Below are 45,079 nucleotides of genomic sequence, written 5' to 3' on the forward strand. Positions count from 1 at the left end.
AACTCCGGCTGCTGGTGCCGCAGCATTCGGTGCAGCAGGGTCAGGATCCGGGCGGGCCCGTTGCCCTCGACGGCGTACGCACGCAGGGCGGTGCGCAACTGTCCCATGATCACCGCGGCCCGCAGTCCGTGCCCGGTGACGTCACCTATCACCGCCAGCACGCTGCCGTCCGGCTGTGGGAAGGCGTCGTACCAGTCGCCGCCGATGTTCAGACCGTGCGTGGCCGGCAGATAGCGGGCGGCCAGCGAGAGGCCCGGGGTCGTGGGCAGTTCGGTGAGCTGGGCGCGCTGCAGGGCCTCGGCGACGTCCCGGTGCTGCTCGTACCGGCGGGCGTTGTCGAGCGCGATGCCCGCCCGCCGGGCCACCTCCAGCAGCATCAGGGTGGTGTCCGGGGCGAATCGGTCACCGGGCGCGGTCAGCGTCAGCACGCCCTGCACGGTGCGGGCGCCGAGCGGCAGGCACAGCAGCGGACGGTCCGGCGACAGCGCGGAGGCCGGAAGATCGTCCACCCCCGGGAGTTCACCGGGGTGGGGGCCGGCGTGCTGGGGACGGCCGGTGCGTGCTGCCGTCACCGTGGCCGCCGCCCTTCCGCCCGACGGTGTGCGGTCGTCGTCCACGAGCCAGATGTCCACGTGCCGGGCGTACTCCGGGACCAGCAGCTCGGGGATCCGGCGCAGGATGTCCTCGTGGTCCAGGGAAGCGTTGAGGGCGGCGCTGGCGTTGGCCAGGAAGGTCAGCAGTCGGCGGGCGTTCTCGGCCTCCGCGCGTGCGGTCCGCTCGGCGTCGAGGAGTTCGCGCTGCGACACCGCGGCTGCCTCCAGCTCGGCGTGCAGCGCCAGCACGCCCTGGTTGGTCTGGTGCAGCTCCTCCCGGTGGAAGCTGACCAGCCTCTCCGTCTCGTCCAGGCTCGCCAGGACGGCGGCCGCGTCCTCGTCGGCGGCCAGCAGCGCCTCGGCCAGCCGGTCGTCGTCCAGGTCGGCCGGGCCGGGCAGCGGGCCGGCCACGGGGGAGGGGCAGACGAGCGTGTGCCGCCACGGCGCGGGCCCGGCCAGAGAGATGTGCAGTTCCCCGTCCGTGTGGGCGGCCAGCGTCAGTTCCGTGCGGCCCGCGTCCAGGCCGCGGCGCAACCGGGCGCCGAGCGTGGTCAGGAAGCGGGCGCGGTCGAGCGCGGGCACGCCGGCGTCCGACGCGAGCCGTGCCAGCAGGGCACGGGCCCGGGCCGCGTCGGCGGCGGAGGCGATGGTCCAGGTGTCAGAGGCGGCTGTCATGGGCGCTGGTCCGGCGGTCGGGGGCCAGTACGGCCACGCTGGTGTCGTCGCGTACGGGGCGGGCTGGACTGCCGGCGTCACGCAGGATCGTCGCGGCCACCACCGACGGGTCGTGGGCGAGCAGATGGGGGTCCTCCGGCGGGGACCAGCGGCTGGGCAGTCCGTCGCTGTGCACCACGAGCAGACTGTCCCGGTGCCACGGCACCCTGCGCAAGGGGACGCGCGCCGGGAAGTACGCCCCGACGATCCCCGGGTGGGTGAGGAGGGACGTCCAGGTGTTCCCGGTGCGCAACCGGGCGCCGACGTTGCCGACTCCGGCGAAGGTGAGTTCCGCCCGCTCGGTGTCCACCTGGGCCACGCTGACCGCCGCCCCCCGGGTGGGCCGCAGCACCGTGTGCAGCCGGCGCAGGATGTCCACGGGCGGCAGATGCGCGATGCGGCGTAGTTCCGCCACCGCGGCGCCGGCCGCGTGCGCGGCCTTGGGACCGTGTCCTAGGCCGTCGGCGAGCAGCAGCGTCCGCAGCCCGCCGGAGCGCACCCAGCTCCAGGCGTCCCCGCACTGCTCCGCCTGCGCCAGGGCGACGGTGATCCCGCCCGCGGGCACGTCGCCCACAGGTGTCCCGCGCCCGTCGGGCTCGGGGTCGATCCTGGCCGTCGCCACCGTCCCACGGCCCGGCGCGCTGTACAGGTGGAAGGCGTTCGCGATCCGTCGGCAACTGCCCAGGCCCGCCCCGAGGGAGATGTCCGCGGTGGTGAAGCCGTCCCGCAGCGCGGCGGTGACATCGGCGATACCCGGCCCGTGGTCGAGGGAGAAGAGCTGCACCGAGGTGTCCGCGCCGCCGGAGGGCGGGGCCACGAGGTTCACCACTATGCGGCCCCCGCCCGCGTGCTTGAGCAGATTGGTGGCCAGCTCGGTGGCGACCAGCTCCGCGTCCGCCGTGCGCGGTGGCGCGAGTCCCACGTGAACGCACGCCTCCCGGGCGGCCATCCGGGCGTCCCGGACCCGTGTGGAGTCGTGGACCGGGACCTCCCACACCCGGCTCATCCCACCCCCGGACGCGACGAGGGAACCTGGGACACCCAGGCGACGGCCGTGATGGTCGTGCCCCGGCCGGGCTCGGTCTCCACGGTGAACTCGTGCACAAGCCGCTTCGCGCCGCCCAGCCCCAGCCCGAGGCCGCCCCCGCTGGTGTAGCCGTCGGTCATGGCCAGCTCCAGGTCGCGGATGCCCGGACCGCTGTCGATGAAGCACATCCGCAGGCCCCGGCTACGGCCGTTGTCCAGCGGGGTGATCTCCACCCGCCCGCCGCCGCCGTGCACCAGGGTGTTGCGGGCCAGTTCGCTCGCCGCCGTGACCAGCTTCGTCTGCTGCACCAGACCGAAACCGAGCTGCGCCGCGCACTGCCGCACCTCCTGCCGGACCCAGGCCAGATCCGCGTCCGAGCCGATGGGCAGGCTGGTCGCGGGAGCCTGGCCGGACGTCTGCATCATGTCCCCCTCTGGGACAGCAGTTCCATGGCACGGTCCACATCCAGGGCGGTGACCAGCCCGGGCAGCGTCAGCCCCAGTTCGACCAGGGTGATCGCCACGGCGGGCCGCATCCCGGCCAGGACCGTACGCGCCGCCAGCAGCCGGGCCGTGGAGGCGATCTCCGCGAGCACCCGGCCGAGGAACGAGTCGACGATGTCCACTCCGGAGATGTCGATGACCACGCCGGTCACGCTGCTGGTGGCGATGCGGCTGGTGATGTCGTGGTGAAGCTGCTCGGCCATTTCGTCGTGCAGCTCGCCCTGCAACGAGACGAGCAGGACGTCGCCCAGGGCGAGTACCGGGACCTGGGCCGCCCGGCCGGGAGTGGGCCGGTTCACCGGGCGCTCGCACCCGCGTCCGCACGGGAGACCTCGATGCCCTGCCGGCCCAGTGCGTAGGCCAGCGCGTCGGCCAGCGAGGCGCGGGTGAGCACGGAGCCCAGGTCGATGCCGAGCTGCACGATCGTCTGCGCGATGGCCGGGCGGATACCGGAGACGATGCACTCGGCGCCCATCAGCCGCGCGGCCGCCACCGTCTTCATCAGGTGCTGCGCGACCAGCGAGTCGACCGTGGGGACACCGGTGATGTCGAGGATGGCGTACCGGGCCCGCTGGTCGACGATGGCCTCGAGCAGCGACTCCATGACGACCTGGCTGCGCGCGCTGTCCAGGGTCCCGATCAGCGGTACGGCGACGGTGCCCTCCCACAACTTGATGACGGGGGTGGCCACCTCGAGCAGCTGCTGCCGCTGCCGCTCGATCAGCTCCGCGTTCGCGTCCAGCGCCGTCTCCATCACCACCAGGCGCAGCGTGCCCATCAGCAGGGTCAGTGCCAGCACACCCTCCTGTGCCTGCGGGGCAGCGGGGTCGGCGAACTCCTCGCGCAGCAACTCCACTATCGGAGAGCGCAGTCCGGCCACCTCGCCGGCGATCTGGGCCGGCGTGGATCCGGCTCGGGCCCGGGTCTGGGTCATACGCCCCAACTGATCACGTACCGGGATGAACCCGGACGCTTCGACGTCCTCCAGTCGTCCGCTCGCGGCCACTTCGGAAAGGGCGTCCACCACGGCCTTGCAGGCCTCGACCGCCTCGTCGCGGGAGACCGTGAAGACCGAGCGGAACAAGGGGGCGTCGGCCCAGCGCTGCGCGATCTGTTCGCGGCGCTGCTCCAGGAAGGAGCTCACCAGCTGCGGCGCCGATTCGGCCGCGTGCTGCTCCGGCACTTGCATCTCTCCTCTCGCACAGCCAGGTGCCGCCGCGCTCGGCCGGCCCCGAGTAGATCATTGCCGTCCGACAACAGTAGCCGTCGGGTACGGGCCCGGCCAAACTCCGGGTCAGGCTCCCCGCGCGTCAACTCCGGGGACACCGTCTCACTCCCGGTCGGCGGGGTCGACCACGGGGACCGGGCGCTCACGGCACGGCGGTACCGGGCGCGACGACAGGCCCGACGCGGATGTGCGGAGCGACGGCCCCTCTCTGGGCGTGGCACCGCCTAGTACGCTGACGACCGTCTCAGTGCCTGCAAGAGGGGGACCGTGGCCGCCTTCCGCACCCGCCCGCCGTCCGACGAGGCCGCCCGGGCGACCGTCACCGCCGCGGAGCTGCTGGAAGTGCTGTCGGGACGCGCCCCCACGGTACCCGCGTCCACCTCACAGGTGCGGGTGCTCCTGGTCCTGGAACAGCACGACGGCATCAACCTGCGCACACTCGCCGACAGCCTCGGCACCACGCCTCCGTCCGCGAGCCGGCTGTGCGACCGGCTGGAGAGCACCGGGTTCCTCGAACGGGAGCCCGGCGCCGCCGACCGGCGCGAGGTACGGCTGCGCCTCAGCGGCAGCGGCCGGTCCTTCCTCGCCGACCTGCGCGCCCGCAGGGAGAGGGAGGTGCGGGCCGTTCTGGCCGCCATGCCGCCGGTCAAGAGGAAGGCGCTGCTGGAGGGCCTGGAAGCCTTCTGCGCCGCCGCGGCCACAAGAATCATGGGCCAGGAGGCCGCCCCGGGTGCCTTGCTTCCCCTCGGGCCGGAGGCGGCCGAGGGCTCCCGCCCCCTGGGTGTCCGACCGGCCTGAGCCCCGGCCCATGCCACCGCGGGCTCGTACCGCCACCGGCAAGGGCCGCGGGCGGACGGCTGCCGGCAGGGAGGGCCGGCGGACGGGTCGGCGTCCGTCCGCCGGCACACCCCGGTCTCTCTCCCGCGCACGTCGTCACGGCTCCTTCGGTGCGTCAAGCGGTCTTGGCCCGGCGGCTTCAGCCGCCGGGCCGGTGTCGGTGAGGCGTCTACCCCGAATCACGCCGGACTCTCCTGGCTGTTGCCGACGTCACCCGGGAGTGCGACCGGTCAGAACACGCCGCTGCCCTCCGGGCCGCCGACCTCACCGCGCCACGCCCCGGTCTCCTGACCGCCGCGCTCCTCGATGAACTTCTTGAACCGGTGCAGATCGCCTGAGACGCGCCGCTTGACGAGGCCCAGCTTGTCGCCCACCGTCTCGGTCACGCCCTCGGGTTCGAAGTCGAGCTGGAGCATCACCTTGGTGGTGGAGTCGTCGATGCGGTGGAAGGTGACCACACCGGCCTGCCGCGCCGCTCCGTCCACCGTGGTCCACGCGACCCGCTCGTCGGGCCGCTGCTCGGTGATCGCGGCGTCGAATTCCCGGCGGACGCCGCCGATGTTGGTCACCCAGTGCGTGAGGGTGTCGGTTCGCTGCTCGACGCGCTCGACGCCTTCCATGAACGCCGGGAAGGTCTCGAACTGGGTCCACTGGTTGTAGGCGGTGCTCACCGGCACGTCGACCCGCACGGACTCCTCGACCTGAGACATGAGTGATCCCTCTCATTCCGTCGACTGCGTGAGAGGAACGGGTTCCTGTCTGAGCGCGGGATATGCCTGGGCGGGGCCAAGGAACACGGGTTGTCCACAGGAACGGCTGCCCGAACAGCACGGAGACGGTGCGGGTCGAGGGCGTTGACGGATACCTGAGGGGACCGGCTCAGTCCCGTGCCGCGGCCGGAGCCCCACGGCGGGCCGGCACCGGCTCCGGGGAGGAGGCCCGGCGCCGCCGCAGCAGCAGCCGTCTCGCGGGGCACTCCACCGCCTCGTACAACACCCAGGACAGCGCGAGCGACACGGTGAACGCGGCCGTCGTGACGGCCAGTCCCGCCAGGACCCCGAAGCGCGGCTTCGTGCCCAGCACATGGGTGGCGGCGCGCAGTACCAGCAGGTGAATCATGTAGAAGGCGAACGACAGTTCCCCCAGCCGCACGAGCCGTCGGTGCCGCCACAGCGAGGGCAGCCCGTTCAGGTCCGCGACGGCCGCCGCCGGAATGAGCAGCGTGAACCCGATGATGGTGCACATCGTGGCCGGGTAGCCGGGCGTGACCTGCGGAACGAGGAAGTAGCCGATGAGCGCCAGAGCGAGCGAGGCTTCGAGACCGGGCCCGCGCCACCGGCCGAGGAGCACCAACCGCGCGGTGACCGCGCCGAGCACGAACTCGGGCAGCCGGGCGGCGGGAAACGAGTACAGCGTGTACGTCCACCAGTGGTGGGCGTCCGACCAGGCCAGCACCAGGACCACCGCCGCCGACAGCGCGCCCAGCGCGGTCGACCCGCGCGCGCCGAGCCGGCGCAGCAGCAGGATCAGCAGCGGGAAGGCCGCGTAGAAGAACGCCTCGCAGACCAGGGACCAACTGACCGGGTTCAGCGTCTGCCACCACGGGTGCCACCAGGAGTGCAGCAGCAGCCCGTTGGCCACCGCCTGCTTCAGTGTCGGCCGCGGCTGGCGCGCCAGGGTGTGCGCCATGAGCAGGGCCACGGCCAGGGTGACCAGATGCACCGGGAAGATGCGTGCGACGCGCCGCCGCCAGAAGGCGAGCGCACGGTCGCCGGGCCGCGCCGACCAGGTCAGCACGAATCCGGACAGCACGAAGAAGAACGACACTCCGGTGGCACCGGCACCGAATCCCCAGGACATGAGGCGGCCGCCGGTGCCTCCGAAGTAGCCGAAGTTGTTCACATGGAGACCGAACACGAGCAGCGCCGCCATCCACCGCAGCCCGGTGAGGGACGGCAGGGAGGGCAGGGCGGCAGGTGGGGAGAGCCTGGCGGTCCTCTCGCCGGTTCGGGCGGGCGGCGTCCGGAGCGCCCGGGGCGTCGCCGTGGTCATCGGATCACCTGCCGCAGGGGGTTCGCGTGGGGCATGAGGGGGAATGTTGCCCGTTTTATACCGATATCTCACTGAGCACGGCAAACATCACACTGCTGCCGAACGACCGAGCCCCCGGTATGCCACGGACGGCGGGACCTGGTGCGTCCGTACGGGCGACGGCGGCCACGGCGCCGACCAGCCCGCCCCCGTCCGTTCGGAGAACTCCGCGATCCGGCCCCCATGGCCACCGGGTTCGCGTCGCTTTCCGTGGTGCTAGCCGTCAGTCAGCCGTTCCAGCTGTGCGGTGGCCGCCCCCGCCCGGCGCCGGGCCTCGCGCACGGCCCGGTCGGCCCGCCGAGCCCGCTCCCGCGCCGCCTGCTCGTCGGCGCGGGCCTGCCGCTGCTCGTCCTCGGCGCGCCGCAACTCCGCGCGCAGCTCACGTACCCGCTCCTCCAGGCCGGCCACCCGGGTGCCGGCCTCCTCCGCGTCCCCCTCGGCGGCCTCGGTCTCCTCCTCCCGGGCCCGCAGCTCCCGCTCGGCATCACGCACCGTCCTGCGGGCGTCGGCCAGACGGCGGCGCTCCTCGTCCTCGGCGTGGTTCGCGGGGCTCCTGGCGTCCCGGGCGCGCTTCTTCGGTTCGGCGGCGGGTACGGCGGGCCCACGCCCGAGTACGGCCTCGTCGGTCGCCGGAAAGCCGATCGTGGAGTGGAGTGGCTTCACCAGTCGGCCCGCCGCCCACGCCCGTGCGGCCTCCGGGGCGGCGAGCACGGCGTGCAGGGTCTCCTCGACCTCGCGCTGCACGCCCTCGCCGACCGGGTGCCCGGCCTCGGCGGCCAGCCGCCGGGCCTGCCGGCCGAGCGCGCCGATCACCTCGTTCTGCCGGCGGGCGAGCCGGCGTAGCCGCGGACCGTCCAGTTCGCGGTGGGCGCGGCGCAACTCCTCGCCGAGGCCGACCAGCGGCTGGACCTCCTCCGGCCGCCGGCGCACCAGGAGATTGCTGACCCAGGCGGCCAGGCTCGGCCGCCGCAACGCGCCGATCTCCTTGGCCAGGGCCTGATCGCCTGACCGGCGGGCGTCCAGGGCGCGCTGGTCGCGGGCGGCGACGAACTCCTCCGGCCGCAGCGCGTACAGCTCGTCGGCGACGGCGTCCAGGTCCACCAGCGTCCCTCTCGACTGCCACCCCGGTGATGAGGTCCGAGTCTCGCATGCGGCGGGGTTCTTGTGCCCTGTGGAGGGGTTCATCCGGGTGGTCGTCCTGCAAAAGCGTTGCCCTCGGACTGCCGGGCCGCACGCTTCGGGCAGGTGCGACTTTCGGCGCCGGACCGCCGCCTTGGGACTCCGCGCCGTAGACCGTCGGTCCCGAACCGCAGACCGTCGACGGACGGCGGCGGAGGGCCGGGGCTCGGCAGGGTGGCCGTATGCAGAAGCCTCACGACGGTATGCCGAAGATCCACAGCCGTATGCCGAAGGTCGCCGGAATCAACCGCGCACAGTTCCTGGCCGGCCTGGCGTCCGCCGGGCTCGCCACGGCGGCGCTCCCGTCGGCCGCGGCCCGAGCGAGCGAGGCGCGACGCGGACTGCGGCACCGCGGCGTCGTCTACACGGTGGGCGCCGGCGAGACACCGGGCACGGCCTTCAGTACGACCCGGATGCGACGCGACGTCCGCGTGATCCGCGACGAGTTGCACGCCGACACCGTGGACGTGACCGGGGACGGGGTGGAGCGCCTCACGGCCACCGCCGCCGAGGCCGCGGAGCGGGGCTTGCGGGTCTGGCTCCAGCCGACCCTCGGCGACGCACCCGAGCGGGACGTTCTGGAACACCTCGCCGAGACCGGCCGGTTCGCGGAGCGGCTGCGCCGGCAGGGCGCCGCCGTGGATCTCAGCGTGGGCTGCGAGTTCTGGCTCTTCGTCCCCGGCATCATTCCGGGCGACACCGTCCTCGAACGCATCCGGAACCTGCTCGACGGCCATGTGGACCCCGTCGCGATGCAGCGCCGACTGGACCGCTTCACGGCGAAGGCGGCCTCGGTCGGCCGTTCCGTCTTCCGCGGCCGGCTGAGCTACGCGGCGGCCCAGGACGACCGGGTGGACTGGCGCCTCTTCGACATCATCGGCATCGACTACTACTCGTACTACACGGACAGCGCCGACTACGTACGGGAGTTGAGGCGTCATCTTCGCTGGGGCAAGCCGCTGGCCATCACCGAGTTCGGCACCTGCGCCTACGTCGGCGCACCCGAGACCGCCGGTATGGGCTGGGACGTCGTGGACCACGACAAGCACCCCGAGGAGATCAAGGGTGACCTGGTCCGCAGCGAGCGTACCCAGGCCGAGTACCTCATGCGACTCCTCGACGCCTTCTCCTCGTTGGACCTGTACGCGGCAATGGCCTTCGAGTTCGTGACGCCCGACGCCCCGCACCGCCCGGGCGACCCGCGCCACGACCTGGACATGGCGAGCTACTCCCTCACCAAGACCATCGAGGACCGCCCGTACGACCCCACCTCCGGCTGGCGCTGGGAGCCGAAGGAGGCCTTCCACGCCCTCGCCCGCCGCTACCGCTCCGCGACGCCGGCGGGCTGCTGACCCGCCTGTGCCCGACGGGCGACGGTGACGATCCTCTGGCTCGCCGGTGGGGCGGTCGCCGGTATCGCCCGTCGTCCCGGTGAACGTCACCACGCCACCGGCGACGGCTTCTGACCCGTGCCACAAGCGCAGCGGCCGGCGGCGGCGGTCATCGCCACCGTGTGTCGACGGCTTCCACGCCTCCCCGGCCCGCCCCTGCGGATGCCGGTTCCCGACGACGAACCCGCCCCCCCCCGCGCAGCGCGGCACGGACGGCGGACGGCGAAGCACGTACGTCGCCGTCGGTGGCCAGGAACCGAGACGCGTGGCCGGTCATCGTCGCGAGGTCGAACTCCGATTCCCACGCCGCGTCGGCCGCCGGCCCGCGCCCGGTGCCGCAGCCGACGTCCGGCACAGAGTCCCGGTCATGGGGAACTCCCGGTAGACCGCGTCTTCGGGGGATCGACTGAGTTCCCACGGGTTCAGCAGGTCGTCCGGCGCGTCGGCGTCAGCGGCCGAGTGCATCCCGGCAGTGGCCGCGGGCCGGCGGCGGGTGCCGGCCCGATGCCGCCTTCCGCCCCCACGGCCCCGGTTCACCTGCGCGGAGGGCCCCGGCACGCGTCCGACCCCGGGCGTCCCCGGCCACATCATGCGTGCATGCCGCCGACCGCCCGCCGGACCGCCTCCGCCCGGCACCGCGGGGAAAGCCACGGGGGGGGCAAGACCGGGCGACGGTGCGCATCTCACATTTGTATCGTTCGTTTCCTTGAACCGTTCGTGTTTATGACGGTAGGTTCGCTCCCGTGACCGCCTCCCCGACCCCGACCACCGCCGAGGAACTCCGCAGCGTCGGCCTGCGCGTGACGGCAGCCCGCGTCGCGCTGCTGGAGACCGTCCGGGACGGCGACCACCTCGGCGTCGAGGCGATCGCCTCCGGGGTCCGCGACCGCGTGGGCCACATCTCCCTGCAAGCCGTCTACGAGGCCCTCCACGCCCTCACCGCGGCGGGACTCGTGCGCCGCATCGAGCCGGCCGGCCACCCGGCCCGGTTCGAGGGACGCGTGGGGGACAACCACCACCACATCGTGTGCCGGTCGTGCGGCGCCGTCGCCGACGTCGACTGCGCGGTCGGCGACGCGCCCTGCCTGACCGCCTCCGACGACCGCGGCTTCCTGATCGACGAGGCCGAGGTCGTCTACTGGGGCACCTGCCCCGACTGTTCCACCGGCCGCAGTTCCTGAGCACCGAGTTCCGCAGAGTTCGGAAGGATTGCCATGACTGAGAACCACGACGCGATCGTCACAGACGCGAAGGCGGAGGGAAGTGGCGGTTGCCCCGTCGCCCATGACCGTGCCCTGCACCCGACCCAGGGGGGCGGCAACCGCCAGTGGTGGCCGGAGCGGCTCAACCTGAAGATCCTTGCCAAGAACCCGGCCGTGGCCAACCCGCTCGGTGAGGACTTCGACTACGCCGAGGCCTTCAGGAGTCTGGACCTTCCCGCCGTGAAACGGGACATCGAGGAGGTGCTGACCACCTCTCAGGACTGGTGGCCGGCCGACTTCGGGCACTACGGTCCCTTCATGGTCCGTATGGCCTGGCACAGCGCGGGCACCTACCGCATCAGCGACGGCCGCGGCGGCGCCGGCGCCGGCCAGCAGCGCTTCGCCCCGCTGAACAGCTGGCCGGACAACGCCAACCTGGACAAGGCCCGCCGACTGCTGTGGCCGGTCAAGAAGAAGTACGGCCAGAGCATCTCCTGGGCCGACCTGTTGATCCTCGCCGGCAACGTGGCCCTGGAGTCCATGGGCTTCACGACCTTCGGCTTCGCCGGTGGCCGCGAGGACGTGTGGGAGTCGGAGGAGGACGTCTACTGGGGTCCCGAGACCACCTGGCTCGACGACAAGCGCTACACCGGCGACCGCGAGCTGGAGAACCCGCTCGGCGCCGTCCAGATGGGCCTCATCTACGTCAACCCGGAGGGCCCGAACGGCAATCCTGACCCGCTCGCCGCTGCCCGCGACATCCGTGAGACGTTCCGCCGCATGGCGATGAACGACGAGGAGACCGTCGCCCTGATCGCCGGCGGTCACACCTTCGGCAAGACCCACGGCGCCGGCCCCGCCGACCACGTCGGTGCCGACCCCGAGGCCGCCTCGATGGAGGAGCAGGGCCTGGGCTGGAACAACACCTTCGGCACCGGCAAGGGCGCCGACACCATCACCTCCGGCCTGGAGGTCACCTGGACCACCACGCCGACCCGGTGGAGCAACGGCTTCTTCGACAACCTCTTCGGCTACGAGTGGGAGCTGACCGAGTCCCCGGCCGGCGCCAAGCAGTGGAAGCCGAAGGACGGCGCCGGCGAGGGCACGGTACCCGCCGCCCACGACCCGTCGAAGAAGATCGCCCCGGCGATGCTCACCACGGACCTGGCGCTGCGCTTCGACCCGATCTACGAGCCGATCTCCCGTCGCTTCCACGAGAACCCGCAGGAGTTCGCGGACGCCTTCGCCCGCGCCTGGTACAAGCTCACCCACCGCGACATGGGCCCGAAGTCGCTGTACCTCGGCCCGGAGGTCCCGGAGGAGACCCTGCTGTGGCAGGACCCGCTGCCGGAGCGCGAGGGCGAGCTGATCGACGCCGCCGACATCGCGACCCTCAAGACCAAGCTGCTCGACTCCGGCCTCACCGTCTCCCAACTGGTCACCACCGCTTGGGCGTCCGCCTCGACGTTCCGCGGCAGCGACAAGCGCGGCGGCGCCAACGGTGCCCGCATCCGCCTTCAGCCGCAGCGCGGCTGGGAGGTCAACGAACCCGACCAGCTCGCCCAGGTCCTGCGCACCCTGGAGGGCATCCAGCAGGAGTTCAACGCCTCGTCCGGTGCCAAGAAGGTCTCGCTGGCCGACCTCATCGTCCTCGGCGGTGTCGCGGCCGTGGAGAGGGCCGCCAAGGAGGGCGGCTTCGAGGTGGAGGTTCCCTTCACCCCGGGCCGTGTCGACGCGACCGAGGAACACACCGACACCGAGTCCTTCGAGGCGCTGGAGCCCGCCGCGGACGGCTTCCGCAACTACCTCGGCAAGGGCAACCGCCTGCCGGCCGAGTACCTGTTGCTCGACAAGGCGAACCTGCTCACCCTGAGCGCCCCCGAGACGACCGTCCTCGTCGGCGGCCTGCGCGTGCTGGGCACGGGCCACCAGGGCTCGCAGCTCGGCGTCCTCACCAAGACGCCCGGCGTCCTCACCAACGACTTCTTCGTCAACCTGCTCGACCTGGGCACGACGTGGAAGGCGACCTCCGAGGACCAGACCACGTTCGAGGGCCGCGACGCCGCCACGGGCGAGCTGAAGTGGGCCGGCAGCCGCGCCGACCTCGTCTTCGGCTCCAACTCCGAGCTGCGCGCGCTCGCCGAGGTCTACGCATCGGACGACGCGAAGGAGAAGTTCGTCAAGGACTTCGTCGCCGCGTGGGACAAGGTCATGAACCTCGACCGGTTCGACCTCGTCTGAGCCACCTGAACATGGACGTCCGGATCCGCCCCGCAGGGCAGACCCGGACGTCCTGCCGTCCGGCCATGCCGGAACCGGGCAGCCGCCGGCTGCGCTCCACCCCTCCCGCGCCGCATGTGCTGGTCCTGACCACGTACGACACCGACGCCGACGTCACCCGGGCGATCGAGGCGGGCGCCACCGGCTGTCTGCTGAAGGCCGAACGCCGAGGACCTCTTCACCGCGGATCCACGCAGCCGCCCAAGGCCGCCCGGCGCTCTCACTCCCGGTCGCCGACCGCGTCATGTCCCGGATCCGCGACCCGCGTCCCGCCCTCACACCTCGCGAACGCGACATCCTCACGCACCTCGCCCGGGGCCTGCCCGACCACGCCATCGCCCGTGCCCTCTACATCAGCGAAGCCACGGTCAAGACCCATCTGCGCCGCATCCACGACGAACTCGGCGTGGACAACCGCGTGGGGGCCGTAGCCGTGGCGAAGGAACAGCGCCTGCTGCCCTGACCGGCTCACCATGCTTCCCCGTGGAACGCCCGGGCCCTCAGCGGCGCAGCGCCTCGAACGCCTCGCGCCCCGCGAGCCCGATCGCAAGGTCGATGTCCGGTGCCTGACCGGCCCGCCGGTCCGCGCGGGTGAGCGCGGCCATGGCGACCCGATCGCCGGAGTCCGCCTCGACCACGCCGATCTCGTGCCGCAGGTTCAAGAAGGTGCCCGTCTTGCCGCTCCACCGCAGCGAGTCCGCGCGCAGTTCGCAGGCCAGCCGATGCGTGAAGACCTGAAGCCCCATCAACCGGCGCAGCTCCGCGGTCGCCGACGGGACGGATATCTGGTCGCACCACACGCGCCGCAGCAGGGCGACGAGCGCCGAGGCCGAACCGGAGTTGGCATACGCCGGGTCCAGGGTCTCGAGGGTGTGCCGGCCCGCGCGTTCGTCCCGGACGGCCAGTTCCAGAGCCAGGGAGAAGTTGTCGCCGGCAGCACCGGCGGCGCACTCGTACATGTGGTTCATCCGGTGCCGCACCCGGATGTCCGCGCATCCCCAGGCGCTCAGGCGCGCGTCGACCTCCGCCACCGGCACCAGGTCCAGCAGCGCGTCCGCGGCGGCGTTGTCACTCACCGACAGCGTCAGCTGGAGCAGGTCTCCGACGGCCACGGTGGCCGGGTGCCGGAACGCCGCGAGCCCGGTGGGGCCGACGCTGCTGGTGACCGGGTCGACGGTCACCGGGAGCGCCGGGTCCAGTTCCCCCGTCGCGATCAGGTCCAGCACGACCAGGGCGAGCGGGACCTTCACCACCGATGCGAGCGGTGTCAACTCCCGTATGTCAAAGCCGAGTTGCGCACCGGTGTCGATGTTCCGGGCGAGGAAGGAGCCGTGGACACCGAGGGCCGCCCAGTCCGCGGCGATCGCCTCGGCGACGTCCAGGAGGGCGCCGTCATCACCGACGTACGCCGGCTGGTGCTCCGGTGCCCTGTTCATCCGCGTGCCGCCAGTCGCGCCGCGACATCGTCGCCGTGGTCCGCGGACCGCTGCGCGCCGGGCCCGCAGGCCGCGGCCCCCACGGCCGAGCCGAGCAGCGCGGCCAGCCAGTCCGGCACCTCCGCCGATCCGTGCCGGCCCGGGGGTGCGCTCACGTCGTACCCCCGGTGGAGCGCCCGGTCGCCCAGCGGCGCCCACCGTGCCCCGTGCTGCCGAGCGAACGGCTCTGCGCACAGCAGCAACGCGCGCCCCGCCAGCGTCTCGGCGAGAGCGGTGGCCGCCGGCCCGGCCGGCCGGACCCGCCCCTCGGGCAACCCGGCGCGAGCCGCACCTCTGCCCAACCTGTCCTGGAAGTAAGTCACTTGATCTTCCAGCAGGAGAAGAACCGGAAGCGGGGCGGGGGACTCGGCGGAACGGCTCCGCCTCGGCCGCAGTTCCTCCAGGTGGACCGTACGCCGCGACCCGGGCCCCGTACCCGGCCCCTCCGCCGCCGACGCCAGCCCCAGCGGCACCCGGAACGCGGCCTGCTCCGGAGGGACCCGCAACAGCGCGTAGGCGAGCGAGCCGTCGGCCAGTCCGGAGGCCCTCTCCCCGGGCGGCAGTTCACGCACACCGAGCGTGATCCCGCGCTCGGTACCCGCACGGATGGCGCGGGCCAGGGCCGCCGGGGCGCAGTCCGGGGGCACCCCGACGGCACGTACCCGCGACCGCCGGGCCGAGCGGGCGGCCTGCCGCAGCCGATGGGCCCGGTCCAGCACGTCCCGCGCGTACGGAAGCAGCAGCACCCCCAGCTCCGTGGTCGTGACCTGCCGCCGTGAACGGTCGAACAACAAGCCGCCGAAGTGGCCTTCCAGCGTCTTGATGCGGCGGCTGAGCAGCGGCTGGGCGATCCCGAGCCGGTCGGCCGCCCGGGAGAAGCTCGCTTCGTCGGCGGTCGCGACGTACGCCTCGAGGTGTGCGAGAAGATCCACCCGGCAGTCATATCAATAAGGCATGAGGTGATCAAAGTTCACTCTTGGACATGAGTGGCGTCCAGCTGTTTCGCTGTTCCCGCCGAAGATCCAAGAGCCGTCGGAGCTCCAAGAAGCCGACGGTGGACTCCCTGGGAGGACCGCGCCCATGACCAGCACCGACCGCCCCGCCCCGATGCGCCGACGCGGCCTGCTCAAGGCGGGTCTCGCGTTCACCACCACAGCCGCGGCCGCCACCGCCGCCCCCGCGCCCGCCGCCTCCGCGGCCCCGGACACCGGGTCTCGCGCCGCCGACGCCGAGTTGAGCGAACTGGAGCAGCGGTACGGCGCGCGGCTGGGCGTGTACGCACGCAACGCCCGCACGGGGCGGACCGTGTCGCACCGGGCGGGTGAGCGGTTCCCGATGTGTTCGACGTTCAAGGCGTTCGCCGCGGCGGCGGTCCTGCGCGACCACGGCGGGTGTGCTCCGCTGGACAGGATGGTCCACTATCCGCCGCACGACATCCTGCCCAATTCGCCGAGGACCGAGGAGAACCTGCGGACCGGTATGACCGTTGCGGACCTGTGTGCCGCCGCGATCCAGTACAGCGACAACGCGGCCGGCAACCTGCTGCTGCGTCAGCTCGGCGGCCCCGAGGGTCTCACCCGTTTCTTCCGGTCGCTCGGCGACGAGGTGAGCCGGCTCGACCGGTGGGAGCCCGAGTTGAACACCGCGGTCCCGGGAGACCTGCGCGACACCACGACCCCGAAGGCCATCGGCGGGAGCCTGGAGCGGGTGACCCTCGGCCGGGCCCTGGACGGCACCGACCGGGAACGGCTCGTCACCTGGCTCAAGGGCAACACCACCAGCGCCGCACGGTTCCGCGCCGGGTTGCCGCGGGAGTGGGTCGTAGCGGACAAGACCGGGACCGGCGCCTATGCCACGGCCAACGACATCGGCGTGGCCTGGACGACGCGGAGGACACCGGTGGTGCTGGCAGTGCTGTCGACCAAGAGCACCGGGGACGCGCCGGTGGCCGAGGCGCTCGTGGCCGAGGCGGCGCGCATCGTCGCGCGCACGCTCGCGCCCGGCGAGTAACCACATTCATCTTTCTGAACTCGACCGGCAGGGACTGCCTCCAGGGCATGTCCTGGCACCTCCACGCCTCGAACCCGGCCGGTGACCGGCACGCGATGCCGTCGCCGACGGTAACCACGGTCGCGAGAGGGCGTTCACGGAGGTCAACGGAGATCAGTGCGTCGGCAACCGGCGCTCAGCCGACCGGGTCGCCCGGGGCCACGGGGTGCACCTCCAGGTCCGGGGCGGCCAGCAGGTCTGCGATCAGCGCGGGGGACCCGCCGATGTAGGTGCTGACCAGATCCACGTCACCGCCCAGGCACCAGGCGCGATCCTCGGGCCACCACAGGTCCGGCAGTTCGGCGAACTCGTCCCAGCGCACCGGAGAGACCGCGTCGGCCAGGGTGCCGGCGAGCAGTACCTCGTCCCGGCCGGGCGTCTCGAAGACCGGGACCCCGTCGAAGTCCCAGCGTCCGTACCCGTGCCACAGCCCGAACCAGCAGCGCTCCGGGGTACGGGTGTGCCGGGCGAGCAGGGGAACGAGCGCCTCGGCGACGGCGGGCGGTGTCGGGCCTTCCCACGGGTGTTCGTCCCAGACGCCGGGCAGGCCGTACACGGAGGCGTTGTGATAGTCGAGATCCATCCCGATGACCTCGTGCCACCGCGTGCCCGGCGTCACCCGGGTCCCGTGCGCGGCGGCCACCGTCGACCAGCGCACCGGCCGCTCGTCCAGGGAGGCCGGGTGCAGGATCCGCGCGTACGCGGTGAAACCCGGCGCGGCGACGCCCGCCACCGTGCCGAAGTCGCCGTACCCGGGGCGCCGTTCGGTGAGCCAGTGGGCGGGGGAGAGGTCGGTGGTGCGGACGCGCAGGCGTCCGTACCACTCCGGAGCGGAGTCCCGGTGGACCGGGCGGTGGTCGTTCATCCGCCCAGTCTGCCGTGCCCCGTTCTCGCGTTCCGGGCTTCGGCGTCCCGCGCCGGGCGCCGGCACGGCGGTGCGGCGAGCACCGTGGCGCACCGACGGGCAGGTCAGGCGGCCCGGTACCCCACGTGTCCTCCGGGCACCGTCATCACCGCTGGCATGTCAGCCGGTTCGTCGCCGGGAGTGTGCACCGGGTCCACGGGCAGCGCGGTGAGGTCCGCACGGACGCCGGGTGGGATACGGCAGGCGACGGCTGACTCGCCGCCCGGCCGCGGCCGGGCGGCCGGTGCAGCGCTCCAGCGCCTGCGACGGTGTCAGGCCCGGCCGGTACGCGCGGTGCCCCTGGGCCGGCGTGCCGTCGCCGGCACGGCCCGTACGTCGTAGTACGCCATGGGCCCCTCCGAACCCAGGGCGACCGACGCCCGGCCTCCCGCAGGTCCCGCAGCCGCCAGGCGCGGGCGGCCCGGTCGGCCGGCCGGACCGCGTCGCCGCCCGGGACTCCCTGGTCGCCGCCCCGGACCGTCCACTGGTCCACCGGCCGCGTCCTGCTGGATCCGATCGGGAGCCGGCCTCCCGCGCGGAGTGTGCGGGCATCGTCCGCAAGGCGCTGGGCGAGGGGCGGCACCATCTCGCGGCGGTGAGAAGGCCCGCCGCTGCCAGTACGAGTTTCCCAGTACCGCCAGTAACATGATCACCTTGTCTCTGGGTGTACCAGTCAGTCAACTCGGCGCCGTCCCAGGACGCGCCCTGCCCGGAGAAGTCGATGTCTTCTGTCAACGACGCGTTCGAGAACGCGCGCCTCACGTACGAACAGCACATGCGCACATGCCGCCAGTGCTATGCCGATGCCGCGCCCTGTGCCGTGGCGAAGCATCTCCTGCGGATCTACAACAACGCCCGCCGGGACCGGATGCGCGCCACGGGCCACGACGCGCCGACGGCCTGACGCACACCGGCGGCGCACCGGCGGGCCGCGTCCGGTGAGGCGCCCGCCGCGGAGGGTTTCCGCAGCTCGATGGCTTTTCGACGGGCCTGATCAGGGAACCCGACCGGCTGTCCTGTCCGCCCGAGACGCAGGAGGCCGCCGTGACGGACCAGCACGGTGACCGGCCGAACCCGGTCACACAGCATGCCCGCCCTGAATTTCCCTCCCAGGACCAGCCGCACCCCGGCTGGACCGGCCCGATGGACCCGCCGCCCGACCACGGCGAGGAGTCCTACCGTGGCGCCGGCCGGCTGGACGGCCGCAAAACCGTGATCACGGGAGGGGACTCCGGCATCGGCCGGGCGGTGGCGCTCGCCTTCGCCCGCGAGGGTGCCGATGTGCTGTTCACCCATCTCGCCGAGGAGGAGGACGAGGCCCGCGAGACGGCCCGGCTGGTGGAGGACGCGGGCCGCAAGGCGGTCGCGGTGTCCTGCGACATCCGCGACGAGGACAACTGCCGTTCGCTGATCGGGCGATCGGTGTCCGAGTTCGGCCGCATCGACGTCCTCGTGAACAACGCCGCCTACCAGATGTCCCAGCCGGACGGCATCGAGGCGATCAGCACCGAGCAGTTCGACCGCGTGATGCGGACCAACCTGTACGGCATGTTCTGGCTGACCAAGTTCGCCCTGCCGCACATTCCGTCCGGCGGCTGCGTCATCAACTCCACGTCGGTGCAGGCGTACAAGCCCAGTCCGCACCTATTGGACTACGCGATGACGAAGGGCGCGATCGTCACCTTCACACAGGGGCTGGCGCAGATGGTCGCCGAGCGCGGCATCCGGGTCAACGCGGTGGCGCCCGGACCGGTGTGGACGCCGCTCATCCCCGCGACCATGCCGGACACGAAGGACTTCGGGAAGCAGGCCCCGCTCGGCCGTCCCGCCCAGCCCGCCGAACTGGCTCCGGCCTATGTCTACCTGGCCTCACCCCAGGCGAGCTACATCACCGCGGAGATCCTCAACGCCACCGGCGGCACCCCCCTGCCCTGACGTCAGCCCCGTACGCACTCACCCGGCGCGGTACTCGGTCGCCGCGCGCGTCTCCTGTCGGCCAAGCAGCTGGGACGGCGGCTCGTTGAAGAGTTCGAGCAGCCATTGGGCGCCCTGCTCGGCTCCCGGCTCCGTGCCGGAGGTGTCGGGGAACATGCGGCCCCAGGAGGCGGCGCGGCCCAGTGCGCTCAGACGCCAGGCGAGACCGGCCGCGCGACGCAGTTCCGCCGCCGTGCGGCCGGTGCCCGTCCAGGGTTCCAGATAGGCGTCGAGCAGCCGGGGCAGCACCTGTGGCCCGTACCGGTCGCATGCTCGCTCGGCGGGGACCCGCAGGCTGCAGAACGGGTGGGAGACGGTGGCGTCGCCCCAGTCGAAGAAGGTGAACCGCCCGGGTACCGGACGGAACAGCTGCCCGTCGTGCAGGTCGGCGTGGTCGAGGGTGTCCTCGATGCCGACGGAGGCGAGTTCGGCGGACCAGTCCGCGACGCGGGGCCGGAGACCTTCGAGCCGGGCGCGTTCGTCCGGACGCAGCGCGGTGTTCCCGGCGAGCAGCTCGTCGAACACCTCGGGCAGGTCGAGGGTCCGGGCGGAGGGGACGCCCAGCCGCTCGATCTCGCGTCCGTACGGGATCAGGGCGTGCTGCATGCTCGCGTACTGGCGGAGCAGGTCCTCCCAGGTCCCCGGCTCGACCGGCTCCCGGGCGAGCACGTTGCGGAACAGCTCGCCCCCGTCGGGCAGCAGCGTCCAGCCGCGCCCGGCGTCGACGGCCAGCGGCTTCAGTACATGCCCGGGCACCCAGCGGGCCAACGCCGCGGTCAGCGGGCCCTCGAACGCGCTGGCCGGCGGATTCGCCTTGAACCAGACCGCGTCCGGTCCCGCCACGGGCACCCGGACCAGCACGGACCACGGCCGCAGCCGCACCTCGAGGTCGCCGGTCGCGTGCAGGCCGATCGCGGCGAGTCGGTCCTCCACCCAGCCGAGGGCCGAGGCACGCCAGGACTTCAGCTCCCACGGGGTCACCGCGTCCTGGTACTGACCACGGTCCACGGTCATCGAGCGTTCCTGCTGCATCGTGCCATCCCAGCATCGCCGCAGACCAAAGGCCATCGATTTTCCGCACCGTCCCCGGCTCGGCACGATGCGCACGGCCCGGAACCGTTGCGTCCACGCGGCTCGGGCGCTTCGCCCCCACGTCCCGGGCTCGACCTCGCCCGCTCGCCGCGACTCGGCTCCATCCGCACGCCCCCGACTCGGCCTTCTCCGCGCGGACTGCCTCCACGTCATCCGCGCGCCCCCGGCTCACCGGCCGGTCGGCCGGAACAGCGTGGAGTCGGATGACCAGGGCGCGCCACTCCTCGCCGGCACGCGTGCGGGCGGCCGTCAGCTCCGGCGCGGCGACGGACGCGTCCGCGACGCGGACGGGACGGGCTCCACGGGCGAAGTGCGCGTCGATCGCGGCGGTCACACGCGGATGCCGGACCCATTCCCCGCCGATGACGACGGGCTCCGGGCCGGTGAGGAAGGCGGCCGCGCGGTCCGTACCCGACCGCGCGCGTCAGGGCATCCCGGATGAGGCGGGCCCGCTCGTCACCGGCTCGACACCAGCGGCCGCCGGGGCTCGGGCTCGAGTGACCCCGGTGGCGTGGCGTGGCCGCACACCAGAGGACCTGCCCGAAAGAGCTGATCCGGTTGTTCGGCGCCGACGCCGACCGGGAGCGGAGCGCCCACCCGAAGCGGACCTCGGAGCAGATGGGCCGGCCGGCGGTGTAGACGCTCACCGCGCAGCCCGGCCTTGACCGAGGAGGCCCCGGTCCGCACCCCAAGGCGGCGGTCCCCGACTTCGACCCCAGAGGCAACCGTCACTTCAGCGAACCGTCCCTCAGCGCCCTCGGCCGGCGGCGTGTCCAGTCGGCCCTGCTCGACCGGCTGCGCACGGGTACCGGCCACGAGCGTGCCGGCGCGGCGCGGGCCTGGCACTGGACAGGGCTGTCCCCGCGGCGGCAGCCGGGGTGGAGGCCCGGGGCGACGGCACGGCCGATGCCGTCGCCGCCTGGACCGGAGCCGCGCTGCGGGAGTTCGCCGCCCCCGAGCACCTACCGGCGCGCCCCTTCACGAGCTGCCCGGATGCGGTCACCGCGACGTCATCCGCCCCCGAATCCGCCGCCTGGCTGCCGGCCGCCGCCGCGCTGGCGCTCTCGTCACCACGGGCTACGAAGTCCGGTGCCGGCGCAGTCCGTTCAGCGCACCGGGAAGCCGAAGGAGTACCCCTGCTGCTTCAGCCAGGGCAGCAGGGTGCGCAGCGCGGCCACGGTCTGGGAGCGGTCGCCGCCCGCGTCGTGGAAGAGGATCGTGGGCCCGTTGGCCAGCTGGGTCTTGACGGTGGTGATGATGGCGTCGGTGCCCGGCCGCTCGAAGTCCTTGGAGTCGACGTTCCAGCCCAGCGGCCGCATCCCGTGCGAGGCCGCCAGGTGCCGGCTGTAGGGGGTGAAGGCACCGCCAGGGGCCCGGTAGTACATCGGGCGCACGCCACCTGAGGCCTTGGTGATCTGCCGCTCGGCGTCCAGGACCTGCCGCGACTGGTAGGCCTCGGACTTGGTGTCCATCGTGGTGTCGTGCGAGACCGTGTGGTCGCACAGCCGGTGTCCCGCCGCCACCACCTGCCTGACCAGATCCGGGTGCGCCTGTGCCTGGGCGCCGACCATGCAGAACGTCGCCTTCACGCCGTTGTCCCGCAGCAGTTGGAGCACCTGCGGGGTCCACACCGGGTCCGGGCCGTCGTCGATGGTGATGTTGACCGCGCGCTCACCCCCGTCGGAGGCGTGGGCGATGGTGGCGGACACCGACGTCGGCTTCGGCGCGGCGGGCCGCGCCGAGACGCCCGGGTGGGCCGACCCGCCGCCCGGCTGACCGGCCTGCGCGGTCCATACCGAGGTGGCGGCCGCCACCGCGGTGACTCCGACCGCCGCCGTGACCATCCGGCCGTACCATCCCCGCCCGCCATGCCGCGCCATGTTCCGCCCCGCCCCTTGCCGTCTCGATGGGTTCCCGTGCATCTGGCAGGACGGCCGCGGATGCCCACGGGATCCCTCTGTTACCGATCGCGGACAATTCCGCGGCGGTTCCGCGACAGACCCCTCCGGTCCGGGGCCGGAAACCGCCACCGGTCTTCTCCGGCCGTCCTGTTGACGGCGCACCACCGCTTCCCCGACGCTGCACCGCCAGGACCGGTGGGGGGCCGTGGCGGGGCAGCGGACGGCGACACCCGCCCTCGTGGACGGCGTCCGGGAGCAGGCACCGGCCGGTCGCAGCGCGACGGCGGCCGCACGCCCGTACCCCGCAGCCCACAGGGAGCGCTACCGGATCGCCGATCCCGGCCCCGTGACCTGCGGCCCGCCGGTACCCGCACGACCGGCGGCAGGGAGACCGTACGGTTGCGGCAGACGTACCACGGAGCGCCGGCGGGCCCCGCGGAAAACCGGACGCGGACGGAGTGCCGGCTGTGCCAGGCTGGTCGGCCGGCGGAACTCCGCCCCTCGGGACCCCGTCCTTTGGAGCGTCCGATGACGACACCGCCCCGACTGCTTCCCCTGCTGGACCAGTTCGACTTCGCACGCGAGCGCCTCGTGGGCCGGCTGAGCGGACCCGTCATGGACAGCGGCGACGGCACCGGCACCAAGGTCGAACCGATCACCGACGACGAGTACGTCTGGGAACCGGTGCCCGGGTGCTGGTCGGTCAGGCGGCGCGTGGACGGGCCGGGGCCGCGGGCGACCTCCTTGGCCGGTTGCGGGGCATGGGGTCGCGACGCCGCCGCGTACCCGCATCCCTGGCCGCCGCCGGTCACCACCATCGCCTGGCGGCTGAGCCATCTCACCGAGATGCTGGCCCTGCGCGCGGACCACACCGCCGGCACCCACTCGGCGACCCGGGACGAGCATCCCGTCAGCGGGGACGCCACCGGGGCCGTCGCGGCCTTCGAGGCCGCCGCCGACGCATGGCGGCAGGCACTGCTGAGCGCCGACGACGCCGCACTGGACACGGTGGGGTACTGCACCTACCCCTACGGCAGTGACGCGGAGGAACCATTCCTGGAGATCGTGTGGTGGGTCAACCAGGAAGTTCTGCACCACGGAGCCGAGATCGCCCTCCTCCGCGACCTGCACCGGGCGAGCCGGCGGACCTGACGCGCCCTGCCGAGGGGTGTCACTCCCCGCCCCGCGCCGCCCGCACGATCGCCGCTGCCGCCTTGCCCGCCGCAAGCACCGGTGCGGTGCTGCGCGCGGCGCGTCCGAGCATGAAGGCGCCTTCCAGCAGGGCGATGACCGAGCCGGCCGTCTCCCGTGCGGTGCGCTCGGGGATGCCGCCCTGCGCGTAGTAGGCGGCGAGGTGGTCGATCCAGCTGCCGAACACCTCCGAGGCGGCCCGCCGTAGCGGCTCGTTGGTGCTCGCGACCTCCATCGTGACCGTCGCGATGGGACAGGGGTCGGCGAAGTCCAGCTCGGCGAGCGTGCCGGCCGCCGCGGTGAACGCGTCGGCGGTGGCCGCGACCCGGTCCTCGTACGGCGTCATCAGCGCGGTGATCAACCCCAGGTAGACGGCGCCCGAGGTGCGGATCACCTCCTCGCCCAACTGGGCCTTCCCACCGGGAAAGAAATGGTAGATCGACCCGAAGGGCGCACCGGCGGCCTCGGCGATCTGCTTCATGCCCGTGCCGGTATACCCCGTGCGCCGGAACAGCTCGGTCCCGGCACTCACGATGCGCTGCCGGGTCTCATGGGTGCTGGTGGCCTTGCCGTTGCTCAAGGGGAAACCTCCGCGGAGCCGTGTTGCCATCGGGCGGTCGGCGCCTATTGTGTCACTAGAACGATCTATCTAGTGGCAGTCGAGGCAACCAACCGAGTCGGAGGCACGGGTATGCCGGAGGTCGAGCTGAGCGCGGGAACCATCGACTACGAGGACACCGGAGGTGACGGCCCCGTGGTGGTCCTGGTCCACGGCCTCGGCTTCGACGAGTCGGTCTGGGCCGATGTCGTGTACGGACTGCGCCCCGGGTTCCGTGTGGTGGTGCCCGTGCTGCCGATCGGCAGCCACCGGCGTCCCATGCGGCCCGACGCGGACCTGTCCGCCCACGGCATCGCCCGCTTGCTGGCCGAGTTCATGGACCGCCTGGACCTGCGCGACGTCACCCTCGTCCAGAACGACACCGGAACCGCCCAACTCCTCCTCGGCGTCCGGGACGAACGCATCGCCCGGCTCGTTCTGACCTCCTGCGAGGCCCTGGACAACTATCCACCGGGCGTCCAGGGCCGGATCCTGCACACGGCCTGCAGGATCCCCGGCGGACTCTTCCTCCTCGTCCAGTCCTTCCGCTTCCCCTTCCTCGCCCGCATGGAGACCTCGCTCGGCGGAATGGCGAAGAGGCCGCTGCCCAAGGAGCTGATCGCACGCTGGTACGGCCCGCTCCTGACCGACCGGGGTATCCGGCGCGACTTCGCCAAGTTCCTCCGCACCACACAGAAGGACTGCTACCTGAAGGCGGCCGAGAACCTCCCTTCATTCACCCGCCCGGCCCTGGTCGCCTGGGGCGCGGAGGACCGCATGATGCCGCCCGCGACCGGCCGCCGGCTGGCCCGACTCCTGCCGAAGGCCCGCTATGTGGAGATCCCCGACGCCCGCACGCTGGTCCAGCTGGACAACCCCACCGCTCTCACGGAGGAGATCCGGCGCTTCGTCAAGGAAAACCCACTGGCGGGGGAGGGCTGAGCCGCCCGCGCGCCGGGTCACTCTTCGAGAGTGCGGCCGCGCGCCGGTCATCCTTTGAGCGTGCGGCCGCGCGCCGGTCATCCTTCGAGAGTGCGGCCGCGCGCCGGTCATCCTTCGAGCGGCGCGGGCGGCCGCGTGCCATCGGGCCGGAAGGCGACCCGCTCCTCCTCGCGGCGGGCTCCCTCGCCCGAGTACTCAGCGGGTGGATGACGATCAGCACCAGGATGCCGAGCACCGTCATGACCAGGTTCTCGTGGACCGACTCCGTGCCGAATCGGCCCGGTGGAGCACGGGTTCCACGGCGGGCGCGGTGTCCGGCGTGAATGTCCGGAGCCGGCGATATGGGAAGGTCCGAGAAGGGTCCGGAATCGAGTGCCACAGCCGCACGGTGGGCGACGGGGCCGGCGCGCTCGGCCCCCTTCTCTGTGCGACCCGTCACCCGCCCCCGGTCACCGAACGGCGCCCCCGACCCCCGGGAGCACGGACGTCGGCCAGCGTCGTGGCCAGGGACTGCCAGACATGGGTGGCCAGGTCGAGGTTCCGCGCGTCAGTCGCCTGCTGGCCGAGCCGGCGCAGGGCCGCGACGCCCTGATCGGTCCGGCCTTCCAGGATCATCAGCCGGCCCTCGAGGACGGCCAGCCGTACGCGGTCGCCGTAGGGAAGCCGAAGGTCCTCGCCCGACAGCAGGGCGTGACACTGTGCCCGGGCGTCGTCCAACCTTCCCTGATGGAAGGCGATATGGGCTCGAAGAGCGCCCAGCTCCTGTAACTGCGAGGGTGTGCCGACCAGTTCGAGGATGGTCGCGGCCTCGTTCAGCCACCGTTCGGCCGCCTCGACCCGGGGCGGTGACATCTGGACCGCGGCGGCGGCCGCGGCCGTGCGCAGCCGGGTCCACAGGGTCAGGCCGTCGCCGCCCTGGAGCAGGCCGAGAGCCGCCTCCAACCGGGACCGGGCGGTGGCGTGGTCTCCCTGGCGAGCGCTGACCACGGACGCCGTCCACAGCGCTTCGGCCGCCTGAGGGGAAGCGGCGGCGGGCAGCAGGTCCCGCTCCATCTCGCGGACATGCCGGTCGGCAGCGTCCAGTCGTCCCAGCTCGGTCTCGATGGCGATCAGCACCATCAGCGCGGCCATGGTGTCCGCCACCGGCAGGTGTTCACCGCGCGCGATGGCGACCGCGGACACGGCGGCCGGCTCCGCCGCTCGCACCTCCCCCAGGGCGCACAGGCAGCGTGCGTACCGGACGTTGGACCGCACCCGGAGTTCCGGCGCCGCGATCATGTCGCTCAGCTCCATCAGTTCCAGGAGGTGGCCGCGCTCCTGCTCGTAGTCGCCGTCACGGTTGCTGATGCGGCTGAGCAGCCACAGTGCCTGCCAGCGGCCGGCGGGGTCGTCGCGTTCGTCGTCCCGCACCGCCTGGAGCAGGTCCGCGGCGCTGTCCGTGCCGGGCGGTGCCGACGTCGCCACGGCGAGCGCGCGGCTCAGACAGCCGCCGCCGCGAGGCTCGGTCAGTGCGGACACGGCGACGCCGAGTTGCTGTGCGAGATAGGCCACGACGCGTCCGGTGGGCCGGCGTTCACCCGACTCCAGGCGTGACAGGTAACCCGTCGACATGCCCTCGCCGACGACTGCTGCCTGGCTCAGGCCTCGTTCCAGCCTGAGCTTCCTCAGCTGCCGGCCGAAGTGCGGCTGCTCAAGCATTTCGCCCTCTGATCCCGTGAGGTCCTTTTGAGTCTTCTCCGTGCCACGTGTTCACGGGGCGGCGTCCGGAAGGTGCCCATACTTTAGGGAGGGTTGGCAATGGGGGCAACACAGTTGCGAGCGAGAGATTTCCCCCGTGATTTGCCGTGGATTCCTCGCGTGTTGCCTTTGGGCTCCGCCGTCGTCGGCTCGCGGGGTGGCCGAAAAAGAGCCTTGGCCAAAACTGTTGGCAAACCACTCCCAGCGGTAGGCAAACAGTTGCCAAGGTGGTTGTCCGACCCTAACCTCCAAGGTGCCGCCTGAGGCGAGTCCACCCGCTGCCGGGTGCCCGTGCGTCCTGCGGAGGTTCCAAAGTCGAGTGAAGCTGACAACGTTGTCCAAAAGTCGACTGTCATGGTTGTCCATCGATTCAGCATGACCAAGCGCTCCCTCCGACCCCGAGCGCCGATCGCCCGGAAACGGAGTGGGGCATCACAACCCCCACGTGCAAAAGGAAAAGACGGTATGTCCGTGGTCACCACAAGCATCACCGCCTCATCCACCGCCGGCGGAAAGGCGGTCGCCGGCAGCAGCCGCCGGCGCCGTACCTACACGGCCCACGCATCCTCGGAGGACCTGACCATCACCGCCGCGGAAGCGGAATTCGCCGGTCAGTTCGGTTCGAGCCCTGGCGAGATATACGGCAGTGAGCTCTGCGAACTGCTCCACGCGCCGTCCCCCGCACGGCTGCGGCACCGGTTCACCGACCTTTCCGAAGGCCGCTCGGGCTGGTTCGCGGAGCGGGTGACCGGCCGGAACGCCACCGGTCGCGCCTTCTGCGCGGACATGACGGCCATAGCGGTCACCGGGCCGGCCGGGCCGGCCGGGCTGGTCATTCTGCTGCGCCCCACGGGAGACGCGCAGTTGCCGTACCCCTGTGAACAGATGCTCAGCGAACTCGACGCGCGCGTGCTCGAGGGCGTGGCGATCGGTGCGTCGACCGTGCAACTGGCCGGCCGCCTCTACCTGAGTCGCCAAGGAGTCGAATACCGCGTGGGTCTGTTGCTGCGCCGGTTCGACGCTCCCAACCGTCCCGCCCTCGTGGCCCGCGCCCACGCGTTGGGACTGTTCGCAGCCAGGCAGTGGCCTCCCCGTGTACTGCCGGACTTCATCGAGTAGCGGTCACCTCCCCGAGACGGCCGCGGCGGCAGGCCCACCGAGGACCGTCTCGGTCGGGTGGCCGCCGGCGTCTTGGGTGACGTGCCCTAAGCGGCCGAGGGCTGCCAGGCTTCCCGGAACCGGAGACGGGCGCGGTGCAGACGGGACCGTACCGTGCCCACCGGCAGGGAGAGGATCTCGGCCATCTCCTCCTCGTTGAGCCCATAGGCGCGCAGGGTGAGGACCTGTCGGTGGGACGTGGACAGCCGTTCCAGTACGTCGGTGATGTGCACGGCGTCCAGCGGGTTCGCCTGCTGTCCCGACTCGACCCGCAGATACGTTCCCTCCTCGCCCATGCGCTTCGCCGTGCGGACGGCCTCACGGACCGTCACCGAGCGCACCCAACCGTAGAACGCGGTCGGCTCACGCAGGGTACGCAGGCCGCGGTAGACGGCGAGGAGGGCCTCCTGCGTGGCGTCGGCACCGTCGTCGTGAGTGATGGACCGGCACAGCCGGGCGACGTACGGGGTGATCCCGGTCAGCAGCTGGTTCATGGCCTGCTCGTCGCCCGCCTGGGCTCGGGGCAGCAGCGCCAGGGGAGTGGGGATGTCGCTGACGGTGCTCATGTCGGAGGAGGCTCCTTACGGTGGCCGGTGACGTGTGGTGAGCCGGCGACCCGCCCTCAACCCGCCTGTGCGGAGGCGGTCTCGGCGGCGTCGGTGAAGGCGACGAGCCTGTCCAGGACCTCGTCGCGGACAGCTCCCACGAACGACGGGCTGAAACAGGCGGTGAAGTGGGGGAACTCGATGGCGAGCCGTCCCTCGAAGGAGACGACACAGGCCATGACGGGGCTGCGGCCCGTCTGGGGGAAGTACTGCTCACGGGCGGGCACCAGCCGGACGTCGGTGGCCCGGAGCCCGTCCGGCAGCCGGGGGCCGGGGACGACGCCCATGTTCGTGGCGATCACCGTCGCCAGCTGTAGCGCCGGATTGCGGGGGATCTCAGGCGTGATCCGCATCTCGTGGTACGGGCCTCCGCTCGCGACGAAGTCCCTCAGCCGAGCGTGGACGGTGCGGGCCAGCGCGACGGGGTCCGTCTCCCGGGAGACGTCCAGGGTCTGCAGGTGGGTGGTGACGGCGGGCACCATGACCGGGGCGGGCAGCGGCGGTGACAGCCGGGACCGCAGATCGACGGGGGAGAGGCAGCCGAGTGTGCGCGGGCCGCTGCCCGCAAGGCGTCGGCGTGCCGTCGAGAGCAGCGCCGCGCAGATCAGCGCGTGTACGGAAACGCCCGCCTGACGTGCGGTGCGCCGCAGCCGGGTGGTGCGCTCCTCGTCGAGGGTCAGCCGGCCGACCTCGATGCGGCCGTCGCCGGCGGCCGGGGGCGGCACATCGTAGGGAACGAGCTCCACCGGGTGCCGTCGTGTCTCCTCGATGCGCTGCTCGAGGTACCGGGTGGTCTCCGCCTGATCGGCGTCGGGCAGCAACCGGCTGACGGGCTCGGGCCAGTGCGGCGCCTCGCCAGGCAGCCCCGTCGTGGCGCGGGGATCCTCCCCGCCCTCGACCAGAACCCGGTAGCGGTCCCATATCTCGTGGTGCAGCGCGATGCTGCTGTGCCCGTCCGTGATGGTGTGGTCCACCGAGAGGACGAACAGGTGACCATCGCCCTCCGGGGCGCTCACCAGGACCGCGCGGCTCAGCGGCCCACCGAGCGACAGCGGAGTGTTCAGCTCCGCCGCGTAGGCATCCTCCTCGTCGCCGGTCCGGGTGGTCAGCCGTGGCCGCCCGCCCTCGTCCAGGAGGCACAGCCGGAAACCCCCGGCGTCCGGCACGATGCGGGTCCGCAGCGACGGGTGCGCCTGCGTGGTCGCGTCGAACGCCGCCGTCAGCGCTCCGACGTCGATATGACCGCGCAAGGTGCTGGAGAGCACCGCCCTGCTTCTCTGCCCGACGTACAGCGTCTCCACCGGACACAACGCACGGTGCATGTCCTCGGCCCTCTTTCCGTCCGCCCATTCCCGAAACCCCGGATTGCTGACGGCTCGTCACCGCCGCGGGTTCGACTCAACGTTTTCGAGAGTGCATCGCCGGACCGTCGCGAATCCACTCGAGGACAAGCACCGAGCGAAAGTCGCGTAATTTCCCTAAAGCTTGCCGGATCCGGTTCTATCCCGGCCCCCGCGTTCTTCAGGGAAACACTTGAATTCGCCCGCGCCGGGCCGGACGGGCTTGACCGGGTCCGCCCGGATGTCACAGCGTGAGGACCTCGTCAACCGGCGGTGGGGCCGCGACATGGCCACGCCCTCGGCGTGCGACCGTCCTTTCCCGCCCCATGGGCCGAGGTCGCACCCCTGTCCGACCGGCCGGGCTCTTCCCGGCCGGGACATTACGGCTTGCCACGTGAGGGTTGTGCTATGTCACTCCACGAGGAGTCACTCCACGAGGACGAACGTCGACCGCTGTCCGGAGCCCAGGAAGGCCTCTGGTACGCGCAGCGGCTGGCACCCGACAGCGCCGCGTACAACACCGCGGAGGCGGTGGAAATCCACGGCGCCCTCGACACCGGTCTGTTCGAGACCGCGCTGCGCCGCACCGTGGGCGAGGCCGGTACCTTCGCGCTGCGCTTCCTCGACACGGACGACGGCCCCCGATGCCACCCGGCACCGGACGCCGACGACTGGCCGCTGCACCAGGTCGACGTCAGCGACGCCGACGATCCGGAGGGCGCCGCGTGGGAGCTGATCCGCACGGACCTGGCCACCCCGGTGGACCCGGACAAGGGCCCGCTGTTCTCGCACACCCTCCTCACCCTCGCCGCCGATCGGCACATCTGGCTGCTGAGGGCCCATCACATCCTCCTCGACGGCTACAGCTACAAGCTCCTCGGCCGTCGCCTCGCCGACACCTACACCGCGCTCACCGAAGGACGTGAGCCCGCCCCCAGCGGCTTCGCGCCCGTGAGCCGGCTGCGGAGCGAGGAGGAGGCCTACCTTGCCTCCCCCCGCTGCGCTCGCGACCGCGGACACTGGACGCGGCGGCTGGCCGGACTGCCGGAGCCCGCGCGGCTCACCCGCCGCACGGCCGCCCCGCACGCCCCGTTCCTGCGTCACACCGCGGAAGTGGACGCCGCCGACGCGGAGGCCCTGTCCGCCGCCGCGGCCCGGCTGGACGTCACGCGCACCGACCTGCTGACCGCCGCCGTCGCCGCCTACCTGCACCGCATGACCGGCGCCGACGACCTCGTGCTGGGCATGGCCACGATGAGCCGGCTCGGCAGCGCGGCCCTGCGCACCCCGGGCACCACCTCCGACGTCCTGCCGCTGCGCGTGGCCGCCACTCCCGGCACACCCCTCGCCGACTTCGCGCGGGCGGTGGCCGCGGAACTGGCGGCGCTGCGCCGACACCAGCAGTACCGGGGCGAGTTCATCCGCCGCGACCTGGGACTGCTCGGGACCGGGCGCCGGCTGTACGGTCCGGTGCTGAACATCGTCCCGTTCACCGAGACCCTGGCCTTCGGCGGGCACCCGGCGAGCTGGCACCACCTCTCCGGCGGCGCCGTCGACGACCTCCAGATCACCGTGAGGCCGGGTAACCGGCCCGGCGGGCTCTGGCTGGCCTTCGACGCCAACCCCGCCCTGTACGACGAGGACGAACTCGCCCTCCACCGCGACCGGTTCCTGGCCCTGCTGCGCCGGCTGGCGAAGGCCGCGCCCACGACACCGCTCGGGGAGCTGGACCTGCTCCTGCCCGGCGAGCACCTGCGCGACCGGCCCGTGCGGGACTTCCCCGTCACCGCGACGCTCACCGATCTGTTCCGGCGGCAGGTGCACGCCCGGCCCGAGCAGGTGGCGGTCACTCACGAAGGCGAAGAGCTCACCTACGCCGAACTCGACGCCGAGGCCAACCGGCTGGCCCGGCTCCTGGCCGAGCGCGGCGCGGGGCCCGGCCGGGTGGTGGCGCTGGCGCTGCACCGGAGCCTGCGGCTGCTACCGGCCCTGCTGGCAGTCCTCAAGACCGGCGCCGCCTACCTTCCCATGGACCCCGGCCACCCGGCGCAACGCCTGCGGCTGGTCATGGAGGACGCGGCCCCCCTCCTCCTCGTCACCGAGGCCGGCCTCGCCGAACGCCTCGGCGACGGTGTCCCCGCCGTCGTCCTGGACGACCCAGCGGTCGCGGCGGACCTCGCCGCTCGGCCGGCCGACGACCTGACCGACACCGACCGCACGGGCCCGACGAGCCCGGCGGACATCGCGTACATCATCCACACGTCCGGCTCCACCGGCCGCCCCAAGGGCGTGCCCGTCGCGCACGCGAACGTCGTCCGGCTCTTCGCCGCGGCGGCCGAGCACTTCGACTTCGGCGCGGACGACGTCTGGACACTGTTCCACTCCTACGCCTTCGACTTCTCGGTGTGGGAGATCTGGGGCGCCCTCCTGCACGGCGGCCGGCTCGTCGTCGTACCGTACGCCGTCAGCCGCTCCCCCCGGGACTTCCTGAGACTGCTGCACCACGAGGGCGTCACCGTCCTCAACCAGACGCCGTCCGCCTTCGAGCAGCTGATGGACGCGGACAGCGCACAGCCCCCCGGCACTTCACCGGCCCTTGCGGGCGCGCTGCGCCACGTCGTCTTCGGCGGGGAGGCCCTGCGCCCCGGGCGGCTGCGCCCGTGGGCTGGCCGGCACGGCCTCGACCGCCCGGCACTGGTGAACATGTACGGCATCACCGAGACGACCGTGCACGTCACCCACCACCGCATCACCCCGGCCGACCTGGAGGACCCCCGCCGCGGAAGCGTCATCGGCACGCCACTGGCCGATCTACGGGTGTACCTGCTGGACTCCGAGGGCCGGCCGGTGCCGCCGGGCGCCGTCGGCGAGATGTACGTCGCCGGCGCGGGCGTGGCCGCCGGGTACCTGCACCGGCCCGAGCTGACCGCCGAGCGGTTCCTCGACGACCCCTTCGGGCCGCCGGGCGGCCGCATGTACCGCTCCGGCGACCTGGCCCGGCGCCGCGCCGACGGCACCCTCGACTACCTCGGCCGAGCCGACCAGCAGGTACAACTGCGCGGCTTCCGCGTCGAACCCGGCGAGATCGAAGCCGTCCTCGCCCGGCACCCGCGGATCTCCCGGGCCGTCGTCGTCGTACGCCGCGCCGACAACGGCGCCCAGCAGCTCGTCGCCTACACCGTGGCCGCCGGCGGCCGGCCGCCGAGCCCCGCCGAGCTGCGCGCCCACGCCGCCGCCCACCTGCCCGACCACATGGTCCCCGCGGCCTGCGTGCCCGTCGAGACCCTTCCGCTGACCGCCAACGGCAAACTCGATGTCGACGCCCTGCCCGCGCCCGACTTCACCGCCGCAGCGGCCGGCGCACGCCCCGCGACCGCCGAGCAGACGCTGGTGTGCGGCCTGTTCGAGGAGGTGCTGCGGCTGCCCCGGGACACGGTCGGCACGGACGCCAACTTCTTCGACCTGGGCGGCGACTCGCTGCTCGCCACCCGTCTGCTGGCCCGCCTCCGGCATGAGACCAGCGCCGAGGTGCCCATCACCGCCCTGTTCGAGGGACCGACCCCCGCCGCCCTCGGGCAGCGGCTCGGCGACCGGCCCGGCACCGCTCACGGGCGCCCCGTCCTCGGCGAGGCGGACCGCCCCGAACGCGTTCCGCTGTCGTTCGCCCAGGAGCGCATGTGGTTCCTGAACCGGCTCGACGACTCGACGGCGACGTACAACATCCCGCTGGTCGTACCGCTCGGGCCCGCCGTGGACACCGGGGCGCTGCGCGCGGCGCTGGCCGACCTCGCCGACCGGCACGAGAGCCTGCGGACCGTGTTCGCCGAGAGCGAGGGCGTGCCGTACCAGCGGATCCTGCCGCCGGGAGAGCTGCGCCCGCGGCTGCGCTGTGTGGACTGCCCGGCCGACGAGGTCGACGCGCACGTCACCGCGGCCTCCCGGCACCGCTTCGACCTGACCGCCGAAAGCGCCCTACAGGTCTGGCTGTTCGGGACCGGCGGGCAGCGGACACTGCTGCTCGTGCTGCACCACAGCGCGGCCGACGGCTGGTCGCTGCGGCCCCTCGCCGACGACCTGAACGCCGCTTACGCGGCGCGCCGCGCGGGGACGGCCCCCACGTGGCAGGCACTGCCGGTGCAGTACGCGGACTACACCCTCTGGCAGCGTGCCCTGCTCGCGCCCGAACCGGACGGCACGGGACGCCCGGAGCGGCTGACCGCGCACTGGCGCGCGGCACTCGCCGGCCTGCCCGAGGAGTGCACCCTGCCCGGCGACCGGCCCCGTCCGGCTGCACCTCGCGGCGGCGCCCATGTCACGCAGCACGTGGACGCCGCCCTCCACCGGAACCTTCTGGGCCTCGCTGAGCGCGAGGGCGCCAGCCTCTTCATGGTGCTGCACGCCGCGGTCAGCGCCCTGCTCACCCGCTGCGGCGCCGGAGAGGACATCGTGGTCGGCGCTCCGGTCGCCGGCCGTTCGGAACCCGGCCTGGACGACCTGATCGGTCTGATCACCAACACCCTCGTGCTGCGCGCCGACACCTCCGGCGACCCGGGCTTCCGTGAACTGCTGGCGCGGCTGCGCCCGGGCGACCTGGCCGCCCTGGACCATCAGGACCTGCCCTTCGACCGGCTGGTGGACGAACTCAACCCGCCACGCGTGCCCGGCCGCCACCCACTGTTCCAGGTCATGCTGGCCCTGCAGAACAACGAACCCGCCGTGCTCCGGCTGGACGAGCGGGAGGTGCCGCTGCGGCCCACCGCCACCGGCACCGCCAAGTTCGACCTCTTCGTCGACGTCCTCGAACGGCACACCCCGGACGGCACCCCCGAGGGTCTCGAGCTGCATGTCGAGTACGCCACCGACCTCTACGACGCGGCCACGGCCGAGGACTTCGCGCGCGCCCTGCGCCGCTTGCTGCACACCGTGTGCGCGGACCCGGACGTGCGGCTCGGCGGGCTCCCGGCGCCGGGGCCCCGCACCTGCGCCGCGGTGCGCCCGGCCGGCGCCGCCGAGCTGGAGGACGCGGCGCTGTCCGTGCCCGGCATCCGCGACGCGGCCGCCCTGCCCGCGGCCGACGGCAGCCCGCCACGGCTGTTCGTGGTACCGGGCCGCGCGGACGCCACCGAAGGCGTCGAACGGACCCTGGACCGGACCGGCGCCGGCACCGTGCGCGTCACCGCGGTCAACGCACTGCCCCGGACCGCCGACGGCGCTCTCGACACAGCCGCCCTCGACGCCCTGCCCCTGGTCGACGGCGCCGCGGCCGAGGCCTGGCAGCAGCGGCTCTCCCACATCGCCGGCGTGGGCACGGCGGAGGTCGTGGTGGAGAACGCCCCCGGGGAACTGGGCCGCCGGCACGCCGGACCGCCACGCCGCACCCCGCAACCGGCACCGGCCGGCAGCGCCCCCACGGCAACCGACGCGAAACCGGCGCTCAGCGAGGGACCGGAGCCGGCCGAACCCTCCGTGCCCGGCTGGGCCCAGGCCCTGGTACGCGCCGCCGAGCGGGCCCGGGGCGACATCGTGCACGTGCACGCCGACGGCGGCGAGACGCGGCGCGACTACGCGTCCCTCGTCACCGAAGCCTCCCGGGTCCTCGCGGGGCTGAGGCGGGCCGGGCTGCGCCCGGGCGACCAGGTGATCCTCCAGTGCGACGCGAGCCAGGACTTCCTCGCCGTGCTGTGGGGCTGCATCCTCGGCGGTTTCGTCGCCGTCCCGCTGACCGTTCCCGCCTCCTACGCCACGCCCTCGGCGGCGCTCACCAAGCTGGAGGGCATCTGGCGGATGCTCGGCCGGCCCCGGATCGTGTGCTCGCCCGGACTCGAGTCCGGCCTGCGCGACCTGGCGGACCGGCAGCACTGGCCCGCCCTGCGGCTGACGACGGCCGACGCTCTCAGGGACGCACCCGAGGACCGCGACTGGTACGCCGCCGAGCCGGACGACCTCATCCTGATGCTGATGACCTCCGGCAGCACGGGGCTGCCCAAGGCGGTGCGCCTGACCCACCGCAACGTGCTGGCCCGGTCCGCCGCCACCGAGGCCGTGAACGGACTCGGCGAGCGGGACGTCTCCCTGAACTGGATTCCGCTCGACCATGTCACCGGCGTGGTGATGTTCCACCTGAGGGACGTGTACCTGGGCTGCCGGCAGGTCCATGCGCCCACGTCCTGGATCCTCCGGGAGCCGCTTCGCTGGATGGACCTCGCCCACCGGCACCGGGTCACCGTCACCTGGGCCCCCAACTTCGCCTTCGGACTGCTGGCCGAACAGGCCCACCGTTTCCGGGACCGGGAGTGGGACCTGACGCCGATGCGGCTGGTGATGAACGCCGGCGAGGTCGTCGTGGCCACCGCCGCTCGCGGATTCCTGCACGCGCTACGGCCCTTCGGGCTGCCGCAGGACGTGATGCATCCCGGCTGGGGCATGTCGGAGACCTGCTCGGTGGTCACCGACTCCGTCCTGCCGGCAGAGCCGACGGGCACCGACGAGACGTTCGTCAGCTGCGGCCTGCCCTACCCCGGCTTCGCCATGCGGATCGTCGACGAGCACACCACGCTGCTGGCCGAGGGCGACGTGGGCCGGCTCCAGGTCCGCGGCACCTCCGTGACCGGCGGCTACCACGACAACGCGGCCGCCGACGCCGAGGCGTTCACCGACGACGGCTGGTTCGACACCGGCGACCTGGCGTTCCTGCGCGACGGCGAGCTGTACATCACCGGCCGCGCCAAGGACGTCATCATCGTCAACGGCGTCAACCACTACAGCCACGAGATCGAAGCCTGCGTCGAGGAACTGCCCTGCGTCGTCCGCAGCTTCACCGCCGCCTGCGCGGTCCGCTCCGACCCGTCCCGGCCCACCGACGAACTCGCCCTGTTCTTCCACCTCGCCCCGGGACCCGACCGAGCCGCCGCGCTGCGGGAGATCGCCGGCAAGGTGACCCGGGAGATCGGCGTCAGCCCCGCCTTCCTCGTCCCGGTCGACACCGGCGACATCCCGAAGACCGAGATCGGCAAGATCCAGCGGACCAAGCTGCGCAAGAGGTTCGAGGCGGGCGACTTCGACGAAGCGGTCCGCGGAGCCCAGCTGTTGCTGGGCACCGCCGCGACCCTGCCCGACTGGTTCCTGCGGCCGGTATGGCAGCGGGCCGAGCAGCACCGCCCGCGAGCCGCGGCGGCCGGCCGGCACACCCTCGTCCTGGCGGGCGGCGACCCGAGGGCGCGGGACCTCGCCGAACGCCTCGCCCGGTCGCTGCGCGCCGACGGCGGCCTGTGCACCCTGGTCACCGACGGCGCGTCGTACGCGCGGCTGGACGCCGCCCACTACCGGATCCGGCCCGCCGAGGACGCCGACCACGCGGCGCTGCTGCGGGCCCTGGACGCCGACCAGCGGCCGGTCGACGGCATCGTGCACCTCGGCGCGCTGCACACCGGCCCGGCCGACGAGGCATCACCCGACGAGCCGGGCGTCGCCTCCCTGCTGACGCTCGCCCGGGCCCTCGCCGCCCGGCCCGGCGGACCGGGCCCGGCCCACCTGCTGTACGTGACGGCGGGCGCCCAGGCGGTCACCGGGCAGGACCGTCCCGCCCCGGCACACGCCATGGCCGGCGCCGTACTGAAGTCACTGCCCGAGGAGCTGGGCCGGCTGCGCTGCGTCCACCTCGACCTCGACCCGAACGGCGACGAGGACGTCGTACCCCTGCTGTCGGCCGAAGCGGTGAACACACCCGCCGACACGGAGGTCGCCCGGCGCGGCGGACAACGCTACGTCCGCCGACTGGCCGCGCCACCCGACCCGGCAGCTCGCGAGGAACCGTCCGCCGTCGAGGGCTTCCACCTGATCAGCGGGGGACTGGGCGGTGTCGGCACCGCACTCGCCGCCCACCTCCTCCAGACGCCCGGCACCCGGCTCCTGCTCCTCGGGCGTACGCCGCTGCCCGCGGAGGACACCTGGGAGCGGCACCTGGCCGACGGGGCGCCCATGGCCGCCCGCGTCGAGGCCTACCGGCGGCTGCGGGAACTCGGCGACGTGCGGTACCTGTGCGCCGATGTCACCGACGAACGCCAGGTGAGGGCGGCGGTCGACGCGGCCACCGAGGCATGGGGCATGCCCCTGGTGTCGGTACTGCACCTGGCCGGCGCCCTCGTCGAACGACCCGTCGGTGAACTGGACGCCGCCGCCTGGCACGAGGCACTGGACGCGAAGGCCCGCGGCGCCTGGACCCTGCACCGCGTCACCGCAAACCACCCGGTCACCTCCTTCGTCACCTTCTCCTCGGTGAACGGCTACTTCGGCGGCGCCATGAACACCGCCTACGCCGCGGCCAACGCCTACCTCGACGCGCTCGCCCTGCACCGCCGCGCCCTCGGCCTGCCCGCGCAGAGCCTGGCCTGGAGCATGTGGCACGAGCGCGGCATGAGCAGTGGCTACCGGCTCGCCCCGCTCACCGAGGCCCGCGGCTACCGGCTGCTGGACACCACCGCCGCGCTGCGCTCCTTCGACCTCGCCCGTACCCTCGACGAACCCCACCTGCTGATCGGCGCCGACCGCACCGCCCCCTGGGTGCGCAGCCATGTGCTCGAACCCGCCCGACAGGTGCGGCGGCTGGCCGGACGCGTCGCCCTGGAGGAGGGCGCCGACCTCGGCGCGCTGTACCGGGCGGCGGCCGGCGCCGCCGACTGCGACCACTGGGTGCTGCGCGCGGCCGGCAGCGCCGAGCAGCCGGTGGCGGTCTCCGACGCGGGGGAGCGGCTGATCGGCCTGGAGAACCGGCTCGCCGAGCTGTGGTGCGCCGTCCTGGGCCGCGACCGGGTGGGCCGGGACGAGAACTTCTTCGATCTGGGCGGCAATTCACTGCTCCTGATCGCCGCCCAGAGCGCCGTCAACCAGGCCTTCGGCCGCGAGCTGCCGGTCGTCGACCTGTTCGCGCACCCCACCGTGCGCGACCTGGCCCGTCACCTGGCGGCCCTGACCGGGCCGCAGACCGTGGGCGACCCGCGGGCGGCGGACCCGGAGACGTCGCCCCAGCGTGCCGGGACCCCGCCGAGCGGGCTGGACCGCGCCAAGGAACAAGCCCAGCGGCAGCGCGCGGCCCGTGCCCGCCGCTCCGCACGGCACGGGAAGGACCGAGGCGATGCATGAGACCACCCCACCGCAGGACGAGCAGGCACCCGCCGTCGCCGTGATCGGCATGGCCGGCCGATTCCCCGGCGCGGACGACCTGGACGCGTTCTGGGACAACCTGGCCGCCGGACGCGAGTCGGTGCGGCCCATCACCGACGAGGAGTTCCTGGCCGCCGGCGGAGACCGACGCGACCTGGACGACCCGTCGCTGGTCCGCATGGCGTCGGTCGTGGAGGGAATGGACCGCTTCGACTCCGGGTTCTTCGGCTACAGCCCCGCCGAGGCAGCCGTCGTCGACCCCCAGCAGCGGTTGCTGCTGGAGACGGCCTACCACGCGCTGGAGGACGGCGGCTGCCTCGGTCCCACCGCCGACAACGGCACCTTCGGCGTGTACGCGGGCAGCGGTGACAGCCGCTACTACCCCGCCCACGTGCATCCGCGGTACGCCGGGCAGCCCGGGTCGGTGGAACTGGTGCACGCGGCCACCGCCAACTCCCTCGGCACGCTCGCCACCCGCGTCTCCTACGAGCTGGGGCTGACGGGCCCGAGCGTGTCGCTGCAGACGGCCTGCTCCACCGCGCTCGTGGCGGTGCACACCGCCTGCCAGGATCTGCTCGACTACCGGTGCGACACCGCGCTCGCCGCCGCCGCCTCCCTCAACCCCTCGGCACTGCTCGGCTACCGGTACGTGCCCGACGGTCCCTTCTCACCCGACGGCCACTGCCGTGCGTTCGCCGCGGACGCCGCCGGCACCTCCTCCGGCGACGGCGTCGGCGCCGTCGTCCTCAAACGGCTGGAGGACGCCCTGGCGGCCGGCGACCGCATCCGGGCCGTCGTCCGGGGCAGCTCCGTCAACAACGACGGGCGCCGCAAGGTCGGCTTCAGCGCGCCGAGCGCCGCCGGACAGACCGAGGTCGTCCTGGCCGCACAGGCCCAGGCGATGGTCGCAGCCGACACCATCGGCCTGGTCGAGGCGCACGGCACCGCCACCCGGCTCGGCGACCCCATCGAAGTGTCCGCGCTCACCGAGGCCTTCCGGCAGTCCACGCGGCGACGCGGCTACTGCGCCCTGGGCTCGGTGAAGACCAACATCGGCCACCTGGGAGCGGCCGCCGGGATCGCCGGGTTCATCAAGACGGTCCTCGCCCTGGAACACCGGCAGATCCCACCCAGCCTGCACTTCGAACAGCCCAACCCGCTGATCGACTTCGCCGCCGGCCCCTTCCGGGTGCCCACCGCCCTGGAGGACTGGCCCGCCGCGGACCACCCGCGGCGGGCCGCGATCAGCGCCTTCGGCATCGGCGGCACCAACGCCCACGTCATCCTGGAGGAGGCACCGCGCCCCCTGCCCGCCCCGCCGCGTGCGCCCGAGGACGGCCGCCGCCTGGTGCTGCCGCTGTCCGCGCGCACGTCCGGCGCCCTGCGCGGCCAGGCCGAGGGGCTCGCCCGCCACCTGGAGCGGCGGCCGGACCTGCGCCTGGACGACGTCGCGCACTCCCTGCGCACCGGCCGGCCTGCGCTGCGCCACCGCCTGGCGGTGACGGCCGCCTCCCGAGACGAGGCCCTGTCGGCGCTGCGCACCGCCGTACCCGGCACCCCGCCCCGGTCGGACGAGCCCACCCAGGTGGCGTTCCTGCTGCCGGGCGGCGGCACCCAGTACCCGGGCATGGGAGCGGAGCTCTACCGCGAGTACGACGTCTACCGCGACGCCGTCGACGAGTGCGCGCGCATCCTGCGCCCCGTTCTCGGTGCCGATCTGCGCACCCCCCTGTACGAGCAGCGGCAGTCCGACGACACGAGCGTGTTCCTCGCCCTGGTGGTGACCGAATACGCCCTCGCCCGCACCCTCATGGCGGCCGGCGTGCGCCCGGACGCGCTCATCGGCCACTCGCTCGGCGAGTACACGGCCGCCTGCCTGGCCGGGACCATCGACCTCGACGACATGCTGCCCCTGGTCACCGAGCGGATCCGCCTGATCAGCTCCGCCGGCGGGGCGACCGTCGGGGTGGCGGCGCCGGTCGAGGAGGTGCTGCCGCTCCTCGACGGCGAGCTGTCCCTGGCCGCGGTGAACGGCCCCGCCGCCTGCACCGTCGCCGGACACGACGCCGCCGTGGCGCGTCTGGAGACCGAACTGGCCCGCCGGGAGATGCCGTTCCGCCGGCTGCGCATACCCGCCGCCGCCCACTCCCACGTCCTGGACCCGGTGCTGGAGACGTACGAGAAACATCTGCGCGGCGTCACCCTGCGCCCACCCCGGATCCCGTTCGTCACCAACGTCACCGGTACCTGGATCACCGACGCCCAGGCGACCTCCGTCCGGCACTGGATCGACCACACCCGCCACACGGTGCGGTTCGCCGACGGCATCACGGCCCTGTGGCAGCGCGGGCGCCCCGTCCTGGTGGAGATCGGACCGGCGGACACCCTGACCAAGCTGGCCATGGCCCAGCTGGCGCCCGAGACACCGGTGACGGTGACCACCATGCGGCACGCCAAGGCCGACGCCGCCGACGGGTTCGTGCTCGCCGAGGCGCTGGGACAGCTGTGGAGCGCGGGCGTGGACACCGCGCTGCCGCCGGTGCCGGGAACGCCCCGGCGGGTACCTCTGCCCCCCTACGCGTTCGAACGGCACCGCCACTGGATCGACGCCCCCGGCGCCCGCACCGACCCGGGCACGCCGGACCCCGCTGCCGCGGCGGACACCGGGCCGGTCCTCGGTCCGCGGCCCCGGCTCACGACCGAGCACATGCCCCCGCGTACCGACCTCGAACAGGTGGTCACCCGGATGTGGGAGGAGACCCTCGGCATCGGCGGCATCGGCGTGCACGACAACTTCTTCGACCTGGGCGGCGACTCGATGCGCGCCGTCCTGCTGGCGGGCCGGCTGCGGCAGGCAGGCGTGCTCGACGTCCCCGCCGCGGCGCTGCTGGCCGCGCCCACCGTCGCCGGTGTCCTCGCCGCGACCGACGACACCGGCGCGCAGCCGGTGCGCGGCGGCGTGAACGCCCTCGGACCGCTGCTGCCGCTGCGCACCGAGGGCAGTGCCGCACCGCTGTTCTGCGTCCACCCCGGGGCAGGCGTGGCCTGGCGTTACACCGGCCTGCTGCCCCACCTGGGCGGCGACCAGCCGGTCTACGGCATCCAGGCCGCGGGTCTCGACGGCTCCCGGCCGCCCGCACGGGACGCCGCCGCCATGGTCGCCTCCTACGTCGACCTCGTCCGCGATGTGCAACCGCACGGCCCCTACCGGCTGCTGGGCTGGTCGTACGGCGGATTCGTGGCACACGCGATGGCCTGCGCCCTGCAGGAGCGGGGCGAGCGGGTGGAACTGCTGGCGATGCTGGACGCCCCGCAGCCGTACGGCACCGGATACGACGCCGCGGCCGCCGAACGGCAGGTGGCGGCCCTGCTGATGAGGGTGGCCGGCCTGCCGGCGGAGCCGAACGCGGCCGAACCCCCGGACGTGGCCGCCGTCCTCGACCGCATCGACGCGAACGTGACGGCGGATCCGACGAGTTCGCCGGTGACCCGCGCGGAGGCGGCGGCCATCGCCGCGGTCATGCGGAACAACCTGCGCATCGCGCCCCAGTTCGGGCCCGGCGTCTTCCGCGGAGACGTGCTGTTCTTCAGCGCGGCCCAGGAGCGGGCCACGGACTTCCACGGCGACCTGGCCGTGCTGCCCGGCAAGGCCGACGGCTGGCGGCCCCACGTCGACGGGACCCTCCACACCCACCGTGTGCCGTGCGGGCACTACGAGATGACCGAAACCGAACCCATCGCGTTGATCGGCGCCGCGGTCGCCAAGGCGCTGCGCCGGGCCGGCGACCCGCCCACCGGCCCCACACCCGTCCTCCCGCCCCCAGGGGGCCCCGACCGTCCAGGAGATCCCACGTGACCGCGATCGCGACCCAGGACCTCTACGCACTCGGAGACGCGCCGGAACTCGGCACCGTGCCGAGGAAGATGTTCGCCTCGCTCATCCGCCGTGAACGCTACGGGCAGCCCGTTGACGCCTTCCGCACCGAGATCGTCGACGTGCCCCCGGTCCGGCGCGGGCAGGTGCTCGTCAAGGTGATGGCGGCCGGCGTCAACTACAACAACGTCTGGGCGGCGCTGGGACACCCGCTCGACGTGATCGCCGCCCGGCAGAAGGCCGGTGCCGCCGAGGACTTCCATATCGGTGGCTCCGACCTGTCCGGCATCGTGTGGGCCGTGGGCGAGGACGTGCGCGGCGTGCGGCTCGGCGACGAGGTCGTCGTGCTCGCCAGCCGCTGGGACGAGTCGGCCGAGGACATCCGCCTCGGCGGCGACCCGGCCTTCTCCACCACCCAGCGGGTGTGGGGATACGAGGAGAACTACGGATCCTTCGCCCAGTTCGCGGTCGTCGACGACTACATGTGCCACCCGAAGCCCGCCCGGCTGTCCTGGGCGGAGGCCGCCTGCTACATGGCGACGGCGGCCACCGCCTACCGTCAGCTGTTCGGCTGGGAGCCGCACACGGTCCGGCCCGGCGACCCGGTGCTGATCTGGGGAGGCGCCGGCGGCCTCGGCAGCATCGCCATCCAACTCGTCCGGCACGTCGGCGGCATCCCGGTCGCGGTCGTCTCCAGCGAGGAGCGCGGCGAGTTCTGCGTGAGGCTCGGCGCCAAGGGGTGGATCGACCGGCGTGAGTTCGAGCACTGGGGCCGGATGCCGGACACGTCGGACGAGGCGGCGATGGGCCGCTGGCTGGCCGGGGCCCGCGCCTTCGGGCGTCGCTTCTGGGAGGTGCTCGGCGAGCGGCGCAGCCCGCGCGTCGTGCTGGAGCACTCGGGAGCCGACACCATTCCCACGTCCATGTACCTGTGCGACAACGGGGGCATGGTGGTCATCTGCGGCGGCACCACCGGCTACAACGGCGACGTGGACCTGCGGTTTCTGTGGATGCGGCAGAAGCGCCTGCAGGGCTCGCACGTGGCGAGCGCCCGCGAGGCACGGGAGGTGACCCGGCTGATCGACCAGGGCGTCGTCGACCCGTGTCTGTCACGGACCTTCGGGTTCGAGGAGATCGGCCTGGCGCACCAGCTCATCCATGACAACCGCCACCCGGCGGGGAACATGGCGGTCCTGGTCAACGCGCCGGCGTAGCGGACCATGCGGGGGCCGGCGGGCGAGCCGCCGGCCCCCTGTGCGCAGGTGGGCCGCGCGGTCAGCGGCCGGCCCAGCCGAGGACCGTACTGAAGACGCCCGGGCCGGCCGCGATCACGTGGACGTGCACGGCGAGTCCCGCATGGGCCCGCGCCTCGACCCGGAACCCGTCCGCGCGCGGCGACGCCCGCAGGTCTCGCAGGCTCCTCAGCGCACCGCCGGCCAGGTCCTCCTGGTGCGTGTGCAGGGCCTTCCACGCGGCTTCCTTCGCCGAGAACAGCGACGTCACCGACCACGGTGTGGCCCCCGGCCGGGTGGCGCGCAGCAGTTCCTCCTCGTCCTCGCGCAGCACCAGCCGGGCCGCGCCGGCCGGAAGCGGACGCAGTTCCAGATCACAGCCGAGCGGGGTGTCACGACCCGGCGCGCGGGCCACGGCGACCGCGACGCCCGCACTGTGCGAGATCGACGCCGCCCGTCCGGGCGGGAAGCGCGGCAGCCGGCCCGCACGCGGAATCTCCCCGCAGTCCAGCCCCACCGCGCGCAGCGCACGGCGTGCGGCGAGCCGGCCGGCGAGGAACTCCAGACGGCGGTGCGGCGGCATCGAAGCGACCGCGGACGCTTCGCCGGGCCCGGCGGGCGCGAGGCGCGGTTCGGTGCTGACGGCGACTCCAGGACCGAGCCCGGCCGCCGCCAGCTCCGGCCGCAGCCCGCGCAGTCGGGCGGACACGAGGGAGCCCCGTCCGGCCGCCGCGTCGGCGCGGCGGCCGGCGCGCGCCGTGGCGGGGCGGGGGTCCGGCCGCCGCCCGGGCAAGCCGGGAGGG

At 73.1% G+C, this 45,079-nt stretch carries 32 protein-coding genes and 1 pseudogene (1 of these 33 cut by a window edge); 15 read left to right on the forward strand and 18 right to left on the reverse strand.

The genetic code is table 11. The features are described from left to right. The 5 genes in view from ABZ079_RS27415 to ABZ079_RS27435 are tightly spaced (each overlapping or abutting the next) and all read right to left on the reverse strand, a layout consistent with a single transcriptional unit that may run on beyond the window. A protein-coding gene (locus tag ABZ079_RS27415; protein WP_356942110.1) for a GAF domain-containing SpoIIE family protein phosphatase crosses the window boundary here: on the reverse strand, positions 1–1,268 show its 5' portion. It extends 409 nt beyond the left edge of the window; the window shows 1,268 of its 1,677 coding nt (coding positions 1–1,268); its start codon is at positions 1,266–1,268; its stop codon lies beyond the left edge, outside the window. Continuing rightward, on the reverse strand, positions 1,252–2,313 hold the full coding sequence (locus tag ABZ079_RS27420; protein ID WP_356942111.1) for an ATP-binding SpoIIE family protein phosphatase: 1,062 nt from the start codon (positions 2,311–2,313) through the stop codon (positions 1,252–1,254). Before ABZ079_RS27420 ends, ABZ079_RS27415 begins: the two co-directional genes overlap by 17 nt. Continuing rightward, positions 2,310–2,756, reverse strand: a complete 447-nt coding sequence (locus ABZ079_RS27425) for an anti-sigma regulatory factor (RefSeq protein WP_356942145.1) — start codon at positions 2,754–2,756, stop codon at positions 2,310–2,312. Before ABZ079_RS27425 ends, ABZ079_RS27420 begins: the two co-directional genes overlap by 4 nt. Beyond that, complete coding sequence (locus ABZ079_RS27430; RefSeq protein ID WP_356942112.1) at positions 2,756–3,136, reverse strand: STAS domain-containing protein; 381 nt, start codon at positions 3,134–3,136, stop codon at positions 2,756–2,758. The genes ABZ079_RS27425 and ABZ079_RS27430 overlap by 1 nt, the downstream gene beginning before the upstream one ends. Further along, positions 3,133–4,026 carry an STAS domain-containing protein gene (locus tag ABZ079_RS27435; RefSeq protein WP_356942113.1) on the reverse strand — a complete coding sequence of 298 codons (894 nt, stop codon included), beginning with the start codon at positions 4,024–4,026 and terminating at the stop codon, positions 3,133–3,135. The genes ABZ079_RS27430 and ABZ079_RS27435 overlap by 4 nt, the downstream gene beginning before the upstream one ends. A 306-nt stretch (positions 4,027–4,332) precedes the next feature. Here ABZ079_RS27435 and ABZ079_RS27440 point away from each other — a divergent pair, with 306 nt between their 5' ends. Continuing rightward, positions 4,333–4,863, forward strand: coding sequence for a MarR family transcriptional regulator (locus ABZ079_RS27440; protein ID WP_356942114.1), 531 nt, complete (start codon positions 4,333–4,335; stop codon positions 4,861–4,863). 269 nt (positions 4,864–5,132) lie between these two features. Here ABZ079_RS27440 and ABZ079_RS27445 read toward each other — a convergent pair whose 3' ends face one another. From ABZ079_RS27445 to ABZ079_RS27455, 3 genes are all read right to left on the reverse strand, one after another. Beyond that, entirely contained in the window at positions 5,133–5,612 is a 480-nt protein-coding gene (locus ABZ079_RS27445; protein ID WP_356942115.1) for an SRPBCC family protein, read from the reverse strand. A gap of 169 nt (positions 5,613–5,781) precedes the next feature. After that, complete coding sequence (locus tag ABZ079_RS27450) at positions 5,782–6,954, reverse strand: acyltransferase (RefSeq protein WP_356942116.1); 1,173 nt, start codon at positions 6,952–6,954, stop codon at positions 5,782–5,784. Between the two features lie 255 nt (positions 6,955–7,209). Beyond that, positions 7,210–8,094 carry a hypothetical protein gene (locus tag ABZ079_RS27455; protein WP_356942117.1) on the reverse strand — a complete coding sequence of 295 codons (885 nt, stop codon included), beginning with the start codon at positions 8,092–8,094 and terminating at the stop codon, positions 7,210–7,212. A 302-nt stretch (positions 8,095–8,396) separates the two neighbouring features. Between ABZ079_RS27455 and ABZ079_RS27460 the strand changes: the two genes are divergently transcribed. The 4 genes and pseudogenes from ABZ079_RS27460 to ABZ079_RS27475 form a co-directional block, all read left to right on the forward strand. Then, positions 8,397–9,524, forward strand: a complete 1,128-nt coding sequence (locus tag ABZ079_RS27460; protein WP_356942146.1) for an abortive phage infection protein — start codon at positions 8,397–8,399, stop codon at positions 9,522–9,524. 782 nt (positions 9,525–10,306) lie between these two features. Then, positions 10,307–10,744 carry a Fur family transcriptional regulator gene (locus ABZ079_RS27465; protein WP_356942118.1) on the forward strand — a complete coding sequence of 146 codons (438 nt, stop codon included), beginning with the start codon at positions 10,307–10,309 and terminating at the stop codon, positions 10,742–10,744. A gap of 33 nt (positions 10,745–10,777) precedes the next feature. Continuing rightward, positions 10,778–13,006, forward strand: a complete 2,229-nt coding sequence (gene katG, locus ABZ079_RS27470) for a catalase/peroxidase HPI (RefSeq protein WP_356942119.1) — start codon at positions 10,778–10,780, stop codon at positions 13,004–13,006. Between the two features lie 104 nt (positions 13,007–13,110). Beyond that, positions 13,111–13,508 (forward strand): annotated as a pseudogene (locus ABZ079_RS27475) (response regulator transcription factor); the annotation flags it as partial. Positions 13,509–13,545: 37 nt separating this feature from the next. Here the strand turns inward: ABZ079_RS27475 and ABZ079_RS27480 are convergent. Beyond that, positions 13,546–14,481 carry a serine hydrolase gene (locus ABZ079_RS27480; RefSeq protein WP_356942120.1) on the reverse strand — a complete coding sequence of 312 codons (936 nt, stop codon included), beginning with the start codon at positions 14,479–14,481 and terminating at the stop codon, positions 13,546–13,548. Beyond that, positions 14,478–15,452 (reverse strand): LysR family transcriptional regulator, encoded by a 975-nt coding sequence (locus ABZ079_RS27485; protein ID WP_356942121.1) that lies wholly within the window; start codon positions 15,450–15,452, stop codon positions 14,478–14,480. Before ABZ079_RS27485 ends, ABZ079_RS27480 begins: the two co-directional genes overlap by 4 nt. Before the next feature lie 148 nt (positions 15,453–15,600). On the opposite strand from ABZ079_RS27485, the gene bla reads away from it, so the two are divergent. Further along, positions 15,601–16,530: a class A beta-lactamase gene (gene bla / locus ABZ079_RS27490; protein ID WP_356942122.1), complete on the forward strand. Its 930-nt coding sequence runs from the start codon at positions 15,601–15,603 to the stop codon at positions 16,528–16,530. A gap of 175 nt (positions 16,531–16,705) precedes the next feature. Here bla and ABZ079_RS27495 read toward each other — a convergent pair whose 3' ends face one another. Further along, a complete protein-coding gene (locus ABZ079_RS27495; protein ID WP_356942123.1) occupies positions 16,706–17,434 on the reverse strand; it encodes a hypothetical protein in 729 nt (242 codons plus the stop codon). A gap of 760 nt (positions 17,435–18,194) precedes the next feature. Here ABZ079_RS27495 and ABZ079_RS27500 point away from each other — a divergent pair. Together ABZ079_RS27500 and ABZ079_RS27505 are read left to right on the forward strand one after the other, a co-directional pair. Next, entirely contained in the window at positions 18,195–18,377 is a 183-nt protein-coding gene (locus tag ABZ079_RS27500) for a hypothetical protein (RefSeq protein WP_356942124.1), read from the forward strand. A 140-nt stretch (positions 18,378–18,517) separates the two neighbouring features. Next, on the forward strand, positions 18,518–19,408 hold the full coding sequence (locus ABZ079_RS27505; protein WP_356942125.1) for an SDR family oxidoreductase: 891 nt from the start codon (positions 18,518–18,520) through the stop codon (positions 19,406–19,408). 18 nt (positions 19,409–19,426) lie between these two features. On the opposite strand, the gene ABZ079_RS27510 is transcribed toward ABZ079_RS27505, so the two are convergent. Next, positions 19,427–20,479 carry an aminoglycoside phosphotransferase family protein gene (locus ABZ079_RS27510; RefSeq protein ID WP_356942126.1) on the reverse strand — a complete coding sequence of 351 codons (1,053 nt, stop codon included), beginning with the start codon at positions 20,477–20,479 and terminating at the stop codon, positions 19,427–19,429. A 576-nt stretch (positions 20,480–21,055) separates the two neighbouring features. On the opposite strand from ABZ079_RS27510, the gene ABZ079_RS27515 reads away from it, so the two are divergent. Then, positions 21,056–21,178, forward strand: coding sequence for a hypothetical protein (locus tag ABZ079_RS27515; RefSeq protein ID WP_356942127.1), 123 nt, complete (start codon positions 21,056–21,058; stop codon positions 21,176–21,178). A 467-nt stretch (positions 21,179–21,645) separates the two neighbouring features. Here the strand turns inward: ABZ079_RS27515 and ABZ079_RS27520 are convergent, their stop codons facing one another. Beyond that, positions 21,646–22,419, reverse strand: coding sequence for a polysaccharide deacetylase family protein (locus ABZ079_RS27520; RefSeq protein ID WP_356942128.1), 774 nt, complete (start codon positions 22,417–22,419; stop codon positions 21,646–21,648). A gap of 549 nt (positions 22,420–22,968) precedes the next feature. On the opposite strand from ABZ079_RS27520, the gene ABZ079_RS27525 reads away from it, so the two are divergent. Further along, positions 22,969–23,592 carry a DinB family protein gene (locus tag ABZ079_RS27525; protein WP_356942129.1) on the forward strand — a complete coding sequence of 208 codons (624 nt, stop codon included), beginning with the start codon at positions 22,969–22,971 and terminating at the stop codon, positions 23,590–23,592. Positions 23,593–23,611: 19 nt separating this feature from the next. Here ABZ079_RS27525 and ABZ079_RS27530 read toward each other — a convergent pair whose 3' ends face one another. Beyond that, entirely contained in the window at positions 23,612–24,211 is a 600-nt protein-coding gene (locus ABZ079_RS27530; protein WP_356942130.1) for a TetR/AcrR family transcriptional regulator, read from the reverse strand. 111 nt (positions 24,212–24,322) lie between these two features. On the opposite strand from ABZ079_RS27530, the gene ABZ079_RS27535 reads away from it, so the two are divergent. Next, positions 24,323–25,171 (forward strand): alpha/beta hydrolase, encoded by an 849-nt coding sequence (locus tag ABZ079_RS27535; protein WP_356942147.1) that lies wholly within the window; start codon positions 24,323–24,325, stop codon positions 25,169–25,171. A gap of 435 nt (positions 25,172–25,606) precedes the next feature. Here ABZ079_RS27535 and ABZ079_RS27540 read toward each other — a convergent pair whose 3' ends face one another. Continuing rightward, positions 25,607–26,869: a helix-turn-helix domain-containing protein gene (locus ABZ079_RS27540; RefSeq protein ID WP_356942131.1), complete on the reverse strand. Its 1,263-nt coding sequence runs from the start codon at positions 26,867–26,869 to the stop codon at positions 25,607–25,609. Between the two features lie 504 nt (positions 26,870–27,373). Between ABZ079_RS27540 and ABZ079_RS27545 the strand changes: the two genes are divergently transcribed. Beyond that, on the forward strand, positions 27,374–28,027 hold the full coding sequence (locus ABZ079_RS27545) for a LuxR C-terminal-related transcriptional regulator (protein WP_356942132.1): 654 nt from the start codon (positions 27,374–27,376) through the stop codon (positions 28,025–28,027). Positions 28,028–28,113: 86 nt separating this feature from the next. On the opposite strand, the gene ABZ079_RS27550 is transcribed toward ABZ079_RS27545, so the two are convergent. Together ABZ079_RS27550 and ABZ079_RS27555 are read right to left on the reverse strand one after the other, a co-directional pair. Continuing rightward, positions 28,114–28,632, reverse strand: a complete 519-nt coding sequence (locus ABZ079_RS27550) for a sigma-70 family RNA polymerase sigma factor (protein WP_356942133.1) — start codon at positions 28,630–28,632, stop codon at positions 28,114–28,116. Between the two features lie 56 nt (positions 28,633–28,688). Further along, positions 28,689–29,993 carry a condensation domain-containing protein gene (locus tag ABZ079_RS27555; protein ID WP_356942134.1) on the reverse strand — a complete coding sequence of 435 codons (1,305 nt, stop codon included), beginning with the start codon at positions 29,991–29,993 and terminating at the stop codon, positions 28,689–28,691. Between the two features lie 426 nt (positions 29,994–30,419). On the opposite strand from ABZ079_RS27555, the gene ABZ079_RS27560 reads away from it, so the two are divergent. From ABZ079_RS27560 to ccrA, 3 genes are read left to right on the forward strand one after another with little or no spacing between them, the layout of a single operon-like run. Then, on the forward strand, positions 30,420–39,149 hold the full coding sequence (locus ABZ079_RS27560; RefSeq protein ID WP_356942135.1) for an amino acid adenylation domain-containing protein: 8,730 nt from the start codon (positions 30,420–30,422) through the stop codon (positions 39,147–39,149). Then, the gene (locus ABZ079_RS27565) at positions 39,142–43,026 is read left to right on the forward strand and encodes a beta-ketoacyl synthase N-terminal-like domain-containing protein (protein ID WP_356942136.1); all 3,885 of its coding nucleotides are present in this window, start codon (positions 39,142–39,144) and stop codon (positions 43,024–43,026) included. The genes ABZ079_RS27560 and ABZ079_RS27565 overlap by 8 nt, the downstream gene beginning before the upstream one ends. Beyond that, complete coding sequence (gene ccrA / locus ABZ079_RS27570) at positions 43,023–44,258, forward strand: crotonyl-CoA carboxylase/reductase (protein ID WP_356942137.1); 1,236 nt, start codon at positions 43,023–43,025, stop codon at positions 44,256–44,258. Before ABZ079_RS27565 ends, ccrA begins: the two co-directional genes overlap by 4 nt. A gap of 61 nt (positions 44,259–44,319) precedes the next feature. On the opposite strand, the gene ABZ079_RS27575 is transcribed toward ccrA, so the two are convergent. Next, complete coding sequence (locus tag ABZ079_RS27575; RefSeq protein ID WP_356942148.1) at positions 44,320–44,985, reverse strand: 4'-phosphopantetheinyl transferase superfamily protein; 666 nt, start codon at positions 44,983–44,985, stop codon at positions 44,320–44,322. Between the last annotated feature and the right edge of the window lie 94 nt (positions 44,986–45,079).

The sequence above is a fragment of the Streptomyces sp. NPDC006314 genome, assembly GCF_040613075.1.
Taxonomy (GTDB): domain Bacteria; phylum Actinomycetota; class Actinomycetes; order Streptomycetales; family Streptomycetaceae; genus Streptomyces.

What these genes read in the sequence shown, in the direction of transcription:
- ABZ079_RS27565 (WP_356942136.1), top strand. Translation starts at nt 39,142, where the DNA reads ATGCATGAGACCACCCCACCGCAGGACGAGCAGGCACCCGCCGTCGCC.
- ABZ079_RS27450 (WP_356942116.1), bottom strand. Translation starts at nt 6,954, where the DNA reads ATGACCACGGCGACGCCCCGGGCGCTCCGGACGCCGCCCGCCCGAACC.
- ABZ079_RS27500 (WP_356942124.1), top strand. Translation starts at nt 18,195, where the DNA reads ATGTCTTCTGTCAACGACGCGTTCGAGAACGCGCGCCTCACGTACGAA.
- ABZ079_RS27445 (WP_356942115.1), bottom strand. Translation starts at nt 5,612, where the DNA reads ATGTCTCAGGTCGAGGAGTCCGTGCGGGTCGACGTGCCGGTGAGCACC.
- ABZ079_RS27420 (WP_356942111.1), bottom strand. Translation starts at nt 2,313, where the DNA reads ATGAGCCGGGTGTGGGAGGTCCCGGTCCACGACTCCACACGGGTCCGG.
- ABZ079_RS27545 (WP_356942132.1), top strand. Translation starts at nt 27,374, where the DNA reads ATGTCCGTGGTCACCACAAGCATCACCGCCTCATCCACCGCCGGCGGA.
- ABZ079_RS27555 (WP_356942134.1), bottom strand. Translation starts at nt 29,993, where the DNA reads ATGCACCGTGCGTTGTGTCCGGTGGAGACGCTGTACGTCGGGCAGAGA.
- ABZ079_RS27540 (WP_356942131.1), bottom strand. Translation starts at nt 26,869, where the DNA reads ATGCTTGAGCAGCCGCACTTCGGCCGGCAGCTGAGGAAGCTCAGGCTG.
- ABZ079_RS27480 (WP_356942120.1), bottom strand. Translation starts at nt 14,481, where the DNA reads ATGAACAGGGCACCGGAGCACCAGCCGGCGTACGTCGGTGATGACGGC.
- ABZ079_RS27425 (WP_356942145.1), bottom strand. Translation starts at nt 2,756, where the DNA reads ATGCAGACGTCCGGCCAGGCTCCCGCGACCAGCCTGCCCATCGGCTCG.
- ABZ079_RS27525 (WP_356942129.1), top strand. Translation starts at nt 22,969, where the DNA reads ATGACGACACCGCCCCGACTGCTTCCCCTGCTGGACCAGTTCGACTTC.
- ABZ079_RS27535 (WP_356942147.1), top strand. Translation starts at nt 24,323, where the DNA reads ATGCCGGAGGTCGAGCTGAGCGCGGGAACCATCGACTACGAGGACACC.
- bla (WP_356942122.1), top strand. Translation starts at nt 15,601, where the DNA reads ATGACCAGCACCGACCGCCCCGCCCCGATGCGCCGACGCGGCCTGCTC.
- ABZ079_RS27435 (WP_356942113.1), bottom strand. Translation starts at nt 4,026, where the DNA reads ATGCAAGTGCCGGAGCAGCACGCGGCCGAATCGGCGCCGCAGCTGGTG.
- ABZ079_RS27460 (WP_356942146.1), top strand. Translation starts at nt 8,397, where the DNA reads ATGCCGAAGGTCGCCGGAATCAACCGCGCACAGTTCCTGGCCGGCCTG.
- ABZ079_RS27510 (WP_356942126.1), bottom strand. Translation starts at nt 20,479, where the DNA reads ATGCAGCAGGAACGCTCGATGACCGTGGACCGTGGTCAGTACCAGGAC.
- ABZ079_RS27560 (WP_356942135.1), top strand. Translation starts at nt 30,420, where the DNA reads ATGTCACTCCACGAGGAGTCACTCCACGAGGACGAACGTCGACCGCTG.
- ABZ079_RS27550 (WP_356942133.1), bottom strand. Translation starts at nt 28,632, where the DNA reads ATGAGCACCGTCAGCGACATCCCCACTCCCCTGGCGCTGCTGCCCCGA.
- ABZ079_RS27520 (WP_356942128.1), bottom strand. Translation starts at nt 22,419, where the DNA reads ATGGCGCGGCATGGCGGGCGGGGATGGTACGGCCGGATGGTCACGGCG.
- katG (WP_356942119.1), top strand. Translation starts at nt 10,778, where the DNA reads ATGACTGAGAACCACGACGCGATCGTCACAGACGCGAAGGCGGAGGGA.
- ABZ079_RS27495 (WP_356942123.1), bottom strand. Translation starts at nt 17,434, where the DNA reads ATGAACGACCACCGCCCGGTCCACCGGGACTCCGCTCCGGAGTGGTAC.